Annotated in this window: 62 protein-coding genes and 3 tRNA genes (1 of these 65 only partly in view); 52 read left to right on the top strand and 13 right to left on the bottom strand. The window is 71.3% G+C overall.

The window, feature by feature from the left end:
* The 9 genes from gyrB to VM95_RS19875 form a co-directional block, all read left to right on the top strand.
* Positions 1-1,957 carry the 3' portion of a DNA topoisomerase (ATP-hydrolyzing) subunit B gene (gene gyrB / locus VM95_RS19910; RefSeq protein WP_045698749.1) on the top strand. The gene continues 65 nt to the left of window position 1, outside the view, so only the last 1,957 of its 2,022 coding nucleotides appear in the window; the start codon falls outside the window, past its left edge; its stop codon occupies positions 1,955-1,957.
* Between the two features lie 133 nt (positions 1,958-2,090).
* Positions 2,091-4,628 (top strand): DNA gyrase subunit A, encoded by a 2,538-nt coding sequence (gyrA, locus tag VM95_RS19905; RefSeq protein WP_045698747.1) that lies wholly within the window; start codon positions 2,091-2,093, stop codon positions 4,626-4,628.
* Between the two features lie 145 nt (positions 4,629-4,773).
* Positions 4,774-5,505 (top strand): DUF3566 domain-containing protein, encoded by a 732-nt coding sequence (locus VM95_RS19900; RefSeq protein ID WP_045698745.1) that lies wholly within the window; start codon positions 4,774-4,776, stop codon positions 5,503-5,505.
* Between the two features lie 262 nt (positions 5,506-5,767).
* On the top strand, positions 5,768-7,153 hold the full coding sequence (locus VM95_RS19895; RefSeq protein ID WP_078860201.1) for an SAM-dependent methyltransferase: 1,386 nt from the start codon (positions 5,768-5,770) through the stop codon (positions 7,151-7,153).
* Positions 7,154-7,169: 16 nt separating this feature from the next.
* Positions 7,170-7,246 (top strand) — tRNA-Ile (locus tag VM95_RS19890).
* A gap of 104 nt (positions 7,247-7,350) precedes the next feature.
* A tRNA-Ile gene (locus tag VM95_RS19885) sits at positions 7,351-7,424 on the top strand.
* A gap of 298 nt (positions 7,425-7,722) precedes the next feature.
* Complete coding sequence (locus tag VM95_RS40470) at positions 7,723-7,851, top strand: DLW-39 family protein (RefSeq protein WP_014137031.1); 129 nt, start codon at positions 7,723-7,725, stop codon at positions 7,849-7,851.
* A gap of 168 nt (positions 7,852-8,019) precedes the next feature.
* A tRNA-Ala gene (locus tag VM95_RS19880) sits at positions 8,020-8,092 on the top strand.
* A 103-nt stretch (positions 8,093-8,195) separates the two neighbouring features.
* Complete coding sequence (locus tag VM95_RS19875; RefSeq protein ID WP_078860199.1) at positions 8,196-9,503, top strand: tyrosine-type recombinase/integrase; 1,308 nt, start codon at positions 8,196-8,198, stop codon at positions 9,501-9,503.
* 52 nt (positions 9,504-9,555) lie between these two features.
* On the opposite strand, the gene VM95_RS19870 is transcribed toward VM95_RS19875, so the two are convergent.
* Together VM95_RS19870 and VM95_RS19865 are read right to left on the bottom strand one after the other, a co-directional pair.
* Positions 9,556-9,819: a hypothetical protein gene (locus VM95_RS19870; protein ID WP_045698675.1), complete on the bottom strand. Its 264-nt coding sequence runs from the start codon at positions 9,817-9,819 to the stop codon at positions 9,556-9,558.
* Between the two features lie 125 nt (positions 9,820-9,944).
* Positions 9,945-10,367 (bottom strand): hypothetical protein, encoded by a 423-nt coding sequence (locus VM95_RS19865; RefSeq protein WP_052707463.1) that lies wholly within the window; start codon positions 10,365-10,367, stop codon positions 9,945-9,947.
* Positions 10,368-10,640: 273 nt separating this feature from the next.
* Here VM95_RS19865 and VM95_RS19860 point away from each other — a divergent pair, with 273 nt between their 5' ends.
* The 13 genes from VM95_RS19860 to VM95_RS42665 all read left to right on the top strand — a co-directional run bounded on the left by VM95_RS19860 (position 10,641) and on the right by VM95_RS42665 (position 18,061).
* Positions 10,641-10,874, top strand: a complete 234-nt coding sequence (locus tag VM95_RS19860; RefSeq protein ID WP_045698673.1) for a helix-turn-helix domain-containing protein — start codon at positions 10,641-10,643, stop codon at positions 10,872-10,874.
* 6 nt (positions 10,875-10,880) lie between these two features.
* The gene (locus tag VM95_RS19855; RefSeq protein ID WP_045698672.1) at positions 10,881-11,096 is read left to right on the top strand and encodes a hypothetical protein; all 216 of its coding nucleotides are present in this window, start codon (positions 10,881-10,883) and stop codon (positions 11,094-11,096) included.
* A gap of 85 nt (positions 11,097-11,181) precedes the next feature.
* Positions 11,182-11,802 (top strand): hypothetical protein, encoded by a 621-nt coding sequence (locus tag VM95_RS19850; RefSeq protein WP_045698671.1) that lies wholly within the window; start codon positions 11,182-11,184, stop codon positions 11,800-11,802.
* Positions 11,799-12,158 carry a hypothetical protein gene (locus VM95_RS19845; protein ID WP_045698669.1) on the top strand — a complete coding sequence of 120 codons (360 nt, stop codon included), beginning with the start codon at positions 11,799-11,801 and terminating at the stop codon, positions 12,156-12,158. Before VM95_RS19850 ends, VM95_RS19845 begins: the two co-directional genes overlap by 4 nt.
* Entirely contained in the window at positions 12,155-12,580 is a 426-nt protein-coding gene (locus VM95_RS40465) for a hypothetical protein (protein WP_052707462.1), read from the top strand. The genes VM95_RS19845 and VM95_RS40465 overlap by 4 nt, the downstream gene beginning before the upstream one ends.
* A complete protein-coding gene (locus VM95_RS42670) occupies positions 12,577-12,744 on the top strand; it encodes a hypothetical protein (RefSeq protein ID WP_157882156.1) in 168 nt (55 codons plus the stop codon). The genes VM95_RS40465 and VM95_RS42670 overlap by 4 nt, the downstream gene beginning before the upstream one ends.
* A 211-nt stretch (positions 12,745-12,955) precedes the next feature.
* On the top strand, positions 12,956-13,441 hold the full coding sequence (locus tag VM95_RS19830; protein WP_052707461.1) for a hypothetical protein: 486 nt from the start codon (positions 12,956-12,958) through the stop codon (positions 13,439-13,441).
* Between the two features lie 73 nt (positions 13,442-13,514).
* Positions 13,515-15,068 carry a hypothetical protein gene (locus VM95_RS19825; RefSeq protein WP_045698665.1) on the top strand — a complete coding sequence of 518 codons (1,554 nt, stop codon included), beginning with the start codon at positions 13,515-13,517 and terminating at the stop codon, positions 15,066-15,068.
* A 47-nt stretch (positions 15,069-15,115) separates the two neighbouring features.
* Positions 15,116-15,652 (top strand): hypothetical protein, encoded by a 537-nt coding sequence (locus VM95_RS43755; RefSeq protein WP_063773526.1) that lies wholly within the window; start codon positions 15,116-15,118, stop codon positions 15,650-15,652.
* 58 nt (positions 15,653-15,710) lie between these two features.
* A complete protein-coding gene (locus tag VM95_RS38930; RefSeq protein WP_052707460.1) occupies positions 15,711-16,352 on the top strand; it encodes a hypothetical protein in 642 nt (213 codons plus the stop codon).
* A 178-nt stretch (positions 16,353-16,530) separates the two neighbouring features.
* Positions 16,531-17,124, top strand: coding sequence for a hypothetical protein (locus tag VM95_RS19810; RefSeq protein ID WP_045698663.1), 594 nt, complete (start codon positions 16,531-16,533; stop codon positions 17,122-17,124).
* Positions 17,121-17,852: a SpoIIE family protein phosphatase gene (locus tag VM95_RS19805; protein WP_045698661.1), complete on the top strand. Its 732-nt coding sequence runs from the start codon at positions 17,121-17,123 to the stop codon at positions 17,850-17,852. Before VM95_RS19810 ends, VM95_RS19805 begins: the two co-directional genes overlap by 4 nt.
* Positions 17,849-18,061: a hypothetical protein gene (locus tag VM95_RS42665; RefSeq protein ID WP_157882155.1), complete on the top strand. Its 213-nt coding sequence runs from the start codon at positions 17,849-17,851 to the stop codon at positions 18,059-18,061. The genes VM95_RS19805 and VM95_RS42665 overlap by 4 nt, the downstream gene beginning before the upstream one ends.
* Before the next feature lie 141 nt (positions 18,062-18,202).
* On the opposite strand, the gene VM95_RS19800 is transcribed toward VM95_RS42665, so the two are convergent.
* Positions 18,203-18,775: a hypothetical protein gene (locus tag VM95_RS19800; protein WP_045698659.1), complete on the bottom strand. Its 573-nt coding sequence runs from the start codon at positions 18,773-18,775 to the stop codon at positions 18,203-18,205.
* A gap of 430 nt (positions 18,776-19,205) precedes the next feature.
* Between VM95_RS19800 and VM95_RS19790 the strand changes: the two genes are divergently transcribed.
* From VM95_RS19790 to VM95_RS19705, 18 genes are all read left to right on the top strand, one after another.
* Positions 19,206-19,577 (top strand): hypothetical protein, encoded by a 372-nt coding sequence (locus VM95_RS19790; RefSeq protein ID WP_157882154.1) that lies wholly within the window; start codon positions 19,206-19,208, stop codon positions 19,575-19,577.
* On the top strand, positions 19,537-20,994 hold the full coding sequence (locus tag VM95_RS42660) for a hypothetical protein (protein WP_052707459.1): 1,458 nt from the start codon (positions 19,537-19,539) through the stop codon (positions 20,992-20,994). Before VM95_RS19790 ends, VM95_RS42660 begins: the two co-directional genes overlap by 41 nt.
* 14 nt (positions 20,995-21,008) lie before the next feature.
* The gene (locus tag VM95_RS19780) at positions 21,009-22,202 is read left to right on the top strand and encodes a phage portal protein (RefSeq protein ID WP_045698653.1); all 1,194 of its coding nucleotides are present in this window, start codon (positions 21,009-21,011) and stop codon (positions 22,200-22,202) included.
* Positions 22,202-22,882 (top strand): HK97 family phage prohead protease, encoded by a 681-nt coding sequence (locus VM95_RS19775; protein WP_052707458.1) that lies wholly within the window; start codon positions 22,202-22,204, stop codon positions 22,880-22,882. The genes VM95_RS19780 and VM95_RS19775 overlap by 1 nt, the downstream gene beginning before the upstream one ends.
* Before the next feature lie 85 nt (positions 22,883-22,967).
* Positions 22,968-24,200, top strand: coding sequence for a phage major capsid protein (locus tag VM95_RS19770; protein WP_052707457.1), 1,233 nt, complete (start codon positions 22,968-22,970; stop codon positions 24,198-24,200).
* 71 nt (positions 24,201-24,271) lie between these two features.
* Complete coding sequence (locus tag VM95_RS19765; protein ID WP_045698651.1) at positions 24,272-24,586, top strand: hypothetical protein; 315 nt, start codon at positions 24,272-24,274, stop codon at positions 24,584-24,586.
* Positions 24,587-24,589: 3 nt separating this feature from the next.
* Positions 24,590-25,186 carry a hypothetical protein gene (locus VM95_RS19760; RefSeq protein ID WP_052707456.1) on the top strand — a complete coding sequence of 199 codons (597 nt, stop codon included), beginning with the start codon at positions 24,590-24,592 and terminating at the stop codon, positions 25,184-25,186.
* A gap of 10 nt (positions 25,187-25,196) precedes the next feature.
* Complete coding sequence (locus tag VM95_RS19755) at positions 25,197-25,646, top strand: hypothetical protein (RefSeq protein WP_045698649.1); 450 nt, start codon at positions 25,197-25,199, stop codon at positions 25,644-25,646.
* A gap of 4 nt (positions 25,647-25,650) precedes the next feature.
* A complete protein-coding gene (locus VM95_RS45240) occupies positions 25,651-26,385 on the top strand; it encodes a hypothetical protein (protein WP_045698647.1) in 735 nt (244 codons plus the stop codon).
* 12 nt (positions 26,386-26,397) lie between these two features.
* On the top strand, positions 26,398-26,808 hold the full coding sequence (locus tag VM95_RS19745; RefSeq protein ID WP_045698645.1) for a phage tail tube protein: 411 nt from the start codon (positions 26,398-26,400) through the stop codon (positions 26,806-26,808).
* The gene (locus VM95_RS19740; RefSeq protein WP_045698643.1) at positions 26,808-27,308 is read left to right on the top strand and encodes a hypothetical protein; all 501 of its coding nucleotides are present in this window, start codon (positions 26,808-26,810) and stop codon (positions 27,306-27,308) included. The genes VM95_RS19745 and VM95_RS19740 overlap by 1 nt, the downstream gene beginning before the upstream one ends.
* Positions 27,309-27,315: 7 nt before the next feature.
* Positions 27,316-27,720 carry a hypothetical protein gene (locus tag VM95_RS19735; RefSeq protein WP_045698641.1) on the top strand — a complete coding sequence of 135 codons (405 nt, stop codon included), beginning with the start codon at positions 27,316-27,318 and terminating at the stop codon, positions 27,718-27,720.
* Positions 27,721-27,873: 153 nt separating this feature from the next.
* On the top strand, positions 27,874-29,784 hold the full coding sequence (locus tag VM95_RS19730; RefSeq protein WP_052707455.1) for a phage tail tape measure protein: 1,911 nt from the start codon (positions 27,874-27,876) through the stop codon (positions 29,782-29,784).
* Between the two features lie 13 nt (positions 29,785-29,797).
* Positions 29,798-32,539: a hypothetical protein gene (locus VM95_RS19725; RefSeq protein ID WP_045698640.1), complete on the top strand. Its 2,742-nt coding sequence runs from the start codon at positions 29,798-29,800 to the stop codon at positions 32,537-32,539.
* 7 nt (positions 32,540-32,546) lie between these two features.
* On the top strand, positions 32,547-33,068 hold the full coding sequence (locus VM95_RS19720) for a hypothetical protein (RefSeq protein WP_045698639.1): 522 nt from the start codon (positions 32,547-32,549) through the stop codon (positions 33,066-33,068).
* A 70-nt stretch (positions 33,069-33,138) separates the two neighbouring features.
* Positions 33,139-34,212 (top strand): peptidoglycan-binding protein, encoded by a 1,074-nt coding sequence (locus tag VM95_RS19715; protein ID WP_208615487.1) that lies wholly within the window; start codon positions 33,139-33,141, stop codon positions 34,210-34,212.
* A gap of 24 nt (positions 34,213-34,236) precedes the next feature.
* Complete coding sequence (locus VM95_RS19710; protein WP_045698635.1) at positions 34,237-34,470, top strand: hypothetical protein; 234 nt, start codon at positions 34,237-34,239, stop codon at positions 34,468-34,470.
* Positions 34,467-34,775 carry a hypothetical protein gene (locus tag VM95_RS19705; RefSeq protein ID WP_045698633.1) on the top strand — a complete coding sequence of 103 codons (309 nt, stop codon included), beginning with the start codon at positions 34,467-34,469 and terminating at the stop codon, positions 34,773-34,775. The genes VM95_RS19710 and VM95_RS19705 overlap by 4 nt, the downstream gene beginning before the upstream one ends.
* A gap of 83 nt (positions 34,776-34,858) precedes the next feature.
* On the opposite strand, the gene VM95_RS19700 is transcribed toward VM95_RS19705, so the two are convergent.
* Together VM95_RS19700 and VM95_RS19695 are read right to left on the bottom strand one after the other, a co-directional pair.
* Positions 34,859-35,095: a hypothetical protein gene (locus VM95_RS19700; protein WP_045698631.1), complete on the bottom strand. Its 237-nt coding sequence runs from the start codon at positions 35,093-35,095 to the stop codon at positions 34,859-34,861.
* Positions 35,096-35,465: 370 nt separating this feature from the next.
* Positions 35,466-35,957 carry a hypothetical protein gene (locus tag VM95_RS19695; RefSeq protein WP_078860190.1) on the bottom strand — a complete coding sequence of 164 codons (492 nt, stop codon included), beginning with the start codon at positions 35,955-35,957 and terminating at the stop codon, positions 35,466-35,468.
* A gap of 273 nt (positions 35,958-36,230) precedes the next feature.
* On the opposite strand from VM95_RS19695, the gene VM95_RS19690 reads away from it, so the two are divergent.
* From VM95_RS19690 to VM95_RS19675, 5 genes are all read left to right on the top strand, one after another.
* Complete coding sequence (locus VM95_RS19690; RefSeq protein WP_157882153.1) at positions 36,231-37,442, top strand: helix-turn-helix domain-containing protein; 1,212 nt, start codon at positions 36,231-36,233, stop codon at positions 37,440-37,442.
* Positions 37,443-37,599: 157 nt separating this feature from the next.
* Positions 37,600-37,758, top strand: a complete 159-nt coding sequence (locus VM95_RS42655; protein ID WP_157882152.1) for a hypothetical protein — start codon at positions 37,600-37,602, stop codon at positions 37,756-37,758.
* Complete coding sequence (locus VM95_RS19685) at positions 37,755-38,177, top strand: ATP-binding protein (protein WP_045698629.1); 423 nt, start codon at positions 37,755-37,757, stop codon at positions 38,175-38,177. The genes VM95_RS42655 and VM95_RS19685 overlap by 4 nt, the downstream gene beginning before the upstream one ends.
* Positions 38,174-38,353 carry a hypothetical protein gene (locus tag VM95_RS19680; RefSeq protein WP_045698627.1) on the top strand — a complete coding sequence of 60 codons (180 nt, stop codon included), beginning with the start codon at positions 38,174-38,176 and terminating at the stop codon, positions 38,351-38,353. The genes VM95_RS19685 and VM95_RS19680 overlap by 4 nt, the downstream gene beginning before the upstream one ends.
* A gap of 127 nt (positions 38,354-38,480) precedes the next feature.
* On the top strand, positions 38,481-39,449 hold the full coding sequence (locus VM95_RS19675; protein ID WP_052707453.1) for a hypothetical protein: 969 nt from the start codon (positions 38,481-38,483) through the stop codon (positions 39,447-39,449).
* Here the strand turns inward: VM95_RS19675 and hemC (VM95_RS19665) are convergent.
* Positions 39,446-40,378 (bottom strand): hydroxymethylbilane synthase, encoded by a 933-nt coding sequence (hemC, locus tag VM95_RS19665; RefSeq protein ID WP_045698621.1) that lies wholly within the window; start codon positions 40,376-40,378, stop codon positions 39,446-39,448. The genes VM95_RS19675 and hemC (VM95_RS19665) overlap by 4 nt on opposite strands.
* Positions 40,379-40,482: 104 nt before the next feature.
* Here hemC (VM95_RS19665) and hemC (VM95_RS19660) point away from each other — a divergent pair, with 104 nt between their 5' ends.
* Positions 40,483-41,418, top strand: a complete 936-nt coding sequence (hemC, locus tag VM95_RS19660) for a hydroxymethylbilane synthase (RefSeq protein ID WP_425265331.1) — start codon at positions 40,483-40,485, stop codon at positions 41,416-41,418.
* Between the two features lie 368 nt (positions 41,419-41,786).
* Here hemC (VM95_RS19660) and VM95_RS19655 read toward each other — a convergent pair whose 3' ends face one another.
* On the bottom strand, positions 41,787-42,506 hold the full coding sequence (locus VM95_RS19655) for a DUF5324 family protein (RefSeq protein ID WP_045698619.1): 720 nt from the start codon (positions 42,504-42,506) through the stop codon (positions 41,787-41,789).
* 175 nt (positions 42,507-42,681) lie between these two features.
* Here VM95_RS19655 and VM95_RS19650 point away from each other — a divergent pair, with 175 nt between their 5' ends.
* Positions 42,682-43,569, top strand: coding sequence for a rhomboid family intramembrane serine protease (locus tag VM95_RS19650; RefSeq protein WP_045698617.1), 888 nt, complete (start codon positions 42,682-42,684; stop codon positions 43,567-43,569).
* 334 nt (positions 43,570-43,903) lie between these two features.
* Here the strand turns inward: VM95_RS19650 and crgA are convergent, their stop codons facing one another.
* The gene (gene crgA / locus VM95_RS19645) at positions 43,904-44,155 is read right to left on the bottom strand and encodes a cell division protein CrgA (RefSeq protein WP_045698615.1); all 252 of its coding nucleotides are present in this window, start codon (positions 44,153-44,155) and stop codon (positions 43,904-43,906) included.
* A gap of 169 nt (positions 44,156-44,324) precedes the next feature.
* Here crgA and VM95_RS19640 point away from each other — a divergent pair, with 169 nt between their 5' ends.
* The 5 genes from VM95_RS19640 (at position 44,325) to VM95_RS19620 (ending at position 48,068) form a co-directional block, all read left to right on the top strand.
* Complete coding sequence (locus VM95_RS19640; RefSeq protein WP_244178853.1) at positions 44,325-45,089, top strand: DUF881 domain-containing protein; 765 nt, start codon at positions 44,325-44,327, stop codon at positions 45,087-45,089.
* A gap of 69 nt (positions 45,090-45,158) precedes the next feature.
* A complete protein-coding gene (locus VM95_RS19635) occupies positions 45,159-45,338 on the top strand; it encodes a hypothetical protein (protein ID WP_045698613.1) in 180 nt (59 codons plus the stop codon).
* A gap of 55 nt (positions 45,339-45,393) precedes the next feature.
* Complete coding sequence (locus VM95_RS19630) at positions 45,394-46,059, top strand: aminodeoxychorismate/anthranilate synthase component II (protein ID WP_045698611.1); 666 nt, start codon at positions 45,394-45,396, stop codon at positions 46,057-46,059.
* 5 nt (positions 46,060-46,064) lie between these two features.
* Positions 46,065-47,225, top strand: coding sequence for a class E sortase (locus VM95_RS19625; protein ID WP_052707452.1), 1,161 nt, complete (start codon positions 46,065-46,067; stop codon positions 47,223-47,225).
* A 36-nt stretch (positions 47,226-47,261) separates the two neighbouring features.
* A complete protein-coding gene (locus tag VM95_RS19620; RefSeq protein ID WP_052706658.1) occupies positions 47,262-48,068 on the top strand; it encodes a class E sortase in 807 nt (268 codons plus the stop codon).
* A gap of 106 nt (positions 48,069-48,174) precedes the next feature.
* Here the strand turns inward: VM95_RS19620 and pknB are convergent, their stop codons facing one another.
* From pknB to VM95_RS19595, 5 genes are all read right to left on the bottom strand, one after another.
* Positions 48,175-50,283 carry a Stk1 family PASTA domain-containing Ser/Thr kinase gene (gene pknB / locus VM95_RS19615; RefSeq protein WP_045698609.1) on the bottom strand — a complete coding sequence of 703 codons (2,109 nt, stop codon included), beginning with the start codon at positions 50,281-50,283 and terminating at the stop codon, positions 48,175-48,177.
* Positions 50,284-50,543: 260 nt separating this feature from the next.
* A complete protein-coding gene (locus tag VM95_RS19610; RefSeq protein ID WP_045698607.1) occupies positions 50,544-51,995 on the bottom strand; it encodes a peptidoglycan D,D-transpeptidase FtsI family protein in 1,452 nt (483 codons plus the stop codon).
* Positions 51,992-53,368 (bottom strand): FtsW/RodA/SpoVE family cell cycle protein, encoded by a 1,377-nt coding sequence (locus tag VM95_RS19605; RefSeq protein WP_045698708.1) that lies wholly within the window; start codon positions 53,366-53,368, stop codon positions 51,992-51,994. The genes VM95_RS19610 and VM95_RS19605 overlap by 4 nt, the downstream gene beginning before the upstream one ends.
* 148 nt (positions 53,369-53,516) lie before the next feature.
* Positions 53,517-55,175: a PP2C family protein-serine/threonine phosphatase gene (locus VM95_RS19600; protein WP_052707451.1), complete on the bottom strand. Its 1,659-nt coding sequence runs from the start codon at positions 55,173-55,175 to the stop codon at positions 53,517-53,519.
* A gap of 53 nt (positions 55,176-55,228) precedes the next feature.
* A partial coding sequence (locus VM95_RS19595) for an FHA domain-containing protein FhaB/FipA (protein ID WP_045698605.1) occupies positions 55,229-55,587 on the bottom strand: 359 nt, incomplete at its 5' end.

Genomic DNA, 55,587 nt, shown 5'->3' with positions numbered 1-55,587 from the left:
CGTCCAGGGCGAGAAGTCCTACAACGCCAGCAACATCCAGGTGCTGGAGGGCCTCGACGCCGTCCGCAAGCGTCCCGGCATGTACATCGGCTCGACCGGTGAGCGCGGCCTGCACCACCTGGTGCAGGAGGTCGTGGACAACTCCGTCGACGAGGCCATGGCCGGGCACGCCGACACCATCGACGTCACGATCCTGCCGGACGGCGGCGTGCGGGTGGTCGACAACGGACGTGGCATCCCGGTCGGCATCGTCCCCGGGCAGGAGAAGCCGGCCGTCGAGGTCGTCCTCACCGTGCTGCACGCGGGCGGCAAGTTCGGCGGCGGCGGGTACGCGGTCTCCGGCGGTCTGCACGGTGTCGGCGTCTCGGTGGTGAACGCGCTCTCCACCAGGCTCGCGGTGGAGATCCACACCGACGGCCACCGCTGGACGCAGGACTACAAGATGGGCGCGCCGACCGCGTCGCTGGTCAAGAACGAGGCCACCGACCGGACCGGTACCAGCGTCACCTTCTGGGCCGACCCGGACATCTTCGAGACCACCGTCTACTCCTTCGAGACGCTCTCCCGGCGCTTCCAGGAGATGGCCTTCCTCAACAAGGGCCTGCAGATCTCGCTGACCGACGAGCGCCCCGAGCACGTGGACGAGGACGGCAAGCCGCTCACCGTCACGTACAAGTACGACGGCGGCATCGCCGACTTCGTCGCCCACCTCAACTCCCGCAAGGGCGAGGTCGTCCACCCCTCGGTCATCGACTTCGAGGCGGAGGACAAGGACAAGGCGATCTCGGTGGAGGTCGCGATGCAGTGGAACTCCTCCTACACCGAGGGGGTCTACAGCTTCGCCAACACCATCCACACCCACGGCGGCGGCACCCACGAGGAGGGCTTCCGCGCGGCGCTGACCGGCCTGGTCAACCGCTACGCGCGGGACAAGAAGCTGCTCCGCGAGAAGGACGACAACCTCTCCGGCGAGGACATCCGCGAGGGCCTGACCGCGATCATCTCGGTCAAGCTCGGCGAGCCGCAGTTCGAGGGCCAGACCAAGGACAAGCTCGGCAACACCGAGGCGAAGACCTTCGTCCAGAAGGTCGTCCACGAGCAGCTCAACGACTGGCTGGACCGCAACCCCAACGAGGCCGCGGACATCATCCGCAAGTCCATCCAGGCCGCCACCGCGCGCGTCGCCGCCCGCAAGGCCCGCGACCTGACCCGCCGCAAGGGCCTGCTGGAGTCCGCCTCGCTGCCGGGCAAGCTCTCGGACTGCCAGTCCAAGGACCCGTCCGAGTGCGAGATCTTCATCGTCGAGGGTGACTCCGCCGGCGGCTCGGCCAAGCAGGGCCGCGACCCGCGCACCCAGGCCATCCTGCCGATCCGCGGCAAGATCCTGAACGTCGAGAAGGCCCGGATCGACAAGGTGCTGCAGAACACCGAGGTCCAGGCGCTGATCTCGGCCTTCGGCTGCGGCATCCAGGAGGACTACGACGAGTCCAAGCTGCGGTACCACAAGATCGTGCTGATGGCCGACGCCGACGTCGACGGTCAGCACATCCGCACCCTGCTGCTCACCCTGCTGTTCCGCTTCATGCGGCCGCTGGTCGAGTCCGGGTACGTCTACCTCGCCATGCCGCCGCTGTACAAGATCAAGTGGGGCAAGGACGACTTCGAGTACGCCTACTCCGACCGCGAGCGCGACGCGCTGATCGCCGCCGGGGTCGAGGCCGGGCGCCGGCTCCCCAAGGACGACGCGATCCAGCGCTTCAAGGGTCTCGGCGAGATGAACGCCGAGGAGCTCCGGGTCACCACCATGGACGCCGAGCACCGGCTGCTGCTCCAGGTCACCCTGGAGGACGCCGCCCGCGCCGACGAGCTGTTCTCCGTGCTGATGGGCGAGGACGTCGAGGCCCGCCGGTCCTTCATCCAGCGCAACGCCAAGGACGTCCGCTTCCTGGACGTGTGACGCGCCTGCACCCCAGGCCCCGCACGTACCAGTCCGCGTGAAAGGAAACTGACCACCAGTGGTCGACGACAACCGTCCCGACGGCGAACAGCCCGAGACCCCCGAGGCCGCCGAGGCCACCGCCCAGGCGACCATGCGGATCGAGCCGGTCGAGCTCGAGACCGAGATGCAGCGCTCGTACCTCGACTACGCGATGAGCGTCATCGTCAGCCGTGCGCTGCCCGAGGTCCGCGACGGCCTCAAGCCGGTGCACCGCCGCGTGCTCTACGCGATGTACGACGGCGGGTACCGCCCCGAGAAGGGCTACTACAAGTGCGCCCGCGTCGTCGGCGACGTCATGGGCAACTACCACCCGCACGGTGACACCTCGATCTACGACACCGTGGTCCGCCTGGCCCAGCCGTGGTCGCTGCGGATGCCGCTGGTGGACGGCAACGGCAACTTCGGCTCCCCGGGCAACGACCCGGCCGCGGCCATGCGCTACACCGAGTGCAAGCTGATGCCGCTGGCCATGGAGATGATGCGCGACATCGACGAGGAGACCGTCGACTTCGCGCCCAACTACGACGGCCGCTCGCAGGAGCCGACCGTCCTGCCCGCGCGCATCCCCAACCTGCTGGTCAACGGTGCCACCGGCATCGCGGTCGGCATGGCCACCAACATCCCGCCGCACAACCTCCGCGAGGTCGCCTCCGGCGCGCTCTGGTACCTGGAGAACCCGGAGTCCTCCAACGAGGAGCTGCTCGAGGCCCTGATCGAGCGGATCAAGGGCCCCGACTTCCCCACCGGCGCGCTGATCGTCGGCCGCCGCGGGATCGACGACTACTACCGCACCGGCCGCGGCTCGGTCACCATGCGCGCCGTGGTCGAGGTCGAGGAGATCCAGGGCCGCCAGTGCCTGGTCATCACCGAGCTGCCGTACCAGGTCAACCCGGACAACCTCGCGCTGAAGATCGCCGACCTGGTCAAGGACGGCAAGATCGCCGGCATCGCCGACGTCCGCGACGAGTCCTCGTCCCGCACCGGCACCCGCCTGGTCGTCGTGCTCAAGCGCGACGCGGTCGCCAAGGTCGTGCTCAACAACCTGTACAAGCACACCGAGCTGCAGACCAACTTCGGCGCCAACATGCTGGCCCTGGTCGACGGCGTGCCGCGCACCCTGTCGCTGGACGCCTTCATCCGGCACTGGGTCAACCACCAGGTCGAGGTCATCGTCCGGCGCACCACCTTCCGCCTGCGCAAGGCCGAGGAGCGCGCCCACATCCTGCGCGCCCTGCTCAAGGCCCTGGACCTGATCGACGAGGTCATCGCGCTGATCCGGGCCTCGGCCAGCGCCGACGCCGCCCGCACCGGCCTGATGGGCCTGCTCGACATCGACGAGCTGCAGGCCAACGCGATCCTGGAGATGCAGCTGCGCCGCCTGGCCGCCCTGGAGCGCCAGCGGATCACGGACGAGCACGACGAGCTGCAGCGCAAGATCGACGAGTACAACGCGATCCTCGCCTCGCCGACCCGTCAGCGGGAGATCATCTCCGAGGAGCTCGCCGCGATCGTCGAGAAGTACGGCGACGAGCGCCGCTCGACCCTCATCCCCTCGGACGGCGACCTCTCCATCGAGGACCTCATCGCCGAGGAGGACATCGTCGTCACGATCACCCGTGGCGGCTACGTCAAGCGGACCCGCTCCGACCTCTACCGCTCGCAGAAGCGCGGCGGCAAGGGCGTGCGCGGCGCCCAGCTCAAGCAGGACGACATCGTCGACCACTTCTTCGTGACGACGACCCACAACTGGATCCTGTTCTTCACCAACAAGGGCCGGGTCTACCGCGCCAAGGGCTACGAGCTGCCGGACGCCGGCCGCGACGCCCGCGGCCAGCACGTCGCCAACCTGCTGGCCTTCCAGCCGGAGGAGCACATCGCCCAGGTGATGGCCGTGCGCACCTACGAGGACAAGCCGTACCTGGTCCTCGCCACCCGGGCCGGCCTGGTGAAGAAGTCCCCGCTGAAGGACTACGACTCCCCGCGCTCCGGCGGCCTGATCGCGATCAACCTGCGCCAGGACGAGGAGGGCCAGGACGACGAGCTGATCGGCGCCGAGCTGGTCTCCTCCGAGGACGACCTGCTGCTGGTCTCCAAGAAGGCCCAGTCGATCCGCTTCACCGCGACCGACGACGCCCTGCGCCCCACCGGCCGCGCCACCTCCGGCGTCAAGGGCATGGCGTTCCGCGAGGACGACGAGCTGCTCTCGATGAACGTCGTCCGTCCGGGCACGTACGTCTTCACCGCCACGGACGGCGGGTACGCCAAGCGGACCGCGGTGGACGAGTACCGTGTCCAGGGACGCGGCGGCTACGGCACCAAGGCGGCGAAGATCGTGGAGGGCCGGGGCTCGCTGGTCGGCGCACTGGTGGTCGACGACACCGACGAGATCATGGCGATCACCCTCTCGGGTGGGGTGATCCGCACGAGGGTTTCCGAGGTTCGTGAAACCGGACGTGACACCATGGGCGTCCAACTGATCAACCTCGGAAAGCGCGATGCGGTCGTCGGCATGGCCCGCAACGCCGAGGCCGAGGACGAGGAGACGGCGGAGGACGAGGTGACGGGCACCGAGTCCACCGAGACGGCCGAGGGAACGGGGACGGCGGTCGGCGGCGACGCCGAGGTCTGAACCGAACCGCGGACCGGTGCCGTCGCGTCCAGAGAGTGGGCGCGACGGCGCCGGCGCGCCGACCAGTTCCGGGCAATCCCGCCGGGCGCTGGATGACGAGTGACGGACCAGGGCGCCGCCCTGGTGGGAAGTGCGGGAGGACCAGGTGAGTGGAGCCACGGGTGCTGCGGGAGGACCCTCCGGCGGCCGTCCGGGCGCGCAGGGCGGGGGTTCGTACGGCGTGCCGCAGCCGCCGACCGAGCACTCGGCCGCGTCCACCTCGCTGATGCCACCGGTCGGCGGGTCGGGCCAGACCTACGGCGGCCAGACGCCGCCGCCGCCGAGCAGCCCGGCCGGCGGATCGGGCGGCTTCTCCCAGCCGACCACGTACACCAAGGGGCAGCCGACCCCGGCCCGGGGCACCCGGACCGGCGGCAACACCCCGCCCGGCGGCACGCCGGTGCCCGGGGCGGCCCGCCGCCCGGCCGGCAGCCCGGCGCCCGCCGGCGGCTTCGGCCGGACCCGCAAGGCCCGCCTCCGGGTGACCAAGGTCGACCCGTGGTCCGTGATGAAGGTCAGCTTCCTGCTGTCGGTGGCGGTCGGGATCATCATCATCGTGGCCGCGGCGGTGCTGTGGATGACGCTGGACTCGCTCGGCGTCTTCGACTCGCTGACCAAGACCATGAAGGACGTCACCGGCGGCGGCGCGGAGAACGCCTCCAGCGCGCTCAACCTGATGGACTACATCGGCTTCGGCAAGGTCATGCTGTTCACCACGCTGATCGCCGTGGTGGACATCGTCCTGCTGACCGCGCTGTCCACCCTCTCGGCGTTCATCTACAACGCCGCGGCCGGCTTCACCGGCGGCATCGAGCTCACCCTCGCCGAGGAGGAATGACCCCGGTCGCCGTGATCTGACCGCCGGTCAACCGTCCGCCCGCGCGCGGAATCACCGGGCCCCGCAGGCTGTTGCAGCCTGCGGGGCCCGTCGGCATTCGGGTGACAGCCGGCCGCCCGCGGCGCGCCGCCCGGAAGCGGGCCGGCCGCGGTGGGACAAGCTGGACGCCGCCCGTTCCGCTCCTGGGAGTGCCGCAGGCCGCCCCCGGTCCGCCCGACCGGGTGAGGTGACGTTCCGCAGGACGGCTGGACGGAGGCGCGCGGTGGCGAAGCTCGCAGGTCAACTGGTCGAGGCCCTGGACGGGCTACTGGGGATTCCCGCCCCGCTGCGCCTGCAGGTCTGGGACGGCAGCATCGCCGGGCCGCCCGGGGCGCCCACCCTCGTGCTGCGCAACCGCCGGGCGCTGCGCCGCCTGCTCTGGCAGCCGGGCGAGCTCGGCCTGGCCCGCGGCTACGTCGCGGGGGACCTCGACGTCGCCCCCGGCGGCGACCTCTACGAGCTGCTGTCGGTGGTCGGCCGGTTCGCCGACCTGCCGCAGATCCGCACGCTGGACCTCGGCCCGCGCGGCGTGCTCGGCGCCGCCGGCCGCCGGGCGCTGGCCGTCGCGCTGCGGGCCGGGGCGGTGGGGCCCGAGCCCACCCCGCCCCCGGAGGAGGTCCGCAAGCCCCGTGGCGGGCTGCACAGCCGCGGCCGGGACCGCGCCGCCATCAGCCACCACTACGACGTCGGGAACGAGTTCTACGGCCTCGTGCTGGGCCCCTCGATGGTCTACTCGTGCGCCTACTGGACGCCGGCGGCGAAGAGCCTGGAGGCCGCCCAGGAGGCCAAGCTCGACCTCGTCTGCCGCAAGCTCGGCCTGCGGCCCGGGATGCGCCTGCTCGACGTCGGCTGCGGCTGGGGCTCGCTGCTGCTGCACGCGGCGGAGCACTACGGCGTCACCGCGGTCGGCGTCTCGATCTCCACCGAGCAGGTCGCGCTGGCCCGCCGCCGGATCGAGGAGGCCGGCCTGGCCGATCGGGTCGAGGTCCGGCTGCAGGACTACCGGGAGATCACCGACGGCCCGTTCGACGCGGTCTCCAGCATCGGGATGGCCGAGCACGTCGGGTCCGAGCAGTACCGGGTCTACGCCGAGGGCCTGCACCGGCTGCTGGTGCCCGGCGGCCGGCTGCTCAACCACCAGATCGCCCGCCGCCCCGACCACCCCGGTGAGCCGCACCGCCCCAGCCCCTTCATCGACCGCTACGTCTTCCCGGACGGCGAACTGTCGCCGGTCGGTTCCACCGTGTCCCGGCTGGAGGAGGCCGGCTTCGAGGTGCGGGACGTCGAGTCGCTGCGCGAGCACTACGGGCTGACCCTGCGCGAGTGGGTGGCCAACCTGGAGGCGCACTGGACGGACGCGGTCCGGCTGGTCGGCCGCGGCCGGGCCCGGGTCTGGCGGCTGTACATGGCCGCCTCCGCGCTCGCCTTCGAGCAGAACCGGATCGGGGTGAACCAGATCCTCGCCGTCCGCGCCACCGCCGAGGGCCCGGCCGGCCTGCCGTCGACCCGGGAGGAGTGGCTGCTGCGCCCGGCCGCCGGTGCCCCCGCCGCTGTCCCCGCCGCGACCTCGGCCGATACGGATTTGGGGGATCGGCGGTCGGTCCGCTAATCTTTCAGTGCGGCAAGGGCCTATAGCTCAGACGGTTAGAGCGCTTCCCTGATAAGGAAGAGGCCACAGGTTCAAGTCCTGTTAGGCCCACCACCGCGAAGGCCCCGGAGTGATCCACTCCGGGGCCTTCCGCCTTCATCACGAGCGAGCGGTTCCGCGGATCGGAGCACCATCCGGTACGCTCTCTCGTGCAGCGCGGGCCTATAGCTCAGACGGTTAGAGCGCTTCCCTGATAAGGAAGAGGCCACAGGTTCAAGTCCTGTTAGGCCCACCGCCCCGAAGGGCCCGGAACGATCCATGGCGATCCGTTCCGGGCCCTTCGGCGTTCCCGCGGCGGACCGGGACCGGCTCTGACGAGGTACGGCGTCAATCCTCGGGCCGGGCCGCCGGATTGACCTCCCCGGTGGCTGGTCACGATTGGGACACCGGTGTGTATCATCGGCCGCAAGGGCAGCCCGGTATCCGGCCGCCCATTCGAGCTCGAAACACATCTGGACTCGTCGGCCCGGTCGATCCGGCCGGAGCACCGGCTCCTGAGTCCACCAACGCAAGAAGGACGAGGTCCCGCGGTGAAGAAGCTCCTCCTGGTCGCCCTGGTCGCCCTCGGCGGCTTCTTTGTCTACCGTCAGGTCCAGGCGGACCGCGCCGAGCAGGACCTGTGGACCGAGGCCACCGACCCGGTTCCGGCCGGTCGCTGACCCCGGACGATCTGACGATCGACGATCTTCGGAGGCGCGGACCGCGCCTCCCGATCCGGTCGGCCCGGTCGAACGACCGGACCGGCCGGTTCTTCCGCAGGGGACGGCGCGGGGATTCGCGCCGGAACCCGGTACGCTAGTGCCCGTTGGCACGCGCCGTGCCGTCGAGGGGCATTAGCTCAGTTGGTAGAGCGCTGCCTTTGCAAGGCAGATGTCAGGAGTTCGAGTCTCCTATGCTCCACAGCGCCTAAAGGGCGGCTGACCTGGTGAAACAGGTCAGCCGCCCTTTGGTTTTCCCGAACTCGTCAGCAGATTCGTCAGCACCGTTCGCGTATGTTCGACGCATGGCATCCATTCGCGTTCGCGAACGCAAGCGCAGCGGCCCCGTGTACACGGTTACATGGCGTGACGGGGGCTCTGCCAAGGGGAAACAGGAGAGCGAGCGGTTCGGCGACGAGGACTCCGCCGCGGACTTCAAGAAGCTCGTCGAGGGCTACGGGGAGAAGTGGCCCCCCGGCTGGGTGCGGGGCCGCGGCTTCGTCCAGGAGCAGCCCGCCGAGCCCGAGGTCGACCCCGCCCATCACTTCGAGAACTACGCGCTCAACTACGTGACCTTGCTCACGGGAGTGGAGGGCGGCACCAAACGGAAGTACCGCCGGCTGGTCCGAGAGGGCATGGTCCCCTGGTTCCGCGACAAGGTGATCGTGGACGGGCCGGACGCGATCACCGAGGACGACGTCAAGGCCTGGATCAACGCCCTCGCCGCCGGCGACCCGGCGCCGCACGATCCCCCGGAGCGCGTGCGCAAGGCCTACTCGGCCAAGACGGTCCGGGACCACCACGGGCTCCTGAGCGCGATACTCGGCAGCGCCACCAAGGGTCAGCACCCGCTGCGCCGCTACAACCCGTGCTCCGACACCCGGCTGCCGCGCAAGGACGACGGCGACTGCGAGGAAAAGACCTACCTCGAGCACTGGGAGGCCGGCCTGATCCTGCGGCACCTCGCCGCTGACGTCGTCGACCTCGTCCAGGTTCTGCTCGGCACCGGGCTGCGCTGGGGCGAGGTGTCGTCGCTCCAGGTCCGCGACTTCGACCACGTCGGTGGGCGCCCCATCCTGAGGGTCTCCAGGACCTGGAAGGAGGACGAGGACGGTCGACGCTTCACCGGCCCGCCGAAGAGCGTGAAGAGCCGCCGCACGCTCGTCCTGACCCCTTACCTGGCTTCCATCCTGGCCCGTGCCTGCCGGGGCAAGCGGAAGACCGACTTGCTGTTCACCGCCGTCGAGGGGGGTGCCTGGTTGCCCGCGGTGTTCCGCCGGCTGCGGTGGCTCCCGGCGCTGGAGGCCGCGCGCGCCGAAGGCATGTTCAAGGAGCCGCGTGTCCACGACTGCCGTCACACGCACGCCGCATGGCTGATCGCCCGGAACGTCCCCCTGCCGGCGATCTCGGCCCGACTGGGGCACGAGTCCATCCAGACCACCATCGATGAGTACGGGCACCTTCTGGCCGTCCTGGACGACGACCTGGTCGCCGCTGTCGCGTTCAGCATGGAGGCCGCGCTGGCCCCCGAGGTGCCGGAGGACGTCCGCCAGGCCGTCGAGCTGGAGCGGGCTGCCGAATCGGAGCGGGTCGCCGCGCTCGCTGCGACATAGGCCGGAAACGACGGCGCCCCCGCTCGGGGGAGCGGGGGCGCCGTCGCGTCGGTCACGAGGACGGAAGGTCAGCCGGGGGGAGGCCGATCGCGTCGCCCTTGATCAACTGCTGGATGTGGGGCGCAAGCATCTCTGCGGCGGTGCGCGGGGAGAAGGCGCAGCTCGCCATCACGGCCCGGGCTTGGCCGGCGATCCCAGCCAGGCGGTCAGCCGATACGACTCGCGGGTCACCCACGATGATCAGCGTGTTGGTGCGGGCCACCAGAACCAGCGGGGCGCCGTCGTCCAGCTCCGCCTCGTAGGTGACAGTGTTCACACATACCCCCCTAGTCCCGGCGGGCGAGAATCCGCCGGCCGCCCTCCTCGCGAGGCCGGATCGAACGTACACCCGAATACTCGCTGCGACCAGGAGTTAGCTTCTCAGTGTCGACGCATCCGGAACTAAACCTCCGGATTAGATGAATTTTCACCCTTCTTTGCCAGCAGGGCCTCCACCACGGCTCTGACCTGGGGCAACTCTGAGGGGTCCATGCCAGCAAGGTGCCCGACGATCACCTTCGCGTCCTCGGGCAGGTCGGACAGCTCGGTCGCGGTGTACTCCAGGAACTGCGCGGCTGCGGCCTGCTGCACGCGGGCCAGCGGGAGGCCGATGCCGGCCGCGAGAGCCCGCAGGAACTTCGGCTCGGGCGCGCGGGAGATGTTGCCGTGGATCAGCTCGTGAAGCCAGGTCTGGCCGATCTTGTACCCCGTTTCCGGGTCGATCGTGAGTCGCGCCAGCCCTCGGAGCGAAGCCCCGGGCTGACTCGCCGCCTGGCGGACCAGAGCGGTCAGCGCATCCGTGGGTGGCCCGTCCTTGTCAGGCATCTTTCTCCATTCGCGTGCTTCCCTCCCGGTCGGTTCGGGAGGTACTCGCGGGCGCAGGCCGGCGCAGCGGCGCGTGCTCGCGTTCGCGAACGAGGCTAACAGTGGGCTAGCCCCAGCGTCGCTACCTCTCGTGGTCAAGAACGAGCCAAAGCATCACTTGATCGTTTCTTAAGACTCCCGCAGGTGCTCGCGTTCGCGAACGCGGGCAGGTATGTTCGTGTTCGCGAACGCGAGCGGCATCGAGCCGCATCGACCTGCACCAAGGGAGCACGCATGTCCCCCCTCCTCGACTACGCCGGCCTCGCCGAGGTGCTCGGCATCACCGAGAGCTGGTTGAGGCGGCACATCAGGGAGTTGCCGCACGAGAAGTACGGCAGGGCCGTCCGATTCAGCGCCGAGAACGTGGCCGAGATCCGCAACATCTACAGCGTCCAGCCGGAGACCAAGCTGTCGACCGTCGTCGTACAGGTCGGTCCGGTCCCCCTCGGCGCCCGCCCCGCGGCCTGATCTCCCATGGCCAGCCCGACCGCCCGAGGCCGCACCCACGCAAGTAGCCAGATCCGCATCACCGGATCACCCGAGGTCGCCGCCGCCGCCTTGGCGGCGCTCCGCACTGCCCCTGGCCTGCACGTCGTCCGGGTGTCCCGTCCCGTCGACGGCGACACCCCCGGCGAGGTCCGGCAGTACGTCAGGCTCCGCCCGGCCTCCGCCCGGCAGACCACCGACTGACCCCAGACATGGGTCGGGCCGTCCCCGGCTCCACACCTGGACGGCCCGCCTGGTCCAACCCACCTCTACGAGGAAGTGAACTCCCATGGAGCGTAGCAACGCTCAACGCCCGGCGGACACTGACTCCGCGACGTCGGCCCTCGCCGGCATCCTGGACGACGGCACCCCGCCCATGCCGATCGAGGCCCTCGCCGCGGTGTATGCCCTCGACATCGACCACCTGGTCCCGGCCTCCAGGAAGTGGCGCACCGCCAGCCGCGCCCACGTGCGCCGTTTGGTGCGCCTCATGGCGCCGGTGCTGCGCGCGCTGGTCGCCGAGATCGTCATCCTCGACCGCCACCTGTCCGCCGCCGAGGACGAACTGGAGCAGCTGCGCCCGGCCGAGCCCTCGCCCACAACGGACTCGGTCGACCCCCTCGTCGCCGCGCACGCCGTCGCACTGCGTCTCACGCAGCAGCTCACGCCGGCACCCACCACCGCGGCCGTCGAGCGGTTTCGGTGGGACGACGGCCCCCGGGTGGTGCTCACCGCCTACAACGACAGGTCGGCGCTCGAGGCCTGGGCCAGCCAGCTCGGCACCACGCTCGAGTGGCAGCCGGCATCCCTGCCCGATTCGGTGACCGGATCCGGCTCGTGCACTGTCGACGGCGTCCGTGTCGCGATCACCTCCTACGTCCACGCCAAGGCGCCGGTGGTGACGTCGTGACTGGCACCCAGCACATCGTGCGCACGGCGGAGTTGGTCATCCAAGCGATGCTCGGGCAGGACCCGACGCCGGCCGCAATCGTGCGAGCCCTCACGGACGCCGGCCTGCTGCGCACCGTGCTGCCGGTGGTGTACCGGGCCGAGTGGGACGCCGAATCGTTGGGCCTGTACGCCTCGCGCGAGGCCGCCCGCGGCCGGTGCCTGCTGGACGCCACCGTCGTCCAGCCCGAGGCCCGGATGATCTGGCTGCCCGTGGACGACGAGGGCGAGACCGAGTACCTCGAGACGGACGGCACGGATTCGGAGTACTACGTCACGGCGGTGCCGGTGCGGCTGACGGCGGGTGAGATCGGATGAGCACCCGCAGGCGCTCTGCTGACCCGATCGAGCACGGCACCGTCCGCGGCTACAACCAGCACCGCTACCGGAGCGTCGGCATCGACGGCGACGACGAGTGCGGGTGCCGGGCCGCCTACAACACCTGGACTCGCGAGCGGGCGAAGGCGAAGAAGCCCGCCCCGCCCAGCGCGCGGGAGTGGAACAACGGCCTGGCCGGCGAGCGGCCGACCGTCCCGTCGCGGACGCTCACCGCGAAGTGCCCGACCGAGGCCTGCGGCGGCGACAGCAGCACCCCCGGCATCGGACGCCTCGGCTGGACGTACATCCGCGTCGTCGGATCCCGCGAACCGGGCCGGTGGTACTGCTCCGGCGCCTGTGCCACGGTCGGCGTCGCGCTCGCCGAACTGCGCCCGGCCGACTACCCGGAGGCGTACCGGTGAGCCGCGTTCTCCTCGTCCTGTGCGTCCTCGCCGTGCTGTGCCTGGCCGCTGCGTGGGTCGAGCAACTGGTGTACGAGCGGGGCCAGGCCCGCGCCGAGAACGAGACGACGCGCTACCGGCCGGAGCCGAACGGCAGCGTGCCGAGACCCGGTCCTTTGCCGTGACCGCCGACTCGGGCACTGCACGCGCTCCCCGGCTGCTCGGGCTGCACGTCGTGTTCGGGAGTCGAGCCCGAGCGCCGTACGCCGACTACGAGTGCCCATGCGGCCACCGCGATGCCGCGATGGGCGAGGCCGCCGTGATCCGCCTGGTCCGGGTAACTGGGCCCGCCCACCTGATGATCTGCCCCCTCCGCCTCCGAGAGGACTCCCGCTGATGAGCAACACCCCCACCACCGCTTCGCTGAACCTGACCACAGGCGAGGTGCGCCCCGACCCCGACCCCGCGCCGTTCGCCGAGGTCTTGGCCGAGCACATGGGCGGCCGCGTCCACGACGTCGCCTCCGCCGAGCTGCACCAACTGCTCAACTCGGTCGCCCGGCACGGGAAGAAGGGCAGTCTCGCGCTGCTGGTCGTCGTCGAACCGCCGAAGGGCAGCGTCGAAGGTGGGCCGCTCAGCGTCGCTATGTCGACCATCCTCAAGGCGCCCAAGGGCGAGACCCCGGCGAGCACCTACTACCTCGACCACGACGGTCGGCCGTCTCGCCGGGACCCGCGGCAGCCCGGCCTGTTCGACGACGACGCAGCGCCGGAAGACCGGCAGGCCCGGCTGCGCGCCGTCCTCGCGGGCGCCGGCGTCGACCTGGACGAGGTCGACGGCCTGGCCGCCGCGCTCGACGGCGCCGGCTTCCGCCAGCAGTAGCCCCGTACGGCCCGAGGGGCGCCGGTACCTACCCGCGCCCCTCGGGTGCCAACACCGACCCGACAGGAGCACCATGCCGCGGCCCGCCGCCGCCGCTGTCCTGCCCGACCCGTCCACCGGCACCGGGCAGACCCCAGCGCCGTTCGTCACCCGCTTCCCGGCGCGCTGGCTGCCGCTCGCCACCGGCGACACCCTGCGGGCCGTCACCGCGGTCGGCGACTACGCACGCGGGGCCGATGCTTACTGCTGGGCGGCCGATCGCACCCTCGCCGCAGGCCTCTCCCTGCACCCGCGCACCGTCGCCGCCGGCCTGCGCACCGCCGAGACGCTCGGCATGGTCCGCGCCGTCCAGCGCCCCGGCGGCACCTCGGCGCGCGTCCTCGGTTCCATCGCCGAGGACGAGCTGATGGTGTGCGTCAGCGCCTACTCCCGCAACACCCTCGCCGGCGCGATGTTCCTCACCTACTGCGTACTCGCCGTACGGGAGCACCTCGGTGAGCGAACCAGCATGGCGCGCATCGCCAAGACGGCCGGCATCGCCCCCGGTACCGCTCGGGCTGCCGTCGCCGAACTGGCCGCCGCCGGCTGGATATCCCGCCAGGACACCGCGGGCGCCGCCGCCCGCTACACCGTCCACCCCGCGCCGATCCCCGGCATACCCACCCAGCTCGGCCTCTTCCCCGAGCCCCGCCGCCGTCCGGCCGCCGGATCGCCGGCTGCCGCTCAGAGGTCCTCCGTGCAGCACGAGGAGTGCATCGGCCAGCTGGCCCTCTTCGCCGAGCCGGACCCGACCCCTGCCGGATCGGTTCCCACCACCCCTGTTGGTTCGGCTCCCGCTACCCCTACCGGATCGGCTCCCCGAACAAGATCACCCCAACAAGATCTCCTCAACAGGCCTGCCACCGTGGGTGGTTGCTCTTCCGGTGGAGCCGATACGTCAGATCCGCGCGACGCGCCCGCGCCCGCGTGCACCCGCGAGCCCGCCGCCCTGGCGGGCCGTGCATCGGCTGCGCCGGAGGAGCCAACTCACCTTCCACCGCTGCTGATTACCGCCGAGGCTTATCGCGTCCTGTCCAAGGCACCCGGCCTGCTGGTCCGGATGAGTCGCTGGGAACAGCGGCAGGCCGCCCGCGCCACCGGCGCCGCGATCGACGCCGTCGAGGGCGATGTTCAGCGGGTCGCCGACCGCCTGGTCCGCCGCTTCGCCTGCGCAGACCTGGCCGAGATCCGGTCACCGTACGGCTGGCTCGCCAAACGGGGCCTGACCCGGCGCGGCTGTGAGCGGCCGGAGTGCGAATCCGGCTGGGACACCGCTGCCGACACCACCTGCACCACCTGTACCGGCCGTACCGAGCACGCCCGTGACCTCACCGCCGCTCGCCGCCTGGCGCAGCACCAGGGCGTCACCGGCGCGACGCTGGCCCCCGCCACCCTGGTGCCCGTTGCGCAGCGGCGTGCGGTGTGCACCGTCCACCAAGCCGTGACGGCGCCGTGCGCGATGTGCGCGGCGGACACGGCCCGCAGCCGCTGGCCTCCCGAGGCCGATTCGGCCACCGGCGCCGCACTGCGCGAGCACCTTGCCGCCCGCCGCCGCGCCCGCGAACACCACCCCGCCAACGCGGCCTGACGCCACCCCCGCGCCGCCCACCAACGCCCGAAGGAGATCGATCATCCGTGAGCACCCCGTCCTCGATGAGTCGCCGCCGGCCGACGCCGCCCGCGCTCACGGACACCGAGCGGACCCGCCTCGACCACCTCGTCCGCCGCGCTGCCGTACGACTCGGCCCCGATGAGGCTGGCGTCCTGTTGCGCCTGTGGGAGCACTCCGAGGCCGACCACGCCCAGGCCCGGCGCACCGCCGGCGGCGCCCGGGCCACCGCGCGCCGCGCCGCCCAGTGCCACGCCGAGACTCTCGCCCAGCTGCGCCGCGCCCGCGCCGCCCACCAGGCCGCGGTCGCCGAGGCCCGCCGTCAGGCCCGCCGCGCGTCCTCGGCACACACCACCCTCAGCCTCATGTCCCGGGTGTGCGCCGAACAGGTCTGGGCGGCGTCCGCCGACCCGGCCGGACGCACCGACGAGCACGTCGCTGTCATGCGCACCGAGGCGGCCGCCCTTACCCGCTTGCACGCCGCCCTCGACGACGCCGGCATCGACCTCACCGCCGAGCTGGACCGGATCGCCGCCGCGTACCCGCCGCCCGGCACCCGTTGACCCACCCGATCGTCTCGCCGCCCGGCTCCGGTCGGCCTGCACCACCAGGAGGACCACCATGACGGCCTGCCTCACCTGTACCCGCGACACCACCGGCCGGCTCTGCGGCACGTGCACGCTCCGCCTCGGCCAGCACCTGGCCGACCTGCCTGCGATGTACACCGCGCTGAGCGCTTACCTCCGGCCGTCCTCCCAGGTGCCCGATCGTCTGGGAACCGCCCCGGCCGGGCCGGATGCACCGCTGCCCGTCGACTTGGACGTCCTCGACCTGATCGCGCCCGGCGGCGTCGTCACCGTGCTGGAGACGTGGCGCCAAGCCCTGCACGAGGACGCCGGACTGCCCTGGCCCTCGCCCTGGGGCGACCAGGCCGGCCGGCTGCGCCGCGCCGCCCTCGGCCTGCGCGACCACCTCGCCTACATCCAGCTCGACTGGTTGGCCGCCGGCGACCTCGCCCGCGAGGTCGCGCAGCTCCACCGGGCCGCGGCCCGGCACATCGCCCCCACCGACCGCCCCACCCTCGTCGGCCGCCACCCCGCCAACCCCGGGAGCACCGAGGCCTGCGGCGGCCGCCTCGAGATGCCGTACGGCGGCGTCATCGTCCGCTGCGCCCGCTGCGGCACCGAGTGGGGCCAGCTTCAGTGGCTGGCGCTGCGCCGCCGCCTGGAACAGACCCGCACCGACGACCGGTCGGCCGCTTGAACCGAGCCCACCCGGTTCGAGGAGCACCCGCACCGTGCACCGGCCGACGCCGAACTGGCCGCCAAGCACCGCCGAGCCCGGACCTTCACCCGCGCCTACGCCGCCCTCGACCTCAAGCCACCATCCGCACCGCGCTCACCTCAAGGGTGAGCGCCCTCACCAATACGGAGCCGCCATCGTGAGCCCGTTCATCCCCGGTGCGGTCCACACCGCCCATCTGCTCGGCATCGCCGGTCCATGGGCTGTTGTTGGCACCGTGACCATCTGGGGCGTCGAGACGACCCCTGCCGGTACCACCGTCCTGACCATGCAGATCAGCGACCAGCCCAGCCCCCGGCGGATCAGCGGGCACACCGCCTACGCCCGGGGCGAAGTGAGCATCCCCACCAGTGGCCGCCGGCAGCTGGTGAGCATCATCACCCCCAAGCCCGGACCCACGAGCATCTCCATCGGGTGGACCCAGCTTGCCCAGCGCGCCCCCGGTGACGCACCGCATCACCTCGAACAGGCCGACAAGGAACTCGCCGACTGGCTGCCGATACCCGACGATGGCTCACCTCTCGGGGTGAGCGCGCTCCCCCACCTGGCCCGGGCCGCCGCTCGCGCCGACGAGCACCAGGACGACGATCACCAGCGGGACGCCCTCGTGCGGCGCCTGCGCGCCGGTGGTGTTCCTCGAGCTGACGTTGCCCTGGCGCTCGGCCGCGACCCGTCCCGTGTCACGCAGCTGTGCCGCTCCGGGGCCACTGCCCGTACCAAGGTGGCCTCATGACGAATGACCACGTGGTGACCGGTACGGCCACTCGAGAGGGAACCGTGGCGCCGAGCGGGGACGCCGTCACAGTGCACGTCCATGCGGACGGCACCACCGCGGTGGCCGTGGTCGACGGGATCGGGCACAGCTTCCGAGTGGCAGCGATCGCGCAGCTTATCGCCGACGTCACGGCCCGTATCGCTGCTCGGCGGGGCCCCCTGGCCGGATTGCTTACCGGCACCGAACTGGTGGCAGACCCCGGTGCCGGCGACGAGACCGAGCCCGACGCCGTCGCCATAGTCGCCGTCGCGCAGCCGGGCGACGAACGCGTCCGGATCGCCTGGGTCGGAGACTGTCGGGCGTATGTCCTGACGGAGGACGGGCAGGTGCAACGGCTGACTGTCGATCACAACCTCGCGACACAGCTGGCGATGGCTGGCTACGACGGCGAGATCACCCGACGTGCGTCGCAGTGGGTGCGGACCACGGTGGCCACAGCGAGCGTGGCCACCGTCGCTGAAGCCTGGACTGACCGCCCGCTGGCGGTCGTGCTGACCACGGACGGAGTACACGACCAGCTGTCGCACGACGTCCTGCGGACTCTGCTGGTTCAGCACCAGGACGCTCCGCAGACGCTGGCCCAAGCGCTGGTCGCCGCTGCGGAACCCGGCCCGGACGGCGTCCGCGACGACGCGACCGCCGTGGTGATCAAATTGAACAGCACCACCCAGGTGCCCAGCTCGTGATCGTCCTCCGCAATCGGGTGCCGGCCACCGGCCGCATCACCGCCGCCGACCTCGGTCGCTTGGGAGTTCCTGCCCCAACCATCCGTTCCTGGGTCCACCGCGGCAGCCTCACCCGAATCGGTGGCACGACCCGCTACCCCGAGTTCGACGCCGCCCAAGCGCTGCGCCTCGTCTACCGCTGGCAAGCCAGCCGCGGCGAACCCGCTTGACCAGCGCGCCAGCACGATGCAACGATCTTGCTACCACCCGTGTGTCCGCACTCAGGTGAACGAGACCACCGAAGGGCCCCGCAGCAACTGCGGGGCCCTTCGTCGTTACGGTGCGGGGGGCGACAGGCCGCCGTCTGGGGATCAGCTTTGCCGGACCGGCTTCAGATCCCCGTACTCGTCGAGCTGCCACTCGGCGCCCTGGCTGTCTCGGAAGTGAAGTACCGGACGTGACTCGAGCATCACGTTCATCGGCTGGTCCTGAAGCCAGAACTCGAATACGTGGTCAGGGCCGACCATTGGCACGGAGCCCTCGTACTCGCCCAAGACCACTGAGAAGTTCTCTCGGGACACCTCATGGATCATGGGTGTGTGGGAACCGAACTTCACCGCAACATCGCGGATGGTCCACCCGCTCTTGTTGAAGACCCTGGCGACCATCGTGCGGTCGAACTCCTGGACATCCATCTTGACTTGACGAGCCTGGCTGGAAATCCGATCCTCAGCGACTGCGCGCAGCTCCTTGCGTTCAAGCGTCAAAGTGGCCATCTGCTCTGCCATGAGGGCGCGTTGCTCGGTGATGAACGTGCTCTGCTCCTCGGCCTGTTCCCTGAGCTTGACAAACCCGGCAGCCGCGAAAGCGGCCGCAACTGCCGCTGCTACGAAGCCGGCCCAGGTAGGGACGTCGCCCCAATTTATCTGTCCTGCAAGATGCATGGCCGAACCCTAGTGCCGGATGGTCGGTGATCACCCCCGACTTGGAAAACCCGGCAGCCGCTTTGCCTCTACGGGTACTTGCCTGAAGGCACCCCCTCCTCTCCGGAAACAACCCCCTTCCCGGGAATGGAGGTGCCCATGGCAGTCAGCCGGCACCGAAAGGGCCGCCCCTACCAGCGCGCACGCCGCGAGATGTTCGCGATCTACGGGACTGTCTGTCACATCTGCGGGCACGACGGCGCGGGCGAGGCTGACCACCTCACCCCGGTGAGCCTCGACCCCGGCCAGCCCCTCGACCCGCACCTGATGAGGCCGGCCCACGGTGCCAACGCGCCGTGTCGGACGTGCGGCCGGCTGTGCAACACCGAGAGGGGCAACCGCGCGATCACGAAGGCTGTGCGTACGTCCCGGAACTGGTGATCATAAATTCGTGACTTGGGGTGATGCCGATTTTTGGGTGGGCCGGCCGGAAGGCCCCGCGCCCACCCTTCCGCATCTCTCCCCGCGAGATCAGCCGGAGGTGATCATGGCCGGGTCGGTCTACTCGGCGGCCGCCTCGGGCGACCGGCGCGCTGCGCTGGAAGCCGTTCGGGACAAGCTCGCCCAGGAGCTGGAAGGCCTCGAGGGCCCGGCGGTCGCCGTGGTGTCCAAGGAACTGCGGGCGACGATCGCCGAGTTGGAGTCGATACCGGGCGGCCGGGAGGTGAGCGCGGTTGACGACCTCTCCAAGCGCCGTGCGGCTCGGCGCGCAGATGCCCAGGGTGGCGACGTTCCCGCCGGCGGTCAGCAGCGCGGCACCTGAGTTCATCGACCTCGCCCGCTCGGCCAGCCTGCTCCTGGACCCGTGGCAGCAGTTCGTGCTGACGCACGGCCTGGGCGAGCGCCCGAACGGCTCGTGGGCGACGTTCAAGAACAGCGTGTGGGTGCCCCGCCAGAACGGCAAGGGTGGCATCATCGAGGCCCTTGAGCTGGGATGGTTGTTCCTCACCCGCGAGCGGCTGATCCTGCACTCGGCGCACGAGTACAAGACTGCGCAAGAGGGCTTCCTCCGGATCAAGGAGCTCGTCCAGTCCACCCCGGATCTGGACCGGCGGGTCAATCGGTACTGGCAGGCCAATGGCGAGCAGGGCATCGAGCTGACCCGTGCGGCGGGCGGCGGCCGGCTGCGGTTCATCGCCCGCTCGCGCGGGTCGGGCCGCGGCTTCTCGGGCGACAAGAACGTGATGGACGAGGCTCAGGAGATCGTCCCCGAGCAGATGGCAGCCCAACTGCCCACCATGGCCGCTCGGCCGGACCCGCAGGTCTGGTTCTTCGGCACCCCACCGATGACGGCTGACGCCTGGGCCTACAGCCTGCGCGACGACGGCGAGTCCGGCACCGACCCGCGCATGATGCACATGGACTGGGGCACCGACCTCGACCCGACCGACCCGGACCACCGCCGCCGGGCTGCCGTTGACGTCGACCTCTGGTACGCGTGCAACCCGGCGATGGGCCACCGCATCGCCGAGGAGTTCGTGCGGGGCGAGTCCCTGCCGTCCGGCCTCGGCGAGAAGTTCATTGTCGAGCGCCTGGGAGGGTGGCTGCCGCGGATGACCGAAGGCAACGGCGTCATCGACATGGCTGTGTGGGACGGCCTCGCCGACGAGCAGTCCCAGCTGACCGGCAACATCGCCTTCGCCGTGGACGTCACCCCGTCGCGGGACTGGGCGAGCATCGCGGGCTACGGCCTGCGGGCGGACGGCGTCGGCCACCTCGAGGTGATCGACCGACGCCCCGGCACGGATTGGATCGTCGACCGGCTCGTACAGCTGGCCGACCGATGGGATCCGGTGGCGATCGCCCTGGACGTCAAGGGCCCGGCCGGCTCCCTGCTGGTCGAGCTCGACAAGGCCGGCTTCGTTCGTCCACAGGATGTGGAAAAGCCTGGGCGCGGAGATCTCGCGGTGCCAGGCGCCTCCGACGTCGCCGCGGCCTGCGGGCAACTGGTCGACGCCATCACCCAGCACACCGTGCGGCACATCGCCCAGCCCGAGATCGCCGAGGCGATCCGCGGCGCCAAGACCCGCCCGCTCGGCGAGGCATGGGCCTGGGGCCGGCGGATCTCGACCGTGGACATCTCACCGCTGGTGGCCGTCACCCTCGCCCGCTGGGCCTGGGAGACCCGGGCCCACCTCGTCGATGGCGACGACTACGACGTCCTCGACTCCGTGCTGTGAAGGAGGGGTTGCCGATGTCCAGCAGCCGCATGGTCCGGTGGGGCCGAGCGCTGGCGGCGCCGTGGCGCTGGATTGCGCGCACGTCCACGCGGGCAATCACCTCGCTGCCGTGGGGCGCCAGTGGCCCGACGCCGAGCCAGGTATCCACCGAGCGGGCAGTCTCGCTGATCCCGCTGTTCGCGTGCGTGCGCCTGATCTCGGAGCAAGTCGCCTCGCTGCCGCTCCAGCTGTACCGGCGGGATGGGGCCAACCGCGAACCTGTCACCTACGTTCCCCAGCTCCTCTGGGCACCGGCTGCCCGCGACGACCTGGTCACGTGGCTCCAGAAGCTCGTGCTCAGCCTCGCGCTGCGGGGCAACGCCTACGGCCTGATCACCCAACGGGACGCCCTCGGCTTTCCCACCATGATCGAGTGGCTGAGCCCCGACGACGTCTGGGTCGACGACGCCGACCCGGTTCGGCCGGCCTTCTACTGGAAGGGACGGCAGGTGCCCGACGCGGACCTGCTGCACATTCCCTGGGTAGTGCTGCCCGGCGAGGTCAAGGGACTGTCCCCGGTCGCCGTGTTCGCCCGCACCATCGGTGTCGGCCTCCAGACCACCGACTACGGCCTGTCGTGGTTCACCAACGGCGGCACCCCGCCAGCCGTTCTGAAGAACGCGTCCCGGACGATCACCCGGGACGAGTCCGAGGAGATCAGCGACCGAATCTCCGCCCGCATCCGCTCCCGCAAGGCCCTCGTACTTGGCTCGGACTGGGACTTCACCGCGCTGCAAGTCTCCCCCGAGGAAAGCCAGTTCATCGAGACGATGCGCTTGACCGCCTCACAGATCGCCGCGATCTACGGAGTCCCGCCGACCATGGTGGGCGGCGACTCCGGTGGCTCGATGACTTACACCAACGTCGAGGCGGCGGCGAACGAGCTGATCACGCTCACGCTGCGCCCCTGGCTGGTGCGGCTGGAGTCGGTGCTGTCGAACTTGATGCCGGGCCGGGAGTTCGTGAAGTTCAACGCCGACGCGATGATCCGGACGTCCCTCATCGAGCGGTACCGAGCACACGGCATGGCCCTGGAGCAGGGCTGGCGGAACCGGGACGAGATCCGGGCACTGGAGAACCTGTCCCCGCTGCCCCCGGGCGCGGGCGGCGACGTCTACGGCTCGCAGCACGCGGCCACCCCCACCACGACGCCGGCCTTGGAGGGCTGATGAGTACGGCAGAGCGCCGCTCGGCGCGCGGCCTGGTCGAGGTCCGCGCGACCACCGGGCAGATGACCATCGGCGGCTACGCCGCCAAGTTCAACAAGCTCTCGCGGAACCTCGGCGGCTTCGTCGAGCGGATCGACCCCGGCTTCTTCGCCAAGAGCGAGGGCGACGGCTGGCCCGAAGCGATGGCCCGCTACAACCACGACGACGACTTCCTGCTGGGCACCATCGCCGGCGGCACCCTGCGCCTGGTCGTGGACGGCGTCGGCCTGGACTACAGCGCCGACCTGCCGTCCGCCCGCGCCGACGTGTACGAGCTGGTCCAACGCGGCGACGTCACCCGCAGCAGCTTCGCGTTCTACACCTTCGAAGACGACTGGAGCATGACCGACCAGGGCTTCCCGCTACGCACTCTGTTGTCGGGCCAGCTGGTCGACGTCGCCCCCGTCAACACCCCCGCCTACCTGGACACCGACACCGGCCTGCGCTCCCTCGCCGAGCACGCAGGTGCCACCGTCGAAGAGGTCCGGGCCGCCGCTGCGGGTGACGGCCTGGCCCGATTCCTCGGCCGCACCCCCGCGGCCGCCGTCATCGACATGGCTCCGGCTGGGCAGGGCGACCCCCACCCGCTTGTGAGCCTGCGGCAGCGGCGCGCCGACCTTCTCCGGCGCCGCACCCCCTGAGGCAGGGCGACCCCCACCTCGACACCCCGTCCACCGCCCCTGGCCTCGGCCTGCGGGCGACACCGCCATGCCCAGGGAGGGCACGTTGAGCGACTTCATCAAGCGGCTCCAGGAGCGCCGCGCCAACATCTGGGAGCAGGCGAAGGCCCTGCTCGACACCGCCGAGACCGAGCAGCGCGACCTGACCGGCGAGGAGGAGCAGACCTACCAGCGCCTGAACGCCGACCTCGACCGGATCGACGAGCGAGTCCAGGACATGCGCGCGGCCGAGCAGCGTACGGCCGACGCCGAGGCCGCGTTCGCCGACCTGCTGTCCCGGCCCGCCGAGCGCGGAACCCCGCAGATTCAGGGCGAGGCCGAACAGGTCCGCTCCTGGCTGACCGGTCAGTCCGGCACCCGCGCGTTCGAGATCCGGCCCGATGGCCCGATGCCGATGGACCTCCGGACCCTGTCCAAGCTCACCGCGGCCGCTGGCGCCAACACGGTTCCGATCAGTTTCTACAACCGGCTCGTCGCGCACATGATCGAGGTGTCTGGCGTCCTCGCCGCCGGGCCCACGGTCCTGACCACCTCGACCGGCGAGCAGATTCAGGTCCCCAAGACCACCGCGCACAGCGCGAACGCGTCGATCGTCGCCGAGGCCGGGAACCTGCCTGCCAATGACCCGACCTTCGGCCAGGTGCCACTCGACGCCTACAAGTACGGACTGCTGCTCCAGGTCTCGCACGAACTGGCCAACGACACCGCCGTCGACCTCGTCGGCTACCTCGCCACGCAGGCCGGCAGGGCGATCGGCAACGGATTCGGCGCCCAGCTCGTCACCGGCACCGGTTCCTCGCAGCCCAACGGCGTGCTCACCGCAGCCTCGCTCGGCAAGACCGGCGCGACCGGCGTCGCCGGCGCGCCGAACGCCGACGACCTGATCGACCTGTTCTACTCCGTCATCGCTCCGTACCGGGCCAGCGCCTCGTGCGGCTGGATGATGCGCGACACCACCGTTGCCGCCGTCCGGAAGCTCAAGGACACCACCGGCGCATACCTGTGGACCCCGGGCCTGTCCGGAGCGCCGGACACCATTCTCGGCAAGCCCCTGTACACCGACCCGAACATGCCGGCCACCGCGGTCACCGCGAAGTCGATCCTGTTCGGCGACTTCTCGACGTACTTCGTGCGGCAGGTTGCGGCGGTGCGCTTCGAGCGCTCCGACGACTACGCCTTCAACTCCGACCTCATCACCTACCGCGCGATCCTGCGCGGCGACGGCGACCAGGTCGACACCACCGGCGCCATCAAGCACTTCGCCGGCGCCGCGACCTGACCGACCCGCGCCGGCGCGCACCCGCGCGCCGGCGCCCCAGCACCGTCTTCACTACAGCGAGGAGCTGACCCGTGCGCGTGCGCATGCTCGTCCAGATGTCCGGCACCCGCGATGGTCAGGACTGGCCGCCTCCCGGCGCCGTCCTCGACCTGCCCGAGGCCGAGGCCCACCAGCTCGTGACCCACCGCAATGCCGCTGCCGTCGAGCACGAGGACGCCCCGGACCTCGAGGCCGAGCCGGAGAACACCGGTCCCGACGACCAGGACGGCCCCGAGACCGAGCCGGACGACGACCAGGACGAGGCCGTCGACGAGGGGACCGGCGCGCGTCGCCGCGGACGCCCGCGGCTGCCCCGGGACGCCGAGGGCAACATCGTCCGGGGGTGACCGGTGGCCAACGAATACGCCACGATCTCCGACCTACGTCTGGCCCTCCAGATGGACCCGGCCGACACCACCCGCGACTCCCTGCTCGCCAAGGCCCTGAGCGCGGCCGCGCGGTCGATCGACGCCTCGTGCGGGCGCCGCTTCTACCTCGATGCCGCGGCGACTGCCCGCACCTACAACCCCAACGGCCGCGTACTGGCCGCCGATGGCGGCGAACGGCTGATCGTGGACGACCTCGGCGACACCGCCGGCCTGCTCGTCGAAGCCGGCACCGGCGGCGTCTGGACGGCGATCACCGGCTACGAGACCGGCCCGGACAACGCGCTCGTGCGCGGCCGACCGGTCACCGCACTCGTCATGCCGGCCGGCACGTGGGGGAGTGGCAGCACCCGAGTGCGGGTCACCGCCCGCTGGGGCTGGCCCGCCGTCCCCGACGACGTCGTGCAGGCCACCCTGATCCAGGCCGCCCGCCTGTTCCGGCGCAAGGACTCACCGGAGGGCGTCACCGGCTCCGCCGAGTGGGGCGTTGTGCGGCTGTCCCGCCGCGACCCGGACGTCTGGGCCCTGATCGAGCACTACATCCTGCCCGGCTTCGGATAGGAGGCGCCACGTGCAGTTCGCCGCTGTCCGCGCGGCCATCGCCGACGCCGCCCGCGCGGTCATCCTCCCCACCGGAGCCGCCAAGTTGACCTGCACCGGCTACACCCCGGACGCCGTCACCGCCCCGCACTTCTTCGTCGGCGAGTACACCGTCGAGTATGACCGCACCTTCGGGCGCGGCCGGGACGAGGCCGAGTTCACGTGCCGCTGCCTGGTCGGCCGGCAGGACGATCGCAACGCCCAGGCCATCCTCGACGGCATGCTGTCCGGCGCCGGCCCGGCCAGCCTCAAGAGGGCCATCGAGGCCGCTCGCGGCGCGCCCGGCCAGGCCGCCCTCGGAGGCCTGGCCGACGACCTGCACGTCGTCCGCGTCCAGGGCTACCGCTGGTACGAGCACGCCGGCATCCAGTACGTCGGCGCCGAGGTCATCATCCGCGTCATCGGTGACGGAAGGACGTGATCCCATGCCCGCCCAAGTCCTCACCGACGTAAGGCTGTTCGTCGCCGGTGCCGACCTCACCGCTGCCGCCAACAAGGTCGAACTCTCCGCCGAAGTCGAGGAGAAGGACCGCACCACCTACGGCTCCGGCCGCTGGAAGCAGGTGCAAGGCGGCCTGCGCTCCAGCAAGCTGACCGCCGAGGGCCTCTGGGAGGCCGGCGACCCCGGGCTGGTTGACGACGCCACCTGGGCCCAGTTCGGCGCCGTCTGCCCCTGGACGGTCTGCCCGGACCAAGCCACGGTGGGCTCCCTCGCCTACCTCACCCAGGCCCTGCGCACCGACTACACCCTCGGCGGTGCGGTCGGCGACCTCGCCCCCTGGACCGGCAACGGGGCCGGCACCGGCGTCACCGTGCGCGGCCAGATCGCCCACCCGCCCGGTACCGCCCGCTCCAGCAACGGCGCCGGCACCGCGCTCCAGATCGGCCCGATCCCCGCCGGGCGGCGCCTGTACGCCACGCTGCACGTGCTCTCCGCCGCCGGGGCCACCCCGTCGCTGACCGCCCGCATCGAGAGCGACGACAACGCCGCCTTCACCTCGGCGACCACCCGGTCCACCTTCGACGCCGTCACCGGCCTCGGCGGACAGGCCCTCGCCATCGGCGGCCCGGCCGTCACCGACGACTGGTGGCGCATCGCCTGGACCATCGCCGGCACCGCCCCCTCGTTCGCGTTCGTCGCCGCCCTCGGCATCGCCTAAGGAGCCCCACCCATGCCCACCATGGTCCTCACCGCCGAGTACCTCAGCCTCAACGGCAGCCCCTTGTCCGAGTGGACCAAGAAGGCCGAACTCGCCGTCGAGGTCGAGGAGAAGGACGTCACCACCTACGCCAGCCAGGGCTGGAAGACCGTCATCGGCGGCCTCAAGTCCGGCACCCTGGCCTGCGAGTTCGTCCAGGACTTCGCTGCCGCCAAGCTCGACTCGATCATGTGGCCGCTGCTCGGCCAGGTCGTCGCCTTCGAGGTCCGCCCCGACCAGGCCGTCGCGAGCACCTCCAACCCCAAGTACACCGGCAACGTGCTGGTGAAGGAGTGGTCCCCGATCAACGGCAGCGTCGGCGACGAGGCCACGGTCGGCGTCAGCTACCCGACCTCGGGCGCCGTCACCCGCGCGACCAGCTGATGGCCGGCCAGAACCCGGTCGACGTTGCCGTCACCTTCGAGGGCTTCGACGCGCTCACCGCCGCACTGCGCGGCGAGGAGGACGGCAAGCAGCTGCGCAAGGAACTCGCCAAGGGCATGCGCGACGCGCTGAAGCCCGCAGCCGAGCAGGCCAAGAGCGGCATCATGGCGATGGCCGCCACCACCACCGCCGCGCCCGCGCTGCGCTCGGCGATCGCCAAGAAGATCCGTCCCGAGGTGAAGCTGGGCGGCCGCTGGACCGGCGCCCGCGTCAAGGCCCGCAAGATCCCCGGCGTCCGCAACTTCGCCAACGCCGCCAAGCGCACCCAGCGAGCGGCCGGCTGGCGAACCCAGAGCTGGGGCCGCGGTGCCTGGCGCGTCCAACACGGCAAGGTCAACTGGTTCGACCGCGCCATGGAACCCAATGCCGCCGCCTACCGCCAGGCCGTCGCCGATGCGATGGAGGCCATGGCCCAGCGCATCGCCTCCCGCACCCGATAGGAGAACCGTGTACCTCGTCTACCAGCCCGAAGGCTCCGACGAACCCCAGCGCTGGCAGTACCAGCCGACCAAGCTGATGTCGGCCGAGCGCGAGAAGCTGGAGCGCCTGACCGGCCGCGACTTCTCCGACTTCACCAAGGCCGTGATCTCGGGCAACAGCCTGTGCCGACGCGCGCTGCTGTTCGTCTTCCTCAAGCGAGAACACCCCACCACCCGGTTCGAGGACGTCGACTTCGCCTGGGACGAGCTCCGCCTGGAACACTCCCGGGCCGAGCTGCAGATGATCCGCGAGCAGGCCGCCGACAGCGTCCCGGCCGACCAGCGGGACGCGGTTCTCGCCCAGCTCGACAAGGAGATCGCCGAGGCCCACGACGAGCCCGAGGGAAAAGCCCTGCCGCCGATCGCCGGCTGAAGCGACTCGGCGACGCCGCCCATCTGCTCGGCGTCCGACCCTGGGAATGGCAGCTGCTGACGGTCGAAGAGGCTGAGCAACTGCTCGCCTGGCTCGACGCCTACGAACGACAGCTCGACGAGAACCGCAAGGCAGCGACCGCGAGGAGGTGACATGGCCTCCGACACCTCGCTCGTGTTCAACCTCATCGCCAAGGACAAGGCGACCGCGGTCCTCGGCCAGATGAAGGAGAAGATCGCGACCGCGGCGGCCGGGATCTCGGCCGCTGCCGCCGGCGCCCTCAGCAAGGGCATCGCCGACTCCCTGGACATGGGAGCAGCCTCGGACAAACTCGCTGCGCAGCTCGGCGTCGGCGCCGAGCGCGCCGGCGAACTGGCCAAGGTGAGCGCCAACGTCTACAAGCAGGCCTGGGGCGAGTCCACCGCGGAGGTCAACGACGCGATCAAGGGCGTCATCCAGAACATCGGCGGCGACGCCGCGAGTAAAGGCCTCGAGAAGATCACCACGAAGGCCCTCGCGCTGGCGAAGACGTTCGACGTGGAGGTGTCCGAGTCGACCGCGGCCGCCGGACAGCTCATCCGCACGGGTCTCGTCAAGGACGCCGACGAGGCGTTCGACGTCATCACCAAGGGGTTCCAGGCCGGCGTCGACAAGGCCGGCGACTTCACCGACACGCTGACCGAGTACTCCACGCAGTTCCGCCAGCTGGGTCTCGACGGCGCGACGGCAACCGGCCTGCTGGCGCAGGGACTTCGCGCGGGCGCCCGCGATGCCGACGTGGTCGCGGACAGCCTGAAGGAGTTCACGCTCATCGCTCAGTCGGGATCGAAGGCGAGCGTGGATGCGTTCAAGGACCTCGGCCTGAACGCGAAGGTGATGCAGCAGGCGTTCATCCAGGGCGGCCCGGGTGCGGCGAACGCGCTCGACCAAGTCCTCGACCGCCTGCGGGCGGTGAAGAACCCCGTCGATCAGAGCAGCATCGCCCTGGCCCTGTTCGGCACGAAGGCCGAGGACATGCAGCGCGCGTTGTACGCCCTCGACCCGTCCACCGCGAAGAAGGGGCTCGGCGAAGTCGCCGGCGCAGCAGACCAGATGGCCAAGACCGTAGGTGACAACCCTGCGGCCGCGCTGGAGAAGTTCAAGCGCGAGGCCACCGTGAAGCTTGCCGAAGTGGGCGGCCAGATCGTGCAGTTCGGACAGACGCACTCCACCTGGCTCCAACCCATCGCCATCGTCCTGGGCGTCATCGCCGGGGCGATCCTCCTCGTCCAGGGCGCCACGATGACGTGGACCGCCGCCCAAGGCCTGTGGACCGGCGTCCAAGGCGTAGCCACCGCGGCGCAGTGGGCCTGGAACGCAGCCCTGTCGGCCAGCCCCGTCACCTGGATGATCATCGCGGTCGTTGCCCTGGTCGCCGCCGTCGTCCTGCTCTGGCAGCACTCCGAGACGTTCCGCGACATCGTGACCAGCTGCTGGCAGACCGTCTGGGCCGGCATCTCCTGGGTCTGGAACTGGATCGCCTCCAACTGGCCGCTGCTGCTCGGCATCCTGACCGGACCGATCGGTTGGGCCGTCCTCGGGATCGTGCGCCACTGGGACGCGATCAAGTCCGGCGCCGGGGCCGCCTTCGACTTCGTCGCCGCACTGCCCGGCCGCATCGCGACCGGCTTCCAGTCCCTGGGCGAGATCCTGGTCGCGCCGTTCCGCTGGGGCTTCAACCAGATCGCCAGCCTCTGGAACCGGACGGCCGGACGGCTCTCGTTCACCCTGCCGGACTGGGTCCCCGGCGTCGGCGGCCGGGGCTTCTCGATGCCCCACATCCCGATGCTCGCCCAAGGCGGCCACATCACCGGGAGCGGCACCGTCCTCGTCGGCGAGGCCGGCCCTGAACTCCTCGACCTGCCCGGCGGTGCGACCGTCACCCCGCTCTCCCGCGCCGGGGCCGGACCGACCGAGATCCGCATCGTCCTCGACACCACCGGTGCGGACTCAGACATGCAGCGCCTCATGCGACGCCTCGTCCGCGTCACCGGCCAAGGCAGCGCGCAGGCCGCATTCACGTAGAAAGGGGCGCCGCATGGCCTTCCCCACCACCCCGCTTGCTGTTCAGGTCGATCTGCAACTGGGCGGCACCTGGATCGACGTCACGTCCGACGTCCGCCTGGGCGACCGCATCCACATCGAGCGAGGCCGACACGACGAGGGCTCGCGGGTGGACCCCGCGAAGTGCACTCTCACCCTCGACAACCGCTCGGGCAAGTACTCGCCCCGCAACCCCGTGAGCCCCTACTACGGGCTCCTCGGCCGCAACACCCCGATCCGGGTGTCGGTGCCCGGCGCCAGCGCCTACCTCGACGTCCCGGGCACCACCGGCGGCCGCGCCACGACCCCCGATGCCCCCGTACTCCGCATCACCGGCGATCTGGACGTCCGCGTCGATCTCGACGGCCTCTGGAGCCTGCCCATCGATGAGCAGTACCACGAGGTCATCAGCCGCTACGACAACTCAACTGGGGAGCAGCGTAGTTGGCGACTCATGGTCGGCAACGCTTTCCTGTTCCTCGAGTGGAGCGCGGACGGAACTGGGGCGACCTTCCGGTCGATCGGATCCACGCAGGCCGTCCAGCCGACGCAGGCCGGCCGCATGGCCCTGCGCGCGACCCTTGACGTGGACAACGGCACCGGAGGCCATACGGTCCGCTTCTACACCGCGGCCAGCACGAGCGGTCCATGGACCCAACTCGGAGATGCAGTCGTCACCGCGGGGGCGACGTCGATCCACCCTGGAACGGCGCCCCTGGTGATCGGCGACAACACCCTGGTACCCGCCGTGAGTACGCTACCGCTGCACGTCCTTCGAGCAGAGGTTCGCGCCGGCATCGATGGGTCGGCCGTCGCTACACCCGACTTCACCGTCCAGGCCCCGGGCGCCAGCTCGTTCTCGGACAGCTCCGGCCGGACCTGGACCATCGCAGACGGCGCCGAGATCACGAACCGGGTAGCGAGGTTCATCGGTGAGGTCGCCGCTTGGCCGCCCCGGCGGGACGTGTCCGGCACAGACGTCTTCGTTCCCGTCCAGGCCGCCGGCATCATGCGCCGTCTAGGTCAAGGTGCGGCCCCCCTGCAGTCCACCCTGCGTCGCAGCATTCCGAGTGGGCAGCCGCTCGCCTACTGGCCGCTGGAGGACGAACGAGGCGCCAGCCAGGCGTACTCCCCGCTGCCAGGCGTCAACCCGCTGGAGGTCACCGCCATCGAGTTCGGAGCGGACTCGGACCTCGCCGGCTCCCAGCCGCTGCCGGTGCTGCGCACCGGGGCGCGCTTCCACGGCGTCGTCCCGGCACCGAGCACGCCGCTGACCGTCTGGCAGATCAACTTCCTGTATCGAGCGGCCACCGTCCCTGCTCAGACCTCTCGGCTCCTCACCTGGAAGACCTCCGGAACGGCTGCCACCTGGGTCCTCGACGTGGGCGCGCTGAGCGGCACCAGCATGCACCTGTACGCCCTCGACGCTGCGGGAAACACCGTCCTCGACGCGGTCGAGCCGGCCAACCTGTTCGCGGGCGGCTGGCACCAGATGCTGATCCGGGTCACCCAGGTCGGTGCGAACCTGCAGTTCCTCGTCCAGTGGTTCGCAGTCGGCAGCCAGTCGAGCTGGTCCGTGAGCGGTACGGCCCCCGGCACCATCGGAGCACTCACAGAGATCGACACCCAGCTCGGGGACCTGCTGGATGGGATGGCGCTCGGCCACCTCGCCGTGTTCGGCAGCGCGGCGGACGTCTACTCCCACGCCGACAACGCGTTCGAGGGTGACCGGCCGAACCAACGGATCACCCGACTCTGCCGGGAGGAGGGCGTAGCCGCGCTGACCCTCGGCGAGATCGACGGCGAGGTCGCGCTGGGGGCCCAGCGTCCGGCCACCTTCCTCGCCCTGCTCCAGGAGGCCGCCGAGACCGACAACGGCGTCCTGGCCGAGCACCGGGACAGCATCGCCCTCTGGTACCGCCCCGGGTACCTCACCTACAACCAGCGGCCGACGATCACGCTGGACTTCGGGGCGGGCGATGTCGCCCCGCCGCTGGAGCTGGTCGACGACGACCAGGCCGTCCGCAACGACGTGACGATCACGAGATCGGGTGGCTCGTCGGCGCGGGCTGTCGACACCACCAGCCGCCTGTCGGTCCAGATGCCTCCGGCTGGGGTCGGTCGCTACGACGAGGCCGTGACCCTCAGCCTTCACCGGGACGGCCAACTGCCTGACATCGCCGGCTGGCGGTTGCACCTCGGTACCTGGGACGGCGCCCGGTACCCGAGCGTCCGCCTCGACCTCGCGGCCGCCCCACGCCTCATCCCGGCCGCCCTCCGGATCGACCTACGCGACCGCATCACCATCACCGGCCTGCCGCCGGCGGACGGCCCCACCACGGCCGACCTCATCGTCGAGGGCTACACCGAGACCCTCGGCCTGTACGACTGGGATCTCACCCTCAACTGCTCGCCAGCAGGGGGCTGGAACGTCGCCGTCCTGGACGACCCGGTGTGCGGCCGAGCGGACACCTCAGGCAGCCAGCTGGCCGCAGGCGCGACCGCCACAGCCACCACCCTGTCCATCGCCACCACCACCGGGCCGCTGTGGAGCACCGACCCCGCCGAGTACCCGGTCGACGTGCTCATCGTCGGCGAGCGCGTGACCATCACCGCCCTGACCGGCACCACCAGCCCGCAGACCGCAACCGCCGTCCGCTCCGTCAACGGCGTCACCAAGCCGCTGCCGGCCGCTGCGGACGTCCGGCTGTGGCAGCCCGCCATCACCGCCCTGTAGGAGCACCATGTCCACCTATCCGGCGTGGGCCGCCGGCCAGAGAATCACCGGCGCAGGCCTGCGCGCCTCGTTGCCCGAGTTCATCACCAAGACCACCGACGAGTCGGTCACCAACTCGACCGTGTTGCAGGCCGACGACCACCTGCAGGCCGCCGTCGAGGCGGGCGCCACCTACACGTTCGAGCTGCAGCTGTTCATGGGCGCCGGCGACAGCAACGGGGACGTGAAGTTCGGCTGGGACCTCCCCGCCGGCAGCACGCTGCACTTCGCCGGCACCGGCGCCCACACCGTCGCCATCACCACCGGAACCAACGGACCCGTCGAGTTCTTCGCGATCCGCAACGCGACCGCCGCCAGCGTCCTCGGCTTCGGCATCTCCTCGGGCGCCAACACCTGGGTGAAGCTCGAGGGGATCGTCACCGTGACGACCGCCGGCCTGCTGCGCCTCATGTGGGCCCAGAACGTTGCCACCGCCACCGCGACCCGTGTTCTCGCCGGGTCGTGGATGGAACTCCGCCGCCGCGCCTGACCCACATCCCGATCCCAACCGCCCCCGCGCTACTCCGGTCGGGGGCACTTTCATGTGCCAGGAGGCACCCGTGCGTGATGAGTTCGTCGCCCTACTCACCAGCGAGGAGGGCTACCACGAGGGTCGCGACAGCGGCGGCTCGTGGAACAACGTCCAGAAGTTCTCCCCGGCGGTGCCGGGCCTCGAGTGGTCGCAGGGGCAGGCGTGGTGCGCAACGTTCACCGCCTGGGGCGCCACGCAGACCGAGGGTATGGCCGAGCGCTGGCCGCTCACCGCGTCGTGCGCGACGGCCGTGGACTGGTGGCAGCAGCAGGGCCGCTGGACCGAGTACCCGGTGCTCGGCGGCCCCTTCTACCTGGGCAGCCACGGCCAGGACCACGTCGGCGTGGTCGTCGCCTACGACCAGGACACGATCTGGACGATCGAGGGCAACACCAACTCCGGGGGCTCGCCGCAGGGCGACGGGGTGTACGCCCGACAGCGCCCGCGTCAGGGCCCCGGGTCGCCGTACGGGTACGGCGTGCCCGACTATCCGGAGGGGACGGTCAGCGCGGACCCGGCGCTGGGCGGCGTCCCGTCCGCCCGCGTCGGTACGCCGTCCGCTTCGGTCGAGCCCGCTCCCGCCCCCGCGCCGGACCCGACTCCGGCCCGCTACCAGACCACGATCAACGGGCTGGCGTACGGCTACGGTGCTCAGGGTCCCCAGGTGACCGCCGTAGGCGAGGCGCTGGTCTCGCATGGCTTCGGTAGCTACTACCAGGTCGGGCCTGGGCCCGACTGGACGGATGCCGACACGGGGAACTACGCGGACTACCAGCGCTCCCTCGGCTACGGCGGTGCGGACGCGGACGGCGTTCCGGGCGAGGCCTCGCTCCGGGAGCTCATCGGCTACCTGCCCGGCGGCGCGCCTGCGTTCCCCGGTCGGGAGTGCTTCGGCCCGGGGCAGAACAACGACTACGTCCGCCAGCTCGGCGAGCAGCTGGTCGCGAAGGGCTACGGCGGCGCCTACCGGATCGGCCCCGGCCCGCAGTGGAGCGAAGCCGACCGGCGGGCCGTCCAGGCGTTCCAGCAGGCCCAGGGTTGGACGGGTGCGGACGCCGATGGCTACCCCGGCCCGGAGACCTGGCGCCGACTCTTCGCCTGACCTCGCACCAGATCGGACACCACCATGACCAAGCTCCTCGTCGACCTCGCCGAACGCACCGCCGCCACCTACCTGGAGGCCGTCATAGGCCTGCTCCTGGTCGGCGGGGTCACCGGCCTGTCCAGCGTCCAGTCGGCCGCCATCGCAGCTGTACCGGCCGGCCTCGCCGTCATCAAGGGCGCGCTCGGCGTGTTCATCGGCCGCGCCGACACGGCCGCCCTGCTGCCCACCCGGATCGACCCGGCGAGCCGCCCGTGACCGCCTTTGCCGAGTCGACCGGCGTCGTCCAGGTCGACGCCCTGGCCGCCTGGGCCACCGCCCTCGGGACCGTGCTCGCCCTGCTCGCCGTCCTCTGGCGAACCGTTCGCCGGATGCACCGGGCCCTCGACGCCTGGTCCGAGGACTGGCAGGGCACGCCGGCGCGACCCGGAGTCCCCGCCCGGCCCGGCGTGATGGAGCGCCTGGCCAGCATCGAGCACGAGCTGGGCCGCAACAGCGGGACCTCGCTGCGGGACGCCGTCGACCGCATCGAGGGCGCCGTCAAGGAACTCCAGAACCGGTGAACGGCTGAACACCACGCCCCCGCCCTGGCTGCGAGCCAGGGCGGGGGCGATTCGGCGCTTCAGGGGTCAGTCTGTTGCCGCCGTCACCGGCGGATGGCTGTAATCGAGCTAAGGGGCCCGGTTACAGTCCGCCCGCCAGGTTCCTCGAACGAGAACCCGGGGGTGCTCACCTCGGTGGCGAGGAGGTGGTCCATCAACTCGTTGTCGGTCAGCAGCCGGTAGCTGCCGATCGTGAACGTTCCGGTGTTCACGGTGTACCACTGGCCGTCCTGGAGCAGGACCTGGGTGACGGACTTGGGGGAAACGGAGATATCGGTCATTTTAGCCTTTCAAGGGCACATGCGGAGAATGCGGACGCTAGGCCGGACGCCTGGAGAGCGGGGAGTTGCGGCTTCCTGGGGCCGCGCCAAGAGGGGGCGCGCGTGAATCAGCGCACCCGGACGCTCGACGGCTCTACCTCCGCAGCCACCCATGACCGGAACGGTTGGTGCGCAGCGGGCAGCGAGGCCTGACCCGAGGTCAAGTCGACCCTAGTGGCTGACGCTGGATCCGCTCAAACCGATTCCGTAACCCCCGCTGGTAGTACGCGGAGCACCCGTGTTGCGGCTGGCGCGGCGGGCGCCAGGCGTCTCCGGCAGGCGATGCGCCACTGGCCTCCGGGGGAGTTGGGCGCATCGCCGCGTTCGAGGTTCAGTACGTCGGGCAGATGCTCGCCCGGACGACGACGAGGATCTTCGCAGCCTTCTCGGCGCCGAACCCGTCCGGGTGCTTGGGCGAGGTGAAGCGCTTGTTCGTCAAGTCGACCAGCTTCGCCGTGTCCTTCGAGAACTCGGCCACCGAGGAGCACTGATCACGACCGCGCGACACCGCGCGGTCCGGCTTGTCGCCGACGATCTCCGGGTCGATCGCGGTGAGCGCCGCGATGTACTTGGCCGTCGTGGCAGCGTCCGGCTTCGGCGGCAGACCGCCCGGCCCGGTACCCGCCGGCGCGGGCGCGGCCGCCGTGGTTCCGGCCGGTGCCGGCTCCTGGGCGGCCGCCGGTGCCGACGTCGGCTGAGCACCTGCCGTGCTGCTCGCCGACGCGGCCGCCTTCGTGCTGTCACTGCTCGTACTGGAACAGGCCGTCAGGCCCGCGGCCAACAGGCCGACCGCGAGGGCCGCGGTGGCAGTACGGATACGCATGGTCCCCCCCTGGGGCGTCGTGTAGTGTCCGCTGACGCTACCGGGGCTGTGCGCCTGTGAAGCAGTTCGTGGCCGACCTGTGACCCTTGTTTCCGGCTGATAGGTATGGCGCACGATCCGACGACCGAGTTCGTGGTGGCCACCACCCGCGACGATCAGGTGCGGAAGTCGCGCCAGATCTGATTCGACGTCAACGCCGCTTGCCGAAACGATCTGTGGGCGGGCGCATTCGGGGGTACGGTCCCGTGCACACGGGTTCAAGGCGTGCACGGGATGGGGACCAGCATGGCACCTCCGGACGGAATCAGCATCGGCCAGCGGATCGCGGCCTACGAGGATGTGAGGGGTTTGAGCCACCGGCAGCTCGCCGACCGCGCTCACGTCTCGTACAGCCTGCTCACGAAGGTGGTGTCGGGGCACAAGCCGGCGACGCCGGAGTTCGTGGCAGCGGTCGCCAGGGCCTTGGGAGTTGAACCGGGCGACCTTCAGCCGCCCTCGTACAGTGACGGAATGGCCGATGACCCACTGGTCCCGCTGATGGGGCCGATCCGTTCGACGCTCGACCTGTACGACCTGCCGCCGCAGGACGCTGTGCGCCCGCGGGCTCTGCCGGCGCTTCGGGCTGCGGTGCGGCAGGTGAACGCGCTGGCCCAGGCCGCGAAGTACAAGCCGATGGTGGCGATGCTGCCGGGGCTCCTGGTCGAGCTGCACACGGCCGCGCACGAGTTCACCGGCGAGCAGCAGCGCCAGGCGTGGGGTCTGCTGTCGGAGGCCTACCGGTGCGGGCACTCGGTCGGGATCGCGATCGGGCTGAGCGACCTGTCGGCGACGGCGCTGGCCCGGATGGACTGGGCCGCTCAGCGGGCCGGCGACCGGGCGCCCGCGCTTCGGGCCGCCCGCGAGTACCTGCGGGTCACCGCCTACCTGCGCGTCGGCGACCTGGAAGCGTGCCGGCGCCTCCAGGAGTCCGGCCGGGGCCACCTGGAGGGCACCGATGCGAAGACGCCGAGTGCGCTGGTAACCACGGGTCAGCTTCACCTCGGCTCCGCGGTGGTCGCCGCCCGCTCCCGGCAGACGGACGTGATGAAGCACCACCTGGACGAGGCCCAGAAGGTCGCCGCCAAGACCGGCGAACAGCCCGACCTGTCGCTGCACTTCGGCCCCACGAACGTGCAGGTCCACCGGGTGATGACGCTGGTGGAGGCCGGCGAGCACGACCAGGCGGTAGCCGCCGCGAAGGGCCTGCGGTTCCCGGCCGGGTGGGCGCCGACCAGGATCGGGCACCACCACATCGACCTCGCCCGCGCCTACCGATGGATGGCCAAGCCCGAAGCTGCGCTTGATCAGCTGGACGCCGCGTTCGCGGTCGCGCCCGAGCAGGTCTCCCGGCACCCGCTTGCCCGCGAAACAGTGACCGCCCTGTCACGCTCCGCTAGCCGCCGGAGTGTACGGCTGTCAACCTGGATCACGCGAACGGGCATCTGACGATCTTTCACTTCTGGTGAAATTCAGGGCCTTACATCAGCGGCATCGTGGTGCTCAGCCCCCCGAGAGGCGAATCCCCGGGGCATGAGCCCGGTCCGGACCCGTAGGCGGTCCGGACCGGTGCTTCCACCACACCGCTGATCCCCTGGAGCCCGTGATGGCCGCTACCCGCCGCCCGCCGCACCCCGCCCCGATGCCGTCCGGGCCGCGCAGATCCGCCCGGGAGCGCCTGCGACGGAGCACCCTGGCCACCGCGGCGGCCGGCTGGGCCGACTTCCACCCGGCCGCCGACCCCCGGATGCTTCCGGCCTCGTGAGCACGGCGACCGCCCCGGCGACCGTCACCGAGAAGCCGTCTCTCGCCCACCTGCCCTACCGGCCCGAGTCGGCCTCAGCGGCCCGCCGCCTGGTCCGCGACAAGCTGGCCGAGTGGGGCATGGACGAGCTGATCGACGACGCTCAGCTGATCGCCTCCGAGCTCGCGGGCAACGCGGCCAAGACCGGCTGCCAGCTTCGGATGACGGTCGAGATCACCCGGATCACCGCCAGGACGGTGCGGATCGAGGTCACGGACGGCAGCCGAATCACGCCGGTCCTGATGGACGCCGGGCGGGATGACGAGGGCGGGCGGGGACTGGCTCTCGTGCACAAGCTCACCCGAGGCCAGTGGGGAGTCACCCCGATCACGCTCGGCAAGACCGTGCATGCGGACCTGCGGATGCGAGGTACGGCATGACCGGCCAGCACCGCGGCCAGCACCGCGACACGGTCCACCCCGTGGTCAAGGCCCTTTTCGTGCTCGGGCACCTCACCGTGATCGGCCTGCTGGGCATCACCGTGCACAACCAGGAGACCTCCCACAGCACCTTCGTGGCCACCGCCCCGGACAGCGACCCGCCCGACACCACCTGAGCCCCCGCCAACCCGGAGTTCCCCGGCTCCGGGCGGGCGGGCCCGGGGGCGCCGGCCGCCGACGACACCGGTCGGCGCCCCCTTCCACGCACCTCGGCACCACACACCACGGACCGAGAGGGATGAGATGACCATCACCCAGCACACCACCGCACACGACGCCTCCGACCGGCTGCACGGCCGCCCGGCTGTCCGCAGCTTCCTCGAGGGCCCCGAGCTGACGGCGGCCGACCTGAGCATGGTCCTGCTGGTCCGCGAGGCCGGCGAGGACGCCGATCGGCCGATGCCGACCGTCACCGTCGCCGAGATCCCCAAGACCGTGCGGGACCTGGCCGCCGCCGGCATCCGCTCGGTGAAGGTGTTCGCCAGCAGCCTCAAGCGCGACCAGCAGGCCACCGGGGCGGTCGCGCCGGACAGCCTGATGGTCCGGGCGATCCACGCCGTCAAGGACACCGAGGCCGGCATGGCCGTGATGACGGAGAACTGCCTGTGCGGTCACACCGACACCGGCGAGTGCCACTTGACCGTGGGCGGACGGGTCGACCTCGGCGCGACGGCGGAGCTGATCGCGGCCCAGGCCGTCATCCAGGCCGGTGCCGGCGCCGACATCGTGGGCCCGGCCGCGATGACCCGGGGCACCACCTGGGCCGTGCGCCAGGCCCTGGACGAGGCCGGTCACCGGGACGTGGCGACCATGCCGCACCTGATCTTCGACTCTGCCCTCTACGAGGGCTACCGGACCACCATGGGGGCCACCCCGGCTTCGGGTGCCCGCCGTCCGTTCCAGATCAGCCCCCGCAGCCCGGAGACCGCCGTGGACACCGGCCTGGCGTTCCTCGGCGAGGGTGCGGACATGCTGCTGCTGGAGCCCGGGATGCTGTCGGTGGACATCCTCACGGCCCTCAAGCGCCGTACCCAGGCGCCGCTGATGCCGTTCTCCGTCTCCGGCGAGTACCTGCGCCTGGCGCCGCTCGACGCGGCCAGCGGGAAGCGGGACTTCCGTCCGCTGGCGGAGCTGTTCACCATGCTCAAGCGGGCCGGGGCCGAGCGGGTCATCACCTACGCGGCCCTGGACCTGGCCCGCTTGCGCGCCTAAACGGTGGCGGTCGGCCGGATCGCGGCGAGGATGTCCTCCGCGCCCTGGTCCAGCAGTAGCCCGGCCACCTGCACGCCCAGCTTCTCCGGCTCGCTCAGCGGGCCGGAGAGGCGGGCCTCCACCTGACGGTTGCCGTCCACGGAGGTGACCTGGGCATGCAGGGTCAGCACGTCGCCCTCGGCCTTGCCGTAGGCGCCGATCGGCACCGAGCACCCGCCGTGAAGCTCGGCGAGCATCGCCCGCTCGGCCCGCACCTCCGCGTCCACGACCGGGTCGCCGGCGGTGGAGAGGATCTCGCGGGCCAGGTCGTTGTCCTCGCGGATCTGGATTCCCAGGGCGCCCTGGCCGGGCGACGGGGGGAACTGCTCGACCGGCAGGACCTCGCTGATCGCGTCGTCCAGCCCGAGGCGCTTGAGTCCGGCCGCCGCCAGCACGACGGCGTCCAGGTTCATCGTCTTGAGCTTGTTCAGCCTCGGCGGGACGTTGCCGCGGATCGGCACCGGCACCAGGTCCGGGCGAACGTGCAGAAGCTGGGCGATCCGGCGGGCCGCCCCGGTGCCGATCCTGGCGCCCTGTGGCAGGCCGGCCAGCCTCGATCCGCACAGCGCGTCCCGCACGTCCTCCCGGCCGGGCGGGGGCAGCAAGATCAGGCCGGGCGGATTGGCGGTCGGCAGGTCCTTGAGGCTGTGCACGATCACGTCGACCTCACCCGCGACGAGGGCGGCCTCCTGGTTCGTCGAGAACGCCGACCCACCGGAGCGGGCGGAGACCTGCGACAGGGCCGTCCTGCGGTCCTGGTCACCGCCTTCCAGGATCACCTGGTGGCGGAAGACCACGTCGGGGAAGCGCTCCCGCAGCGGCGCCAGGAACTCCCGTACCTGGGCTCGCGCCAGGTGACTGGCCCGCGACCCCACCACCAGTGTGCTCATACGCCAACTCCCAGCATCTGACGAGATGTTGACCGCATGCTACTCGCCTCGAACACGCCCGGTTTCCGACGTTATGTCGGAAACCTTGGAAGGAGCCTTTCGTGCTGGACACCACCCGGACCATCCGCATCGGAGCCCGCACCTCCCCGATGTCGCTGGCCCAGGTCGCCCAGGTCACCTCCGACCTGCGCGACCGCTACCCGGACGCCCAGGTCGAGCTCGTGCCGTTCACCGCGGCCGGCGATCTCGAACCTGGCCGACAGGCTGAGCTGCACGACAAGGGCGCCTTCACCGGCGAGATCGAACAGGCCCTGCTGACCGGCGTTTGCGACATGGCCGTGCACTGCATGAAGGACGTGGCCGGCTTCCCGCTGAACGTCCCGGGGACCGTCTTCGCCGCCCACCCCGCCCGCGCCGACATCCGAGACGCCCTGATCCACCCCGGCGGCCTGACCCTCGACCAGCTGCCGCCCGGCACCCGCGTGGGCACTTCCGCCGTCCGCCGGATCGCCCAGCTCGCCGCCAGCCACCCCCACCTTGAACTCGTCCCGAGCCGGGGAACCGCGAACCTGCGGCTGGCCGCCCTCAAGGCCGGCAAGGTCGACGCCCTGGTCCTCGCGGCCTCCGGGCTGGAGCGCATCGGCGAGCAGCACCACATCAGCGAGGTGCTGTCCGTCGAGCAGATGTGCCCGCCGCTCGGCGCCGCCGTCCTCGGCCTCCAGTGCCGGGCCGACGACCCGGAGATGATCGCCCTGCTCGCCCCGCTCGGCGACCGCCTCACCACGCGCGAGATCACCGCCGAGCGGGCTGTGCTGAACCTCCTTCGTGGGCACTGCAACAGCCCGATCGCTGGATACGCCCGCGCGTTCAAGGACGGCCGCCTCGCCCTGCGGGCCATGGTCTTCACCCCGGACGGCGCGACCGTGCTCACCGCCAGCCGCACCAGCGACCACCTCACCCCCCAGGCCCTCGGCGAAGACGTCGCCGAAGCGCTGATCCGTGACGGCGCCCGCGATCTGATCGACGCCATCGCCCGCTGACCCGGAGGCCCGGAAATCCGCGCCCGTTGCGGACGCCAGTACGGCGAGGCCGGCCATCGCGTTCCGACGACGGACCGTAACCGCAGGACGCCCCCGGGAGGATGCTCACGGGGGCGGTTCTGGCGTTCTGGACCATGATCATCGGTGCTGACCTGTCAGCACCGGACGTCATCGAACGCGTTCGATAGTCATCGAGCGTCATCTCATATGTCCAGCTTTGCGCGTCTTTGGCGCATCGCCGCAGGTCACGGCTTTGCAAAATTAAAGTTCGAGTCTCCTATGCTCCACAGCACGCGATGAGCGGCTGAACCGGAAACCTCCGGGTCAGCCGCTCTCGTCGTTCCGGGGCCGGGCCGGGGCCGGGCCGGTCACTCGGGCTTCGGCGGCTCCTCGCCGTCCGGCTCCGGGGCGGCGGCCTCCGCGCCGGCCCCGGACTCCGAGGCACCGTTCACCGGGGCGGTGGCGGCGTGCGCGCCGGCCGGGCGGGGTGCCTGCGGGGCCGGCGGTTCGACCAGCCACTCCGGGTTGCTGTGCCGGCGCCACCACTGCCAGGCCACCAGGCCGCAGACCGCGAGCACCCCCGCCACGGCGAATCCGGCGGCCCGGCTGCGGCCGCACTGCGGCCGGCGGGCGTTGCGGGCGGCCAGGTCGCTGATCTCGGCGGAGCTGACGTGGCCCTGCAGGGCGGTCAGTGCGGCGGCGCCCCGGCTCTGCGCCTCGTGGGCGACCGGGGCGACGGCGGCCCGGGCGTCCTCGACGGCCTGCAGGACCCGGGGCGCCACCGTGGTGCGCGCCTGGTCCGCGGCGCGGCCGGCGGACAGCCGGGCCGCCAGGGCGGCCTCCTGGGCCCGGTGGAAGGCCTTCAGGGCGTTCTGCTGGGCCTCCGGCGGCAGCCCGGCGAAGGCGTGGCCGAGCTGTGGGGCGAGGTGCTTGCCGTACTGGACACGGAGGGCGTGGGCGGCCTGGCCGGCCTTCGGCCCGAGGGCGTCCAGGGCGGGGCCGAGGCGCTGCCTGGCGTCGTCCGCGAACTGGGCGGCGGTGTCCCTGGTCCTGGTGGCCGTCTCGCGGGCCGTGTGCGTGAGCGTCACGGGATCCTCTCCTCCTGGGTGGCGTCCTTTATGCACATATCCACCTGAATGCTGATCATGCATCCAGATTTGTCCACCGGCACTCCGGAGTGGTCCGTACGCGACGGCCGAAGCCCGCCCGGGGGCCGGGCCGCCGCAGTAGGCTGGCCGCCCAGGCAGGGAAGGGGAACGGCTGATGCGTCCGGAGGATCGGACCCCGGCGACCGGCCCGGAGGCCGCGCTGCCCCGGTGCCACCGGCACCCGGAGACGGCGACCGGCGTCTCCTGCACCCGCTGCGAGCGCCCGGTCTGCCCGAAGTGCATGGTCCCGGCCGCGGTGGGCTTCCAGTGCCCGGAGTGCGTCGGCGCGGGGCACGCCGGCGCCCGGCGGGCGACGACCCGGTTCGGCGGGGCGCCGACCGCGGACGGCGCGCTGGTCACCAAGCTGCTGATCGGGGTCAACCTGGCGGTCTGGGTGCTGGCCGCGTACGTGCTGAATCCGAAGCTGGGGCAGGTCTGGTCGCTGTACAGCGTCGGGGCGCTGCGCGGCGGCCCGGAGGGCATCGCGGAGGGCCCGGACCAGTGGTACCGGCTGTTGACCGCCACCTTCCTGCACCTGGAGTGGTGGCACATCGGCACCAACATGCTGGCCCTGCTGATCCTCGGCCCGGCGCTGGAGCAGGCGCTCGGCCGGCTGCGCTTCCTGGCGCTCTACCTGCTCGCGGGCCTCGGCGGCAGCGTCTTCGCCTTCCTGGTGGACGGCGACTGGCTGGGCTCGCTGGGGGCCTCCGGTGCGATCTTCGGCCTGATCGGCGCCCAGGTCGTGCTGCAGCTGCGGACCAGGGGGCCGCTCGGCCCGGTGCTGGCGCTGCTGGTCTTCAACGCGGTGGTCACCTTCTCCCGCACGGACATCATCGACTGGCGGGCGCACCTCGGCGGGCTGCTGATGGGCGCGCTGGTGGCGTTCGGTCTGATGTACGCCCCGCGCGAGCGCCGGGGCCTGGTCCAGGGGCTGGCACTGGCGGGGGCGCTGGCCGTGGAGGCCGGGATGCTGCTGACCGGGATGGGCCTGTACGGCGGGTGACGCCCGGACGGTTGTCCACAGCGGGTGCGGGGTTGTGCACAGGCTGTGCGTCGACCGGGCTGTGGACTGCTGTTCTACGCGTGTCCAGCTGTGCGATTCTCAGGCGCACCGGCGGTTGTGCACGGCTGGGGAAAGCCGCGACCGGGAAAGTTATCCACAGGCTGGGGAGACTTTTCCCCAGTGTGGATAACCATGTGGATAAACGTGATGGTGTGACGATGAGAAAAGCGCACCGGATTCCCGGCCGCGCTCGGGCACGACGAACCGCCGCTCCGGGTAGGGCCGTTCCGAAGCGGCGGTGCGGGCTCCGCGGAGCCTCAGTGCGGGGGGAGCGTCACTTCCACTGGGTGGAGACGCCGAAGCCGGCGGCGATGAAGCCGAAGCCGACCAGGATGTTCCAGTTGCGCCAGCCCTCGACCGGGTACGAACCGCTGGTCACGTAGTAGGTGACGATCCACACCAGGCCGATCAGGAACAGCGCCAGCATCAGCGGCGCTACCCAGCCGCGGCCCGAGCTGATCTTCACCGCGGTCGTCGTCGCCGGCGGGGTGTAGTCGGACTTCTTGCGGAGTCGAGACTTCGGCACGAGGGGATCTCCTGTCGATGCGCTGTGAGACCGCGCAGAGGTGCAGCGGGTGAGTCGGTCGCCGGGGGCCGCGGGAGCGGGTCCTGGGGACCGTTCCCGCACACGCCACCGGCGTCCGTTAGCGTAGTGGCTCGGCGGGTCCCGAGGAGATAAGGGTACGGTGACTAATTTGTCGATTCCCCCTGGACCGGCCGGTACCCGCCGCTCCGGCATCCGAAATGTCGGACGTGCCCTGACCTGCGCCGTCTTCGCGCTCGCCGGTCTGCTCTTCTACGTCAGCGCGCAGACCGCCCGCGGCACCGACCTGCGCACCGACAACTCCCTCCTCAGCCTCGGCGACGTGATCCGCCAGCGCAGCTCGCAGAACCAGCAGGCGCAGGCCCAGCTGGCCGACCTCCAGGCCCGGGCGCAGGACCTCACCGACCAGCAGGCCCACAGCCCCGCCGACACCGCCCAGCTGGACGGCCTGCGGCTCGGCGCGGCCATGGAGCCGCTGCAGGGCGCGGGCCTGACCGTCACCCTCAACGACGCCCCGCCGAACGCCACCGCGCGCATCCCCGGCGTCGCCGAGCCCAACGTCAACGACCTGGTCATCCACCAGCAGGACATCCAGGCCGTGGTCAACGCGATGTGGCGCGGCGGCGCCGAGGGCGTCCAGGTGATGGACCAGCGGCTGATCTCCACCAGCGCCGTCCGCTGCGTCGGCAACACCCTGCTGCTCCAGGGCCGGGTCTACTCGCCCCCGTACGTGATCAAGGCGGTCGGGAGGACGGACGCGCTGAGCGCCGCCGTCGAGGCCGACCCGACGATCCGCAAGTACCTCCAGTACGTCCAGGCCTACGGGCTGGGCTGGAAGGTCCAGGAGAACGGCGAGCTCACCCTTCCCGGGTACTCCGGCACCACCGAGCTGCGCTCGACGGGTGGCCAGCCGTAACGGACCGGCCTCGCGGCTGTTGATCCCGGGTCTACTCTTGACCCCAGTCCGCTACCTCGAGGGAGCAGCATGTACGCCTTCATCTGGCGCCACCTGCCGGGGAACACCCTGGTCCGGGCGGTCATTTCGCTGCTCCTGATCCTGGGGATCGTCTACCTCCTCTTCACCTACGTCTTCCCGTGGGCGGAACCGCTGCTCCCCTTCGGCGACGTCACAGTGGACGGCGGCGACGGCGCCGCGGCCGGCTGAACCGGCGGGCCCCGCACTTCCACCCAGCACCGCATCCCACGGAGACCACGCGCGCATGACCACCCAGTCGACCCCGCCCCGCATCCTGGTGGTGGACAACTACGACAGCTTCGTCTTCAACCTGGTCCAGTACCTGTACCAGCTCGGCGCCACCTGCGAGGTCGTGCGCAACGACGAGGTGACCGTCGACCACGCCGTCCGCCGCGCGGGGGAGGAGGGCTTCGACGGCGTGCTGCTCTCGCCCGGCCCCGGGTCGCCGGAGGAGGCGGGCGTCTGCATCGAGATGGTCCACCACTGCGCCCGGATCGGGCTGCCGGTGTTCGGCGTCTGCCTCGGCCTGCAGTCGATCGCGGTCGCGTACGGCGCGGTGGTCGGCCGAGCGCCGGAGCTGCTGCACGGCAAGACCTCGCTGGTCGAGCACGAGGACGGCGGGGTGTTCGCCGGCCTGCCCTCGCCGCTGACCGCGACCCGCTACCACTCGCTGGCGGTCGACCCGGCCACCGTGCCGGACGAGCTGCTGGTCACCGCCCGGACCGTCGAGAGCGGTGTGATCATGGGCCTGAGGCACCGTGAACTGCCCGTCGAGGGCGTGCAGTTCCACCCCGAGTCGGTGCTCACCGAGGGCGGCCACCGGATGCTCGCCAACTGGCTCGCGGACTGCGGCGACGCCCGCGCCGTCGAGCGGTCGGCCGGGCTCGCCCCGGTGATCGGCCGGGGCTGAGCGGCGTGACCGCGCTGCGTCCGGAGGGGCGTTACCAGCCGGAGGCGGACGCGTACGGCGCCGCCCCGGTGCACGGCGGTGCGCAGCACGGGCAGCACGGCCGCAACGAGTACGACCGGCACCAGTACGACCAGCACCAGTACGCGCAGGACCCGTACGGCCGGCACCAGGACGCGCAGGACCCGTACGGCGCGCAGCCGGCCGGGACGGCGGCGACCGAGGACGCCTGGGGGGTGTACGAGCAGGCCGAGCAGCCCGCCGAGGGCGGCCCCGAGTACCCCTGGCTGCCCGACCACACCCTCCAGCTGCGGCTGCCGGCGGAGAGCGCCGAGCCCGCCGTCGAGCCGGCCCCGCCCACCGGCGGCCGGGCCGAGCGCAGACGGGCCGCCCAGGGCCGCACCGCCGTGCGCTCGGGCGGCGGGCGGCGCCGGGCGCGCGGGCGCGCCGCGGGGCGGGCGCGGCCCAAGGAGTCGGTGGTCGTGGTGGCCGCCCGGTTCGTCGGCGAGCTGTGCATCACGCTCGGCCTGGTGATGCTGCTGTTCGTCGCGTACCAGCTCTGGTGGACGAACGTGCAGGCGGACGAGGCCGCGAGCAGCGCCCGCGACCAGCTGGAGCAGCAGTTCGACGCGGCCCAGGGCCCCGCCGCGCCGGGGCAGCCGGCGCCGGACCCGAACAAGCCCGAGGTGTTCGCCCCGGGCAAGGGCTTCGCCATCATCTACCTGCCCAAACTGGGGCTCAAGTTCCCGATCGCGGAAGGGACTTCGAAGTCCGCGGTGCTCGACAACGGGCTGGTCGGGCACTACACCGGCACCGCGATGCCGGCCGACAAGGCGGGCAACTTCGCGCTGGCCGCGCACCGCAACACCCACGGCGAGCCGTTCCGGTACATCAACAAGCTCGAAAAGGGCGACAAGGTCGTGGTGGAGACCGCGAACGCCTACTACACCTACGAGATCACCAGCGGCATCCCGGAGACCTCCCCCAGCAACGTCAGCGTGATCAAGCCGGTGCCGAACGGTTCCGGGTACACCGGCCCCGGCCGGTACATCACGTTGACCACCTGCACACCGGAGTTCACCTCCAAGTTCCGTCTCATCGTCTTTGGGAAGATGATCGACGAACGGCCGCGCAGCCAGGGCAAGCCGGCCGCGATCACGGGCGGGTAGCCGCTCGGCCGCTCGGGACGAGGGGGAGGACCGCTGATGCAGGACGACGGGACCGCGGAACCGGCCGGCGCGGGCCGGGAGGCCTTCCCCCCGCCCGAGGAGGCGCCGCGGCCCGCCCGGCGGCGCGGCCTGGCGCTGGCCGCGCTCGGCGTGTTCGGCGAACTGCTGATCACCCTGGGCCTGGTCCTCGGCCTGTTCGTGACCTACTCGCTGTGGTGGACCAACGTGCAGGCCGACCGCTCGGCCTCGGCCGCCTCGGACCGGCTGCGTGACGCCTGGGCGAGCCCGGGCGGCGGCTCGTCGGCCACCCCCGGGGCGACGCCCTCCCCGGGCGGGCCGCCGCGGTTCGCGGCCGGGGACGACGTCGGCTTCCTGCACGTCCCGGCGATGGGCGACGGCTACCAGGTGCTGATCCGGATGGGCACCTCCACCGAGGTGCTGGACGAGGGCGTCGCGGGCGTCTACGAGCAGCCGTACAAGGCCGCGATGCCCTGGGACCCGAGCGGCAACTTCGCGCTGGCCGCGCACCGGGACGGCCACGGCGCCAAGTTCCACGACCTGGACGCCGTCCACAAGGGCGACTCGATCGTCGTCGAGACCAAGGACAAGTGGTACGTCTACAAGGTCGACAGCACGCTGTCGGAGACGTCCAAGTACGACACCGGCATCGTCGCGCCCGTCCCGGCCCGCTCCGGCTACGCCGCGCCCGGCCGGTACATCACCCTGACCACCTGCACGCCGGTCTACACCTCGCGGTACCGGATGGCCGTCTGGGGCAGCCTGGTGCGGGTGGACGACGTGGACGCCAAGCGCACCCCGCCGCCCGAGCTGCGGCACTCCTGAGCGGTCGCGGACCGCGGGAACGCCCGAGGGCCCGTCGCGACGGTCGCGACGGGCCCTCGGGCGTTCCCGGTCACCGGTCCCCCCTCAGAAGAAAGGGAAGAAGGGCTTAGGGGTTTCCTTTGGTGGGCGGGAAGGGGTCCCCCCCTTTGGCCGGATCGGCCGGGCGGGTGACCAGCTGCACCTGGGAGTTCGGGTCCATCTGGGTGCCGGCCGGGGGGTTGCTCTGCACGATCACCGCGTTCGGGTCCTGCGGGCCGGCGACCACGGTGTACAGCAGGCCGACCTTGGCCAGCGCGGCGGCGGCGTCCGACAGCTTCTGGTTCTGCAGCGGCGGGACCTGGGGCTTGTCCTGCGCCTTGTAGATCGTCAGGCTGATCTTGGTGCCGGCCGCGGCCTTGGTGTTCGGCGCGACCGACTGCGAGGCGACGGTGTTGACCTTGGTCTGGTCGGTGGTCGGCGTGGTCTTCGACGCGTCCACCTGGAAGCCCTGGCCCTGGAGCTGGTTGACCGCGTCGTCCTTCTGCGAGCCGACCACGTTCGGCACGGTCTGCTTGGCCTTGCCCTGCGAGATGGTCAGCTTGATCGGGGCGCTCGGGTCGGCGTTGGAACCGGCCGCCGGGTCCTGGGCGGTGACGGTGTCCTGCGCGGCGTTGTCGTCGTCCTTGTACTCGGTGGTGACGTTGGTGAAGCCGGCGTCACTCAGGGCCTTCGTGGCCTGGTCCTTGGGCTTGCCGGTGACCGTCGGGACCTGGGTCTTGGCCGGGCCGGAGGACAGCTGCACCGTGATGGCGGTGTTCTCGGCGACCTGGGTGCCGGCCGTCGGGTTCTGGGTGCAGACCTGGTCCTTCTTGACGTTGGCGTCCGGGCAGGCGACCTTCTCGCCCTCCGTCACCGTCAGCTTGGAGCCGGCCGCCGTGGCGGCGGTCCTGGCGTCCGCGAGGCTCTTGCCGACCAGGTTCGGCGCGGCGACCTTCGCGGCGTCCTTCTTGCCGTCGTTGCTGAACATCGCCTGGGCGACGAAGAAGGTGCCGACCAGGACGAGCACGGCGGCGACCGCCAGCACGATCCAGGAGGTGTTGCTCTTCTTCGGCTGGTCCGCGCCGCGGCGGCCGGCGCGGCCCCCGTCGTCGTAGCCGTCGTTGCCGCCGCCCGGGCCGCCCGCGTAGGTCTGGCCGTAGCCGTCGTCCTGGTAGCCGCCCGGCTGGCCGTAGCCGCCCTGGCCGGAGGCCTGCGGCAGCACGGTGGTCGGGCCGCCGCCGGGCTGCTGCGGCAGCACGTTGGTCTGGCCGTACGGGTCGTGCTGCTGCGGGTAGCCGTTCTGGTCGTAGCCGTAGCCCATGCCGTACGCGGCGGCCTGCTGGGCGGCGGCCACCGGCAGGCCGTCGAGGAAGCGCTCGATGTCGTCGCGCATCTCGTCGGCGCTCTGGTAGCGGTAGTCGCGGTCCTTGGCGAGCGCCTTGAGCACGATCGCGTCGACCTCGGGGCGCACCTCGGGGTCGAAGACGGACGGCGGCTGCGGCTCCTCCCGGACGTGCTGGTAGGCCACCGCGACCGGGGAGTCGCCGACGAACGGCGGGCGGACGGTCAGCAGCTCGTAGAGCAGGCAGCCGGTGGAGTACAGGTCGGAGCGGGCGTCGACCTGGTCGCCGCGGGCCTGCTCGGGGGAGAGGTACTGGGCGGTGCCGATGACGGCCGAGGTCTGCGTCATGGTCATCCCGGTGTCGCCCATCGCGCGGGCGATGCCGAAGTCCATGACCTTGACGTTGCCCTGCCGGGTCAGCATCACGTTGGCCGGCTTGATGTCGCGGTGCACGATGCCGGCCCGGTGCGAGTACTCCAGGGCCTGCAGGATGCCGATGGTCATCTCCAGCGCCCGCTCGGGCAGCAGCCGGCGGCCGGAGTGCAGCAGCTCGCGCAGGGTCGACCCCTCGACGTACTCCATCACGATGTACGGGATGGAGATGCCGTCGATGTAGTCCTCGCCGGTGTCGTACACGGCGACGATCGCGGGGTGGTTGAGCGATGCCGCCGACTGTGCCTCGCGGCGGAAGCGGGCTTGGAACGACGGGTCACGGGCCATGTCGGCCCGGAGCGTCTTCACTGCGACGGAGCGGCCGAGTCGGGTGTCATGGGCGAGGTACACCTCGGCCATGCCGCCGCGCCCGAGGACGCCGCCGAGCTCGTACCTGCCGCCGAGGCGACGAGGCTCTTCCATAGTTCCGGCCCTCTCCCTCACCCGCCGGTGAGGTTGTGACGTAGGTGTCCCCGCACGCTCTGGGTGACGCCGCGCGGCACTCGGCCGGTTCTCCGGCCGGGCCGTGCGCCGCCTCGCGGGCGGCAACGGGCACACCCGCTGCTGGCGGATACGCTACCGGTCGCACCACGTCCAACCGGAGTCGGCGGTCGGCCGATATCAGACCGGTATCCGGACGGGCCTTCCGATCGTGACATTCCCCTCACTCCCGACACCGGCGGTCACTTGCCGAGCGCGGACTGCATCACCGCCTTGGCGATCGGGGCGGCGAGCCGCCCGCCGCTGATGCCGTCGCGGTTGTCGGAGCCGTCCTCGACCACCACGGCGACCGCGACCGACTGGCCGTCCGTGGTCTTGGCCCAGGAGACGAACCAGGCGAACGGCAGACCGGCGTTGTTCTCGCCGTGCTGGGCGGTGCCGGTCTTGCCGCCGACCTGCAGGCCGGGGATCTGGGCGTTCTTGCCGGTGCCGTTCTGCACCACCGAGACCATCAGGTCCTGCATCTTGGACGCGGTGGCCGGGCTCATGGCCTGGGAGAACTGCTTCTCGCTGTGCTTGGAGATGGTGGTCAGCGAGGCCGAGCGCTCGGAGTCGACCAGGTAGGGCTGCATCAGGCTGCCGTTGTTGGCGATCGCGGCGGCGACCATGGCCATCTGCAGCGGGGTGGCCCGGGTGTCGTGCTGGCCGATCGAGTCCATCGCGGTGCCGTCCGCGCCGGCGCTGCTCGGGAAGACGCTCTTCTCGGCCCGGACCGGGGTGTCGACGGTGCTGTTGAAGCCGAACTTCTCGGCCTGCGCCCGCATCTTCTCCTTGCCCAGGTCCGCGCCGATCTTGGCGTAGACGGTGTTGCAGGACTGGTCCATTGCGGACTTCAGCGTGGCGTTCTCGCAGCGCTCGTTCGGGCTCTCGTTCTTCAGCTGGGTCTGGGTGCCCGGCAGGACGTACGGGTCCGGGGTGTCGGTGGCGTCGTCGACGTTCTGGAACACGCCGTTCTCGAACGCGGCGGTCGCGGTGACCAGCTTGAACGTCGAGCCGGGCGGATAGGTGTACTTCAGCGCCCGGTTGTCCATCGGCTTGTTGGGGTCGGCGTTGAGCGCCTTCCAGGCGTCGCCGTCCTCGTTGCCCGCGATCGTCCCCGGGTCGTAGGACGGGGTGGAGACCAGCGCCAGGATCGCGCCGGTCTTCGGGTCGAGCGCGACCACCGCGCCCTTCTTGCCGGCCATCGCGTCGTAGGCGGCCTTCTGGACCTTGCCGTTGATGGTCGTGACGACGTCGCCGCCGCGCTTCTGCTCGCCGGTCAGCATGTCCAGGGTGTTGCGGAAGAACAGCCGGTCGTCGGTGCCGGAGAGGACGCCGTCCTCCAGGTTCTCCAGCCCGTTGGAGCCGTAGGCCTGGGAGGAGTAGCCGGTCACCGGGGCCCACATCGGGCCGTCGACCCAGGAGCGCTTGTACTTGTAGCGCAGGCCGTTCACGAAGTCCGACTTCGTCACCGGCTGGCCGCTGACGATGATGTTGCCGCGCGGGTGGGCGTAACGGTCGTAGATCGCGCGCTTGTTGTTCTTGTTGCTCGCCCAGGAGTCGGCCTGGACGCCCTGCACCCAGTTGGTGCGCACCATCAGGGCGAGGATCAGGACCAGGCAGAAGATCGAGACCCGGCGGATCGGCTTGTTCATCGGACGGGTCCTCCCTGGCCCTCGGTGACGGGGGCCGGCTCGGCCCCGGGGCGGCGGGCGCTGTCGCTGATCTTCAGCAGGATCGCGACCAGCGCCCAGTTGGCGACCACGGACGACCCGCCCTGCGCCAGGAACGGCATGGTCATACCGGTCAGCGGGATCAGCCCGGTGACCCCGCCGGCCACGACGAAGACCTGCAGGGCCATCGCCGAGGCCAGGCCGACCGCGAACAGCTTGCCGAACGGGTCGCGGGCGGCGAGCGCGGTGCGCAGACCGCGCTGCACCAGCAGCCCGTACAGCAGGAAGATCGCCATCAGGCCGGTGAGTCCCAGCTCCTCGCCGAAGGAGCCCAGGATGAAGTCGCTCTTGGCGGCGAAGTTGATCAGCCAGGAGCGGCCCTGGCCGAGGCCGGAGCCGGTCACCCCGCCGGAGCCGAGGGCCATCAGCGACTGGCCGATCTGCTCGGTGGCGCCCTTCGGCGGGTGGGCGCCGAAGGCGGCCATCGGGTCGAGCCAGGCGTTGATGCGGATCTTCACGTGGCTGGTGGTCATCGCCACCGCGACCGCGCCGCCGATCGACATCAGCAGGCCGAACAGGATCCAGCTGGTCCGCTCGGTGGCGACGTAGAGCATCACCACGAACAGGCCGAAGAACAGGAAGGACGTGCCGAGGTCGTTCTCGAAGACCAGGATCAGCAGGCTGAGCAGCCAGATCACCACGATCGGGCCGAGGTCGCGGCCGCGCGGCAGGTACAGGCCCATGAAGCGGCGGCTGGCCAGCGCCAGGGCGTCCCGCTTGACCATCAGGTAGCCGGCGAAGAAGACGGTCAGGACGATCTTGGCGAACTCGCCGGGCTGGATGGAGAAGCCGCCCAGCCGGATCCAGATCTTGGCGCCGAAGTCCTCCGCCCGGGCCGGGAAGAAGGCCGGCGCGGCGAGCAGGACCAGCGCCGCCACCATCGAGATGTAGGTGTAGCGCTGCAGCACCCGGTGGTCCTTCAGGAAGACCATGACGGCGATGAACAGTGCCACCCCGAGGGCCGACCACATCAACTGGTTGCGGGCCGCCGGGAAGTTGGCGCTGAGCAGCTTCCCGGCCTTGTCCAGCCGCCAGATCATCACCACGCCGAGCCCGTTCAGCAGGGTGGCGATGGGCAGCATCAGCGGGTCCGCGTACGGCGCGAAGCGGCGCACCAGCAGGTGCGCGACCAGCGCCAGCGCGCCCATGCCGAGCCCGTAGCCGAGCATGCCGGCGGGCAGCGCGGCGTCCATCGCGAGGCCGACGTTGGCGTACGCGAGCATCGGCAGCAGGACGGCGAAGACCAGCAGCGCCAGCTCCGTGTTGCGCCGGTTCGGCGTGCCCTGCGGCGAGATGGTGGTGGTGGTCCGGCGCCGGGGGGCGGCCCGGCCGGCCGCTGCCCGGCGCCGGCCGGTGTTCTCGCTCAGGTGGTAGCTGCTCACGTGGTGACCGCTCCCTGACGGCCGGCGGGCCCGCTGCGCGGCCCGGGTCGGTTCGCGGACGTCACGGCTTCGGGCAGGACTTGGCCTTGGTCAGCTCGTCGTCGCTCAGCTGCGGCTGCTGCTGGGGCTGCGGCTGGGCCTCGGTCGGCGCGGTGGTGGCCGGCGGGGCCGTGCTCGGCGCCGGGGCACCGGTGGCGCCCGGGGCCGACGTGCCCGGGTTGGGGGCGGCCGAGGGGGTGCGGGACTTGTTCTCGCCGGACGGGGGCGTGGCGGTCACGAACGAGGCGTGGGCGGCCTGCGTCGGGGTGCCCTGCGCAGTCGGGGCGCCCTGCGGGGCCTGGCCCTGCGCCGGCGCCTTGGAGGCCTTCTCGCAGAGCTGCACCCAGGTCTTGAGGTCCTGGACGGTGTTCTTGGCGCTGTCCAGGCTGTCGAAGGAGATGGTGCTGTTCACGTGGTCGCGCTCGTTCTGCGGCAGCCAGGAGAGCTTGATGTCGCCGTACGACTCGTGCAGCGAGTGCAGGTTCAGGCCGGCCAGGTTCTGGTTGATGCCCTGGTAGACCGCGACGTGGTCGCCGTCCTCGCCGATGTAGTACTGGTCCTGGGTCCACTGGTAGCCGAAGTACCCGGCGCCGCCGAGCAGGCCGAGGGTGACCAGGACGGCCAGCGAGACGGTCAGGCCGCGGCGCTTGCGCTTCGGCGGGCGCTCCTCGTCGAACTCCTCGGCGCCGTACACCGGGGGCTCGGACAGGTCCTGCTCGCCGTACTCGCCCTCGTAGCCGGCGGCGGGCCCGAAGTCGCCCTGCGGGGGGCCGTAGGCGCCGTCGTAGCCCTCGGCCGGGCCGAAGGCGCCCTGCGGGTTGCGCCCGAGGCCGGCCGCCCGGCCGGCCGGGGTGTCGGCGATCGAGCGGTCGGTGGCGGCCGAGGACGGCGGGGTGTCGGCCACCGCGCCGACCACCACCGGGACGTCGTTGAACTGGCCGCTCATGGTGTCGGTGGCGCCGACGTCGATGACGTCCGCGACGATGCAGGTGATGTTGTCCGGGCCGCCGCCGCGCAGGGCGAGCTGGATCAGCTCCTGCACGGTCTGCTCGGGCGAGTAGTAGCTGCCCAGGGTGTCCTGGAGGGTCTGGTGGCTGACCGGGCCGGACAGGCCGTCCGAGCAGATCAGGTAGCGGTCGCCGGCCCGGACCTCGCGGATCGACAGGTCGGGCTCGACCTGGCCGCGGCCGTCCAGGGCCCGCATCAGCAGCGAGCGCTGGGGGTGGGTCTCGGCCTCCTCGGGCGTGATCCGGCCCTCGTCGACCAGGCGCTGCACCCAGGTGTGGTCCTGGGTGATCTGCGCCAGCGAACCGTCGCGCAGCAGGTAGGCGCGGGAGTCGCCGACGTGCACCAGGCCCATCCGCTGGCCCGTCCACAGCATGGCGGTGAGCGTGCAGCCCATGCCCTCCAGCTGGGGGTCCTCCTCGACCATCTGCCGGAGGCGGTCGTTGGCGCCCTGGACGGCGTCGCCCAGCAGGGTCAGCAGGTCGGCGCCCGGCACGTCCTCGTCCAGGCGGACGATCGAGCCGAGCACCTCGGAGGACGCGACCTCGCCGGCCGCGGCGCCGCCCATGCCGTCGGCCACGGCCAGCAGCCGCGGCCCGGCGTAGCCGGAGTCCTCGTTCCCCTCCCGGATCAGTCCCTTGTGGGAGCCGGCGGCGAAGCGCAGCACCAGGGTCATGCGACCTGTGCCCCCCTCTGGGTCATGGACGGGATGCTTGCCCTCATGCGCTACTACTTCCGCAGTTCGATGACGGTCCTGCCGATACGGATCGGCGTGCCCGGCTGGAGCGGGGTCGGCGCCGTCAGGCGCTGCCGGTCCAGATAGGTGCCGTTGGTGGAGCCTAGATCCTCGACCGTCCACTGCCCAGTCTGATCCTGGTAGATCCTGGCATGCCGGGAGGACGCGTAGTCGTCGTCCAGCACGATGGTGGAGTCGTGCGCGCGGCCGAGCGTGATGGTCTGGCCCTGCAGCGCGACGGTGGTGCCGGCCAGCGAACCGGCGACCACGACCAGCTGGGTGGGGCCGCCGCGGCGCCGGCCGCCGCCCTGCGGCTGGCCGCCGGCGGGGCCGCCGGCCGGGGGCTGGGGTC

It is taken from the genome of Streptomyces rubellomurinus (assembly GCF_000961885.1).
Classification (GTDB): domain Bacteria; phylum Actinomycetota; class Actinomycetes; order Streptomycetales; family Streptomycetaceae; genus Kitasatospora; species Kitasatospora rubellomurina.
This window is presented reverse-complemented; position numbering and strand designations above follow the sequence as displayed.

Coding starts and splice junctions, on each gene's coding strand:
- VM95_RS19710 (WP_045698635.1), top strand. CDS start 34,237: ATGACCAAGCTCCTCGTCGACCTCGCCGAACGCACCGCCGCCACCTAC.
- VM95_RS19600 (WP_052707451.1), bottom strand. CDS start 55,175: ATGACCCTGGTGCTGCGCTTCGCCGCCGGCTCCCACAAGGGACTGATC.
- VM95_RS19620 (WP_052706658.1), top strand. CDS start 47,262: ATGCAGGACGACGGGACCGCGGAACCGGCCGGCGCGGGCCGGGAGGCC.
- VM95_RS40465 (WP_052707462.1), top strand. CDS start 12,155: ATGAGCACCCGCAGGCGCTCTGCTGACCCGATCGAGCACGGCACCGTC.
- VM95_RS19875 (WP_078860199.1), top strand. CDS start 8,196: ATGGCATCCATTCGCGTTCGCGAACGCAAGCGCAGCGGCCCCGTGTAC.
- pknB (WP_045698609.1), bottom strand. CDS start 50,283: ATGGAAGAGCCTCGTCGCCTCGGCGGCAGGTACGAGCTCGGCGGCGTC.
- VM95_RS19805 (WP_045698661.1), top strand. CDS start 17,121: ATGACGAATGACCACGTGGTGACCGGTACGGCCACTCGAGAGGGAACC.
- VM95_RS45240 (WP_045698647.1), top strand. CDS start 25,651: ATGCCCGCCCAAGTCCTCACCGACGTAAGGCTGTTCGTCGCCGGTGCC.
- VM95_RS19830 (WP_052707461.1), top strand. CDS start 12,956: ATGAGCAACACCCCCACCACCGCTTCGCTGAACCTGACCACAGGCGAG.
- VM95_RS19740 (WP_045698643.1), top strand. CDS start 26,808: ATGGCCGGCCAGAACCCGGTCGACGTTGCCGTCACCTTCGAGGGCTTC.
- VM95_RS19775 (WP_052707458.1), top strand. CDS start 22,202: ATGAGTACGGCAGAGCGCCGCTCGGCGCGCGGCCTGGTCGAGGTCCGC.
- VM95_RS19630 (WP_045698611.1), top strand. CDS start 45,394: ATGACCACCCAGTCGACCCCGCCCCGCATCCTGGTGGTGGACAACTAC.
- gyrA (WP_045698747.1), top strand. CDS start 2,091: ATGCGGATCGAGCCGGTCGAGCTCGAGACCGAGATGCAGCGCTCGTAC.
- VM95_RS19730 (WP_052707455.1), top strand. CDS start 27,874: ATGGCCTCCGACACCTCGCTCGTGTTCAACCTCATCGCCAAGGACAAG.
- VM95_RS19725 (WP_045698640.1), top strand. CDS start 29,798: ATGGCCTTCCCCACCACCCCGCTTGCTGTTCAGGTCGATCTGCAACTG.
- VM95_RS19780 (WP_045698653.1), top strand. CDS start 21,009: ATGTCCAGCAGCCGCATGGTCCGGTGGGGCCGAGCGCTGGCGGCGCCG.
- VM95_RS19720 (WP_045698639.1), top strand. CDS start 32,547: ATGTCCACCTATCCGGCGTGGGCCGCCGGCCAGAGAATCACCGGCGCA.
- VM95_RS19675 (WP_052707453.1), top strand. CDS start 38,481: ATGACCATCACCCAGCACACCACCGCACACGACGCCTCCGACCGGCTG.
- hemC (WP_045698621.1), bottom strand. CDS start 40,378: ATGAGCACACTGGTGGTGGGGTCGCGGGCCAGTCACCTGGCGCGAGCC.
- VM95_RS19695 (WP_078860190.1), bottom strand. CDS start 35,957: ATGCGTATCCGTACTGCCACCGCGGCCCTCGCGGTCGGCCTGTTGGCC.
- VM95_RS19850 (WP_045698671.1), top strand. CDS start 11,182: ATGGAGCGTAGCAACGCTCAACGCCCGGCGGACACTGACTCCGCGACG.
- VM95_RS19825 (WP_045698665.1), top strand. CDS start 13,515: ATGCCGCGGCCCGCCGCCGCCGCTGTCCTGCCCGACCCGTCCACCGGC.
- VM95_RS19650 (WP_045698617.1), top strand. CDS start 42,682: ATGCGTCCGGAGGATCGGACCCCGGCGACCGGCCCGGAGGCCGCGCTG.
- VM95_RS19865 (WP_052707463.1), bottom strand. CDS start 10,367: ATGCCTGACAAGGACGGGCCACCCACGGATGCGCTGACCGCTCTGGTC.
- VM95_RS19610 (WP_045698607.1), bottom strand. CDS start 51,995: ATGAACAAGCCGATCCGCCGGGTCTCGATCTTCTGCCTGGTCCTGATC.
- VM95_RS19635 (WP_045698613.1), top strand. CDS start 45,159: ATGTACGCCTTCATCTGGCGCCACCTGCCGGGGAACACCCTGGTCCGG.
- VM95_RS19860 (WP_045698673.1), top strand. CDS start 10,641: ATGTCCCCCCTCCTCGACTACGCCGGCCTCGCCGAGGTGCTCGGCATC.
- VM95_RS19690 (WP_157882153.1), top strand. CDS start 36,231: ATGGGGACCAGCATGGCACCTCCGGACGGAATCAGCATCGGCCAGCGG.
- VM95_RS19700 (WP_045698631.1), bottom strand. CDS start 35,095: ATGACCGATATCTCCGTTTCCCCCAAGTCCGTCACCCAGGTCCTGCTC.
- VM95_RS19855 (WP_045698672.1), top strand. CDS start 10,881: ATGGCCAGCCCGACCGCCCGAGGCCGCACCCACGCAAGTAGCCAGATC.
- VM95_RS42655 (WP_157882152.1), top strand. CDS start 37,600: ATGGCCGCTACCCGCCGCCCGCCGCACCCCGCCCCGATGCCGTCCGGG.
- VM95_RS19680 (WP_045698627.1), top strand. CDS start 38,174: ATGACCGGCCAGCACCGCGGCCAGCACCGCGACACGGTCCACCCCGTG.
- VM95_RS38930 (WP_052707460.1), top strand. CDS start 15,711: ATGACGGCCTGCCTCACCTGTACCCGCGACACCACCGGCCGGCTCTGC.
- VM95_RS19800 (WP_045698659.1), bottom strand. CDS start 18,775: ATGCATCTTGCAGGACAGATAAATTGGGGCGACGTCCCTACCTGGGCC.
- VM95_RS19745 (WP_045698645.1), top strand. CDS start 26,398: ATGCCCACCATGGTCCTCACCGCCGAGTACCTCAGCCTCAACGGCAGC.